Origin of the sequence: Maribacter sp. R86514 (assembly GCF_044597005.1) — a bacterium.
GTDB lineage: Bacteria > Bacteroidota > Bacteroidia > Flavobacteriales > Flavobacteriaceae > Maribacter.
This window is the reverse complement of the sequence record NZ_CP138999.1, coordinates 2,660,385-2,718,055: the sequence shown is the minus strand read 5'-3', so window position 1 is coordinate 2,718,055 and position 57,671 is coordinate 2,660,385. Positions and strand designations below refer to the sequence as shown.

General features: G+C 31.4%; 50 protein-coding genes and 1 tRNA gene (2 of these 51 cut by a window edge). 34 read left to right on the top strand and 17 right to left on the bottom strand.

The window, feature by feature from the left end; translation table 11 throughout:
- From pth to SJY30_RS11855, 3 genes are all read right to left on the bottom strand, one after another.
- Nucleotides 1–523, bottom strand: the 5' portion of a protein-coding gene (gene pth / locus SJY30_RS11865; protein WP_396632389.1) for an aminoacyl-tRNA hydrolase. It extends 107 nt beyond the left edge of the window; only the first 523 of its 630 coding nucleotides appear in the window; the start codon lies at nt 521–523; its stop codon lies beyond the left edge, outside the window.
- 86 nt (nt 524–609) lie between these two features.
- Complete coding sequence (locus SJY30_RS11860) at nt 610–1,242, bottom strand: 50S ribosomal protein L25/general stress protein Ctc (protein ID WP_396632388.1); 633 nt, start codon at nt 1,240–1,242, stop codon at nt 610–612.
- Nucleotides 1,243–1,283: 41 nt separating this feature from the next.
- Nucleotides 1,284–2,225, bottom strand: a complete 942-nt coding sequence (locus SJY30_RS11855; protein ID WP_396632387.1) for a ribose-phosphate pyrophosphokinase — start codon at nt 2,223–2,225, stop codon at nt 1,284–1,286.
- Nucleotides 2,226–2,416: 191 nt separating this feature from the next.
- Here SJY30_RS11855 and SJY30_RS11850 point away from each other — a divergent pair.
- Both SJY30_RS11850 and SJY30_RS11845 read left to right on the top strand, forming a co-directional pair.
- Nucleotides 2,417–2,499 (top strand) — tRNA-Leu (locus SJY30_RS11850).
- 673 nt (nt 2,500–3,172) lie between these two features.
- Nucleotides 3,173–5,020: a class I SAM-dependent DNA methyltransferase gene (locus tag SJY30_RS11845; RefSeq protein WP_396632386.1), complete on the top strand. Its 1,848-nt coding sequence runs from the start codon at nt 3,173–3,175 to the stop codon at nt 5,018–5,020.
- On the opposite strand, the gene SJY30_RS11840 is transcribed toward SJY30_RS11845, so the two are convergent.
- Both SJY30_RS11840 and SJY30_RS11835 read right to left on the bottom strand, forming a co-directional pair.
- A complete protein-coding gene (locus tag SJY30_RS11840) occupies nt 4,984–5,817 on the bottom strand; it encodes a hypothetical protein (RefSeq protein ID WP_396632385.1) in 834 nt (277 codons plus the stop codon). The two genes, SJY30_RS11845 and SJY30_RS11840, sit on opposite strands and share 37 nt — an antisense overlap.
- The gene (locus SJY30_RS11835) at nt 5,814–6,032 is read right to left on the bottom strand and encodes a helix-turn-helix domain-containing protein (protein WP_396632384.1); all 219 of its coding nucleotides are present in this window, start codon (nt 6,030–6,032) and stop codon (nt 5,814–5,816) included. The genes SJY30_RS11840 and SJY30_RS11835 overlap by 4 nt, the downstream gene beginning before the upstream one ends.
- Before the next feature lie 303 nt (nt 6,033–6,335).
- On the opposite strand from SJY30_RS11835, the gene SJY30_RS11830 reads away from it, so the two are divergent.
- The 8 genes from SJY30_RS11830 (at nt 6,336) to SJY30_RS11795 (ending at nt 13,918) form a co-directional block, all read left to right on the top strand.
- Entirely contained in the window at nt 6,336–6,638 is a 303-nt protein-coding gene (locus SJY30_RS11830) for a helix-turn-helix domain-containing protein (protein ID WP_396632383.1), read from the top strand.
- A gap of 6 nt (nt 6,639–6,644) precedes the next feature.
- A complete protein-coding gene (locus SJY30_RS11825) occupies nt 6,645–7,856 on the top strand; it encodes a DUF5906 domain-containing protein (protein ID WP_396632382.1) in 1,212 nt (403 codons plus the stop codon).
- 194 nt (nt 7,857–8,050) lie between these two features.
- On the top strand, nt 8,051–8,908 hold the full coding sequence (locus SJY30_RS11820) for a toprim domain-containing protein (RefSeq protein ID WP_396632381.1): 858 nt from the start codon (nt 8,051–8,053) through the stop codon (nt 8,906–8,908).
- Nucleotides 8,909–9,074: 166 nt separating this feature from the next.
- Nucleotides 9,075–9,527, top strand: coding sequence for a BfmA/BtgA family mobilization protein (locus tag SJY30_RS11815; RefSeq protein ID WP_396632380.1), 453 nt, complete (start codon nt 9,075–9,077; stop codon nt 9,525–9,527).
- Between the two features lie 2 nt (nt 9,528–9,529).
- Complete coding sequence (locus SJY30_RS11810; RefSeq protein WP_396632379.1) at nt 9,530–10,420, top strand: DUF5712 family protein; 891 nt, start codon at nt 9,530–9,532, stop codon at nt 10,418–10,420.
- 11 nt (nt 10,421–10,431) lie between these two features.
- Nucleotides 10,432–12,285, top strand: coding sequence for a type IV secretory system conjugative DNA transfer family protein (locus tag SJY30_RS11805; protein ID WP_396632378.1), 1,854 nt, complete (start codon nt 10,432–10,434; stop codon nt 12,283–12,285).
- Between the two features lie 13 nt (nt 12,286–12,298).
- On the top strand, nt 12,299–13,486 hold the full coding sequence (locus SJY30_RS11800) for a hypothetical protein (protein ID WP_396632377.1): 1,188 nt from the start codon (nt 12,299–12,301) through the stop codon (nt 13,484–13,486).
- A gap of 186 nt (nt 13,487–13,672) precedes the next feature.
- Nucleotides 13,673–13,918, top strand: coding sequence for a hypothetical protein (locus SJY30_RS11795; RefSeq protein ID WP_396632376.1), 246 nt, complete (start codon nt 13,673–13,675; stop codon nt 13,916–13,918).
- 3 nt (nt 13,919–13,921) lie between these two features.
- Here SJY30_RS11795 and SJY30_RS11790 read toward each other — a convergent pair whose 3' ends face one another.
- On the bottom strand, nt 13,922–14,365 hold the full coding sequence (locus tag SJY30_RS11790) for a hypothetical protein (protein ID WP_396632375.1): 444 nt from the start codon (nt 14,363–14,365) through the stop codon (nt 13,922–13,924).
- Between the two features lie 1,167 nt (nt 14,366–15,532).
- Here SJY30_RS11790 and SJY30_RS11785 point away from each other — a divergent pair.
- The 4 genes from SJY30_RS11785 (at nt 15,533) to SJY30_RS11770 (ending at nt 18,361) form a co-directional block, all read left to right on the top strand.
- Complete coding sequence (locus SJY30_RS11785) at nt 15,533–15,988, top strand: JAB domain-containing protein (RefSeq protein ID WP_396632374.1); 456 nt, start codon at nt 15,533–15,535, stop codon at nt 15,986–15,988.
- Nucleotides 15,989–16,209: 221 nt separating this feature from the next.
- Complete coding sequence (locus SJY30_RS11780) at nt 16,210–16,923, top strand: hypothetical protein (RefSeq protein ID WP_396632373.1); 714 nt, start codon at nt 16,210–16,212, stop codon at nt 16,921–16,923.
- 189 nt (nt 16,924–17,112) lie between these two features.
- The gene (locus SJY30_RS11775) at nt 17,113–17,709 is read left to right on the top strand and encodes a hypothetical protein (RefSeq protein ID WP_396632372.1); all 597 of its coding nucleotides are present in this window, start codon (nt 17,113–17,115) and stop codon (nt 17,707–17,709) included.
- A gap of 361 nt (nt 17,710–18,070) precedes the next feature.
- Entirely contained in the window at nt 18,071–18,361 is a 291-nt protein-coding gene (locus SJY30_RS11770; RefSeq protein ID WP_396632371.1) for a hypothetical protein, read from the top strand.
- A gap of 123 nt (nt 18,362–18,484) precedes the next feature.
- Here the strand turns inward: SJY30_RS11770 and SJY30_RS11765 are convergent, their stop codons facing one another.
- From SJY30_RS11765 to SJY30_RS11745, 5 genes are all read right to left on the bottom strand, one after another.
- Nucleotides 18,485–18,718 (bottom strand): hypothetical protein, encoded by a 234-nt coding sequence (locus SJY30_RS11765; protein ID WP_396632370.1) that lies wholly within the window; start codon nt 18,716–18,718, stop codon nt 18,485–18,487.
- A gap of 129 nt (nt 18,719–18,847) precedes the next feature.
- Nucleotides 18,848–19,210: a DUF2493 domain-containing protein gene (locus tag SJY30_RS11760; protein WP_396632369.1), complete on the bottom strand. Its 363-nt coding sequence runs from the start codon at nt 19,208–19,210 to the stop codon at nt 18,848–18,850.
- A gap of 7 nt (nt 19,211–19,217) precedes the next feature.
- Complete coding sequence (locus SJY30_RS11755; protein WP_396632368.1) at nt 19,218–19,823, bottom strand: hypothetical protein; 606 nt, start codon at nt 19,821–19,823, stop codon at nt 19,218–19,220.
- A 121-nt stretch (nt 19,824–19,944) separates the two neighbouring features.
- On the bottom strand, nt 19,945–21,114 hold the full coding sequence (locus tag SJY30_RS11750) for a hypothetical protein (protein WP_396632367.1): 1,170 nt from the start codon (nt 21,112–21,114) through the stop codon (nt 19,945–19,947).
- 23 nt (nt 21,115–21,137) lie between these two features.
- Nucleotides 21,138–22,382, bottom strand: coding sequence for a tyrosine-type recombinase/integrase (locus SJY30_RS11745; protein ID WP_396632366.1), 1,245 nt, complete (start codon nt 22,380–22,382; stop codon nt 21,138–21,140).
- 355 nt (nt 22,383–22,737) lie between these two features.
- Here SJY30_RS11745 and SJY30_RS11740 point away from each other — a divergent pair, with 355 nt between their 5' ends.
- Nucleotides 22,738–23,529, top strand: coding sequence for a type II CAAX prenyl endopeptidase Rce1 family protein (locus SJY30_RS11740; RefSeq protein WP_396632365.1), 792 nt, complete (start codon nt 22,738–22,740; stop codon nt 23,527–23,529).
- Between the two features lie 21 nt (nt 23,530–23,550).
- On the opposite strand, the gene SJY30_RS11735 is transcribed toward SJY30_RS11740, so the two are convergent.
- The 4 genes from SJY30_RS11735 to SJY30_RS11720 all read right to left on the bottom strand — a co-directional run bounded on the left by SJY30_RS11735 (nt 23,551) and on the right by SJY30_RS11720 (nt 28,076).
- Complete coding sequence (locus SJY30_RS11735) at nt 23,551–24,594, bottom strand: DNA cytosine methyltransferase (RefSeq protein ID WP_396632364.1); 1,044 nt, start codon at nt 24,592–24,594, stop codon at nt 23,551–23,553.
- 171 nt (nt 24,595–24,765) lie between these two features.
- Nucleotides 24,766–26,127 carry a phospholipase D-like domain-containing protein gene (locus SJY30_RS11730; RefSeq protein ID WP_396632363.1) on the bottom strand — a complete coding sequence of 454 codons (1,362 nt, stop codon included), beginning with the start codon at nt 26,125–26,127 and terminating at the stop codon, nt 24,766–24,768.
- 44 nt (nt 26,128–26,171) lie between these two features.
- Nucleotides 26,172–27,119 carry a hypothetical protein gene (locus SJY30_RS11725; RefSeq protein WP_396632362.1) on the bottom strand — a complete coding sequence of 316 codons (948 nt, stop codon included), beginning with the start codon at nt 27,117–27,119 and terminating at the stop codon, nt 26,172–26,174.
- Nucleotides 27,120–27,398: 279 nt separating this feature from the next.
- Complete coding sequence (locus tag SJY30_RS11720; protein ID WP_396632361.1) at nt 27,399–28,076, bottom strand: outer membrane beta-barrel protein; 678 nt, start codon at nt 28,074–28,076, stop codon at nt 27,399–27,401.
- A gap of 175 nt (nt 28,077–28,251) precedes the next feature.
- On the opposite strand from SJY30_RS11720, the gene dinB reads away from it, so the two are divergent.
- Both dinB and SJY30_RS11710 read left to right on the top strand, forming a co-directional pair.
- Complete coding sequence (dinB, locus tag SJY30_RS11715; protein WP_396632360.1) at nt 28,252–29,466, top strand: DNA polymerase IV; 1,215 nt, start codon at nt 28,252–28,254, stop codon at nt 29,464–29,466.
- A 261-nt stretch (nt 29,467–29,727) separates the two neighbouring features.
- Nucleotides 29,728–32,775 (top strand): DNA polymerase III subunit alpha, encoded by a 3,048-nt coding sequence (locus SJY30_RS11710; protein WP_396635327.1) that lies wholly within the window; start codon nt 29,728–29,730, stop codon nt 32,773–32,775.
- Nucleotides 32,776–33,019: 244 nt separating this feature from the next.
- On the opposite strand, the gene SJY30_RS11705 is transcribed toward SJY30_RS11710, so the two are convergent.
- The gene (locus SJY30_RS11705) at nt 33,020–33,157 is read right to left on the bottom strand and encodes a hypothetical protein (RefSeq protein WP_396632359.1); all 138 of its coding nucleotides are present in this window, start codon (nt 33,155–33,157) and stop codon (nt 33,020–33,022) included.
- A 267-nt stretch (nt 33,158–33,424) separates the two neighbouring features.
- Here SJY30_RS11705 and SJY30_RS11700 point away from each other — a divergent pair, with 267 nt between their 5' ends.
- The 14 genes from SJY30_RS11700 (at nt 33,425) to SJY30_RS11635 (ending at nt 51,133) form a co-directional block, all read left to right on the top strand.
- On the top strand, nt 33,425–33,931 hold the full coding sequence (locus SJY30_RS11700) for a UpxY family transcription antiterminator (protein ID WP_396632358.1): 507 nt from the start codon (nt 33,425–33,427) through the stop codon (nt 33,929–33,931).
- A gap of 595 nt (nt 33,932–34,526) precedes the next feature.
- A complete protein-coding gene (locus SJY30_RS11695; protein ID WP_396632357.1) occupies nt 34,527–35,879 on the top strand; it encodes an exopolysaccharide biosynthesis polyprenyl glycosylphosphotransferase in 1,353 nt (450 codons plus the stop codon).
- A gap of 63 nt (nt 35,880–35,942) precedes the next feature.
- A complete protein-coding gene (locus SJY30_RS11690; protein WP_396632356.1) occupies nt 35,943–36,758 on the top strand; it encodes a polysaccharide biosynthesis/export family protein in 816 nt (271 codons plus the stop codon).
- A 173-nt stretch (nt 36,759–36,931) separates the two neighbouring features.
- Complete coding sequence (locus SJY30_RS11685) at nt 36,932–39,259, top strand: GumC family protein (protein WP_396632355.1); 2,328 nt, start codon at nt 36,932–36,934, stop codon at nt 39,257–39,259.
- A 2-nt stretch (nt 39,260–39,261) separates the two neighbouring features.
- Entirely contained in the window at nt 39,262–40,566 is a 1,305-nt protein-coding gene (locus SJY30_RS11680; protein ID WP_396632354.1) for an O-antigen ligase family protein, read from the top strand.
- 161 nt (nt 40,567–40,727) lie between these two features.
- The gene (locus SJY30_RS11675; protein ID WP_396632353.1) at nt 40,728–42,032 is read left to right on the top strand and encodes an MBOAT family O-acyltransferase; all 1,305 of its coding nucleotides are present in this window, start codon (nt 40,728–40,730) and stop codon (nt 42,030–42,032) included.
- A 4-nt stretch (nt 42,033–42,036) separates the two neighbouring features.
- Nucleotides 42,037–42,951 (top strand): hypothetical protein, encoded by a 915-nt coding sequence (locus SJY30_RS11670; protein WP_396632352.1) that lies wholly within the window; start codon nt 42,037–42,039, stop codon nt 42,949–42,951.
- Nucleotides 42,951–44,132, top strand: a complete 1,182-nt coding sequence (locus SJY30_RS11665; RefSeq protein ID WP_396632351.1) for a glycosyltransferase family 4 protein — start codon at nt 42,951–42,953, stop codon at nt 44,130–44,132. The genes SJY30_RS11670 and SJY30_RS11665 overlap by 1 nt, the downstream gene beginning before the upstream one ends.
- Before the next feature lie 45 nt (nt 44,133–44,177).
- Nucleotides 44,178–45,281: a glycosyltransferase family 4 protein gene (locus SJY30_RS11660; protein WP_396632350.1), complete on the top strand. Its 1,104-nt coding sequence runs from the start codon at nt 44,178–44,180 to the stop codon at nt 45,279–45,281.
- A gap of 28 nt (nt 45,282–45,309) precedes the next feature.
- Nucleotides 45,310–46,755 carry an oligosaccharide flippase family protein gene (locus tag SJY30_RS11655; protein ID WP_396632349.1) on the top strand — a complete coding sequence of 482 codons (1,446 nt, stop codon included), beginning with the start codon at nt 45,310–45,312 and terminating at the stop codon, nt 46,753–46,755.
- 188 nt (nt 46,756–46,943) lie between these two features.
- Complete coding sequence (locus SJY30_RS11650; protein WP_396632348.1) at nt 46,944–47,915, top strand: acyltransferase family protein; 972 nt, start codon at nt 46,944–46,946, stop codon at nt 47,913–47,915.
- Nucleotides 47,916–47,992: 77 nt separating this feature from the next.
- Complete coding sequence (locus SJY30_RS11645; RefSeq protein ID WP_396632347.1) at nt 47,993–48,991, top strand: glycosyltransferase family 10 domain-containing protein; 999 nt, start codon at nt 47,993–47,995, stop codon at nt 48,989–48,991.
- Nucleotides 48,991–50,280 (top strand): hypothetical protein, encoded by a 1,290-nt coding sequence (locus SJY30_RS11640; RefSeq protein ID WP_396632346.1) that lies wholly within the window; start codon nt 48,991–48,993, stop codon nt 50,278–50,280. The genes SJY30_RS11645 and SJY30_RS11640 overlap by 1 nt, the downstream gene beginning before the upstream one ends.
- A 19-nt stretch (nt 50,281–50,299) precedes the next feature.
- Nucleotides 50,300–51,133: a glycosyltransferase gene (locus tag SJY30_RS11635; protein WP_396632345.1), complete on the top strand. Its 834-nt coding sequence runs from the start codon at nt 50,300–50,302 to the stop codon at nt 51,131–51,133.
- A 7-nt stretch (nt 51,134–51,140) separates the two neighbouring features.
- Here SJY30_RS11635 and SJY30_RS11630 read toward each other — a convergent pair whose 3' ends face one another.
- Nucleotides 51,141–51,986 (bottom strand): hypothetical protein, encoded by an 846-nt coding sequence (locus SJY30_RS11630; RefSeq protein ID WP_396632344.1) that lies wholly within the window; start codon nt 51,984–51,986, stop codon nt 51,141–51,143.
- A 175-nt stretch (nt 51,987–52,161) separates the two neighbouring features.
- On the opposite strand from SJY30_RS11630, the gene SJY30_RS11625 reads away from it, so the two are divergent.
- The 3 genes from SJY30_RS11625 to SJY30_RS11615 all read left to right on the top strand — a co-directional run.
- Nucleotides 52,162–53,436: a glycoside hydrolase family 2 TIM barrel-domain containing protein gene (locus SJY30_RS11625; RefSeq protein ID WP_396632343.1), complete on the top strand. Its 1,275-nt coding sequence runs from the start codon at nt 52,162–52,164 to the stop codon at nt 53,434–53,436.
- Complete coding sequence (locus tag SJY30_RS11620; RefSeq protein WP_396632342.1) at nt 53,436–57,221, top strand: glycosyltransferase; 3,786 nt, start codon at nt 53,436–53,438, stop codon at nt 57,219–57,221. Before SJY30_RS11625 ends, SJY30_RS11620 begins: the two co-directional genes overlap by 1 nt.
- A gap of 127 nt (nt 57,222–57,348) precedes the next feature.
- Nucleotides 57,349–57,671, top strand: partial view of a hypothetical protein gene (locus tag SJY30_RS11615; RefSeq protein WP_396632341.1) — the 5' portion only. It continues 676 nt past the right edge of the window; 323 of the gene's 999 nt are visible here — the first part of the coding sequence; it begins with the start codon at nt 57,349–57,351; the stop codon falls past the right edge of the window.

The window sequence follows — 57,671 nt, the reverse complement described above, 5'->3', positions numbered from 1 at the left end:
CATCGTTCCATTGTCCCAAAACATACTCCACCTGTCTGCCTTTGCCAAAATCTGCTCCCACACCAAATCTATACCTATTGTAAAGAATAGTTTGAAGAAACAGCTCTATATCCTTTAATCCGTTATGGCCGCCATTGCTTCCCTTTGTTTTTATGCGAATAGTTCCAAAAGGTAAATTGATATCGTCGGTTATCACTAAAACATTACTTTGAGGAATTTTTTCTTTATCCATCCAATACTTTAAAGCTTTACCGCTGCGGTTCATATAAGTAGATGGTTTAAGGCAAATAATTGTTCTGCCTTTAATTTTATATGATCCTATATCACCAAGTTTAGCGGTTTCAAAAGTAAAGTCATTTACTTTGGCTACTTCGTCCAGTACTTTAAAACCTATATTATGACGGGTTTCTGTATATTCCTCTCCTATGTTGCCAAGGCCAACGATTAAAAATTTCTTCATGGGGTCTTTCTCTTCTGTAATTATGTTCTGGTTATTAAAAAGAGATTTTAAAAACTGGAACATGGGTAGTTTAATTTAGGGTGTAAAAATACAAAAGCATCCTGATACAAGTACCAGGATGCTTTAATGTATAATTTAGACTTTTAAGACTATTCTTGAGCAGCTTCTTCAGATGCACCTTCTGCACCTTCAGCTCCTTCTTCTCCTTCTTCATCTTCATCATCGGTCACAACAGCGGTACGAGCAGTTTTAACTTGTACAACAACTTGACTTTCTGGGTGTAAAATAGTGAAATCTTCACTCACCAATGACGCTACAGAAATATTTTGACCGATTTTCAATTTAGAAATATCGACGTTAAAGAAATCTGGTAATTTACTTGGTAGAGCTTTAATAGCAAGTTTACGTTTTCTGAACAATAAACGTCCACCATTACGTACACCTGGAGAATTTCCTTCTAATGTTACAGGAATATTCATAGTAACCATTTTATCATCGAATAATTGATAGAAATCAATATGGATGATGGCATCTGTTACAGGGTGAAACTGAATATCTTGCATGATAGCTTTAACCGAAGTTCCGCCATCCAATTCAATTGCAACTGTGTGTGCATTTGGAGTGTAAACCAAATCTCTGAACGCTAGTTCATCTGCTGAAAAGTGTAATGGTTTATCCCCTCCGTATACCACGCAAGGAACCTTTCCAGCATTACGTAGGGCTTTCGTTGCCTTTTTGCCCACGCTTTCTCTTTCTGATCCTTTAATTGTAATTGCTTTCATTATATATATAAAAAATTAATATTCTTGTTTTGCTTCTAATCTTACATTAAGAACTTAGAAGATATAGAGTTATTGTTATGAACCTTATCCATTACCTCGGCAAATAGATTGGCACAGGTCAATACCTTTACTTTATCACTCTTAACTTCAATAGGAATAGAATCTGTAATGATCAATTCGGTAAGCTTAGAGTTTTCGATCTTTTCATATGCATCGCCAGATAATAAACCGTGTGTGGTAATAGCTCTAACGCTAATAGCACCACGCTCCATCATTAAATCTGCTGCTTTGGTTAAAGTTCCTGCGGTATCAACCATGTCATCCACAAGTACAACGTTTTTGCCCTGTACATCACCTATTAATTCCATATGTGAAATTACATTGGCTTTGGCTCTTTGTTTGTAACATACCACAACGTCGCTATCCAAAGCTTTAGAGTATGCATAAGCTCTTTTAGAACCACCCATATCTGGAGAAGCAATAGTAAGGTCTTTTAAACCTAAGTTTTTTAGATATGGTAAAAACAATGTAGATGCAAACAGATGATCTACTGGCTTTTCAAAGAAACCTTGTATTTGGTCTGCATGCAGATCCATGGTGATAATTCTAGTAGCACCTGCTGTTTCAAGCATTTTAGCAACCAGTTTGGCTGCAATTGGTACTCTAGGTTTGTCTTTTCTATCTTGTCTTGCCCAACCAAAGTATGGCATTACCGCAGTAATGTGTCTTGCAGATGCTCTTTTTGCAGCATCTATCATCAATAACATTTCCATTAAATTTTCTGGACCAGGATGTGTAGAACCTATAATGAAAATTCGTGTTCCACGAATAGATTCTTCAAAAGAAGGCTGAAACTCCCCATCACTGTAGCGAGAAAAAGATATCTTACCTAATTCCGTTCCGTAAGCCTTAGCGATTTTCTCGCCTAAGATTTTACTTTGTGTACAAGCAAATATTTTCGGTTGTGGAACTTGGTATGGCATGTCTTTCTAATTGTTTTCCAAACAGTTGCTTCAATAAAGTATTGAGTCTTTTGTTTTTAAGGAGGTGCAAATTTAAAAATTAAATTTGGTTGCTAATGCATAAATCTTGATATTTTTGGTGTTGGAAAGAAAATAATTATTTAGTTTTGCAGTCCTGTTTTACAGGATGTCGTTTCTTAACGATAAAATATGCTCGAGTGGCGGAACTGGTAGACGCGCTGGATTCAAAATCCAGTTCTTCGGAGTGCGGGTTCGATTCCCGCCTCGAGTACCACAAACCCCTGAAATCATCTGATTTCAGGGGTTTTTTTATTTTATAGGGCAACGTTTAGGGCAACTTATTTCTGAAAATGGATTCTCAATTGAAACTTAAGGCTCTTTTTTGTGATTCGAATTGGATTTTTCTTTTATTCAATTAAAAAATAATTCATGCTATGTAAATAATCTAAAATGTTTATAATATTGCATTATTTATCAAAGAACTTCCAATTTTAAATATCTAAGGAGAGTTTAAAATATTTCATAATAGCCCTTAAAAAGACTTTTAATCCAACGAATAGGTAATAGAAAGACTTTAACAGCCAAAAATAGTATCAAATATTTAAATATTCTTTAGTAAATACAAAAGTTGTGTATTTAACTTTAAAGGATGAGATACATTAAAATAACTAAATTAACATAGTATCATTTGAAAGCACGTAATATTTATTTAAAAAGGAAAATTTTATAACAATTTTTAATATTTAGAAATAGTGATTGTATTAAATGTTCAAGTAAAGGAAAATTTTATTATCCATTAGCTGAAAACCAACCGCAAATTTCTATTTTTTGAATACTAAAATTCAACACTTCAAAAACCAAAAGAGAATAATTTTCGTAACTCAAAGATTTGGAGAATCAAAGGTAAAAGTTTAATTTTGTTACTTATAGTCAACAAAAAAATATTAATGAATAAAATAATAATAAGTGAATTAATTAATTCTTATGAGATAAACCTCATTGAGAAACATCTCATTTATTCTTTTCTTCAAATCAATAATTTAGATTTAGACAAAAGTCCGATAGTTTCCGCATTATTTAAAAATTTTAAAACTGAATCAGAAGTATATGTACTTGTTTCAAAACTTGATATTAAAGATTTAAAGCTTTTAGAAAATTATCTTGAGCTTTTAATTCCAAAGAACGATCGAAAAGTAAATGGAGCATTCTTTACTCCAACATATATCGTTGACTTTATAATTAAAGAAATTTCTCCAAAAAATAATGATAAATGTTTAGATCCAAGTTGTGGCTGTGGAGCATTTTTAATCGGTTTAGTAGAATATTATAAAAAGACTTATAAAAAAAGTATAAAGAAAATTATTAGAGAAAATATCTTTGGTTCCGATATATTAGATTATAACATAAAACGCTCCAAAATTATTTTATCCCTTTTCGGGCTTTTAAACGATGAAATAATTCAAGAGTCAGACTTCAACATCTATCATCAAGATAGCTTAAAAGCAAATTGGAATAATCAATTTGAAGCTATTGTTGGAAATCCACCTTATGTTAAGTTTCAAGATTTAAGTGACGAAAATAGACTATACTTAATAAATAATTGGAAAAGTATTGAAAAAGGAACTTTCAATTTATATTTTGCATTTTTTGAATTAGGTTATAAATTATTGTCCAAAAATGGAAAGCTAGGTTATATTACTCCAAATAATTATTTCACTTCGTTAGCAGGTTTGTCACTTCGTCAATATTTTTTGGAAAAAAAATGCGTAACAAGAATCGTTGATTTTAGATATAAAAAAGTTTTTGATGCACAAACTTACACAGCTATTACTTTTGCTAATAAAAAGATTAATAAATCAATTTTATTTGATAAAATTGATGATGAACAATCTTGTTCTGAATTTTTAATTTCTGCAAATGGGTCTCCGAATTTTTTGGAAAATTTAGAAGTTAATAAATGGAGATTATTGAAAAAAAATGAACAAGAAAACATTAGAATTATTGAGACTATTGGAACTCCAATAAGTCAACTTTTTAATATTGCTGTTGGAATTGCAACCTTAAAGGATGAAGTCTTCTTTGTTGATTCTGCAAACGAAAAAAATGGTTACTTAACGAAAACGACAGAGAACGGAACTTTTTTAATAGAAAAGGAAATTACAAAACCTGTTTATAAGATTTCTAAATTTAAAAGCCAAAAAGATATTGAAAAAAATACTTTAAGAATTATTACTCCTTATCATACTAGTTCTAAAAATGCTGTTCCAATATTGGAAGAAAAGTTTAAAGTAAAGTATCCTAAATGCTATGAGTTTTTACTATCTGAAAAAGAAAAATTAGAAGGACGCGGGAAAGGAAAAAAAATATTCTCTCCATTTTACGCTTGGGGAAGAACACAAGGGATTACTAGATTTGGAAAAAAAATAATAAACCCTACATTTAGTAAGCATCCAAGATTCTTATTTGTTCCAGAAGAGGATGCTTATTTTACAAATGGTTACGGAATTTACTTTAATAAAAAAAATAAAAACTATTTTTCTAAAGAAGAAAATTTATTCGTGGTTAAAAAAATACTTAATTCAGCTATTATGGATTATTACGTAAGTACTACCAGTATTTCTATTCAAGGAGGGTTTCCTTGTTACCAAAAGAACTTCATTGAAAAATTTAGTATTCCAGAATTTACAACAGAGGATATAGAAATATTTGAGGCATTAACAGATCAGACGAAAATTAATAATTTCCTTATTGATAAATATCAAGTTAATATTCCTGTACCAAATCTTTTATCATAAACCATTTTCAGTCTATCTACAAAACCATCATAACTTAAATTTGTCATATCGGCAGTTGAGCCAGGTGGTAAAATACCATCAGCAATTAATTCTGCATTGTTTTTATAAATCTTAACCGGAGTTTGAGAGAAATCAGCTAATATTAATGCTACTCTTTCGTATTTAAAGTCATCATCTCTTTGATTATTTCTCATATTCAAGGCAGCGAAACCCTTAATGTATCTTTCAATATACCGTCCAACTGAGGCTGTATGTGGTTTATAAGCTACATTTCTTAAAGCAACCTGTCTAGAATCTAGTTCTCTAACAGAAAGTAAATAAACTTCTCCCAAAACCATTTTGGGAAGTCTTCTATGAAGATTTAATGGCTCTGCATAAGTTCTTTCATACATTGTATCAATATTATTGCCAATACTACTTAACTGACTTCTTACATTAATAGAAAGAATATGTTCTGTAAACAATTCACCATAAGGTTCGGTTACGCCAGTTGCATATAATCCATTAAAACCCAAAGGTTCGGTTAATTGTGGTTTATTATTTGGAAAAACACAAATATCTTGCTTTTTAAATTTCAAAAAACCTGCTAATGTTTTTTCTCCGTTTGATTGTCCTAGTGGTGGATGTATTAAAGCAGCATCAATACCAATACTTATAAGAGAACTCTTAACTACTTCATGCAGTAAGTTTATAACTCCTTGAGATCTAATAACCGAAGTCTTTCCTGTTGTGCCATTGGTTGTAATAGCATTCTCTACGGTTGATTTAATATTATCTACGCAATCTTGTAATGTCATTTAAATATTTTAGAGTTGAAAAATGTTACCAAGTTTTCTCCTAATGCTATGGCAATTTTTTCAATATTAACAATTGAAATATTTCTTTGCCCATTTTCTACACTAGCTATATAACTTCTATCTAAATCAGAACTATAAGCCAATTCTTTTTGAGACATTTTGTTAATCTCTCTCAATTCTTTGATCCGGTTACCTATTTTAGATTTTATATCCATCAATGTAAATTTGAGAATTTGTTGACTATAAATCAAAGACTATAAGTAACAACCTAAATAAAAGCAATACGAAAGCCATAAAAATTTACAACTTACACTAGCTAATGCTAAGCCAAAAGAATAATAAAACACTATTGCAATAAATTTTTTAAATAGACTTGGAAGTATAGAAATAATATTTAAATCTAAAATCTATTAGATTTATATAAATTTCTCCCAATCCCCCAACCTCATTGAGTTGGGTTTTTATTACTCTAGATAGATTGAACCTTTGTAAAGTATAACACTAAATAAAGTTCAATTATGTCAAACTCTATTCTATTTGGTTTCAATAAAAAAGATTTAGAACGTACCGTTCGCTTAGTAATCGATGAAGTTCGTAAAACGGAAATTATTGAAAGTAATTCTAACCTCCCCAAAGAAGACCGTCTCACCCAAAAAGAAGCCGCCCAGTTTCTAGGTATTTCTGTAACCTCACTTATAGCTTGGAAGAAAAAAGGACATGTGCCTTATTTTCAAATTGGCAGATCTATCTTCTTTTCTAAAAGTGAACTACTTGCTTTGGCAAGAAAGAACAACAGTTTAATCAAGTCTGCAAGAAAATAGAGTGCTATGAAAAAGAAAGCACCCTATTTAAGAATTGGAACCGTTTATCACAAACATATTGATAAACCATTAATTTCAGGTGATACCACACCCATTATGGTACGCTGGAATAAGGATACCATTGTAGCTGATCATGGTAAAGATTATTTGTCCGTTATTCCTAAACTAGATGGATTTTGCTGTATACCCGATCATTTGAACTATCAGCAAATACTAGGTACTTTTTATAATACCTATCATGAGTTGCCACAAAAACCAAAAAAAGGTAGTGTAGAGAAATCTTTAGATTTTGTGAAGCACATCTTTGGCGAGCAACACGAACTAGGTTTGGACTATTTGAAGCTCATTTTCGTGAAACCTACTCAGATATTACCTATACTTTGTTTGGTAAGTAAAGAGCGAGGTACCGGAAAAAGTACGTTCATTAAATGGCTTAAAGCCATTTTCGGTGAGAACATGACCTATATAAAAGGGGATAGCTTCTCCAGTCAATTTAATGCCGATTGGGCTAGTAAAACCATAATAGCTGTAGATGAAGTTTTCTTTGATAAAAAAGAAATTACCGAAAGGCTTAAATACCTCTCAACAACAGATAAAGATAAGGTGGAAGCTAAAGGGAAGGACAGGGAAGAAATTGAATTCTTTGGCAAATTCATTCTATGTAGTAACAACGAAGATACTTTCATTCTAATAGATAGTGATGAGATACGGTTTTGGGTTCGCAAGGTGATACCTTTTAAAACAGAGGATACCGAGTACTTAAGCAAGCTATACAAAGAAATACCTGCCTTTCTTCAATACTTAATCGACAGACCATTTAGCACGCCTAAAACCACCCGTATGTGGTTTACACCTAAGCAGCTTAAGACTGAAGCATTACAAAAACTGGTATGGCTTAATAATAATGAAATAGAGCGTGAGATGATATTCTTGTTCTACGAGCTGTTTGACTCATTTGCCGAAGATCAATTAAAAGCAACACCTAGAGAAATTGTTTCGAATTTAGGGAAGTCACGCAAGAAGTATTTTGCCATGAATGATATTCGAAAGATTCTAAAAAAGAAATGGAACCTAACACCTTCTAACAATGCTAATTCTTATCAAGGTTTTGAATATACCAGTTATGGTGAATTTGTTCAGATAGATCGTAAAGGGAGATACTTCATCATTCAGAAAGAGTACATACTTAAAATTTATGATGAAATGATGATAGAGTGATTTTTCTAATTGAAAATCAATTAACTACACCGTCATCATTTTATCATCAAACTATCATCAAAAAAATACTGATGAAGAAAAAAGGGCTTTTTGATGATTGATGAAAATTTGATGAGCCGGGCAAAGCCCATTCACACCGCTAATATCAACAATTATCATCAAAACCTCAATTTTAATTTAAAACACTATTAATCATGAAAAAAGAAAAACATCACAACCTAAACTGTAAAACAGCTAGGGATATATCAATTATAGATACCCTACGAAGACTTGGTTTTTATCCTAAAAAAACAAAAGAAGAAGAATGTTGGTTTCTTAGCCCATTCAGGTACGAGAAAACAGCATCATTTAAAGTGGACATAAAACTTAACCGTTGGTATGATCATGGCGAAGCTGTCGGTGGTAATGTTATTGATTTGGTTATTAAAATTACTGGCTACACCGTAAAAGAAACTTTAGAATTTCTAAGCAATTCAAATAGTTTTTCTTTTCAAAAGCCAAATAATTCTACTAAAAATTTGACACCAAACTATGTTATTGAAGATGTAATTAACTTGGAACATGATGTCTTATTGTGGTACATGGTCAGAAGACGTATTACTGCAAAAGTAGCATTAACCTATTGCAGAGAAATACATTACAAGATTAATGGCAAAACCTATTTTGCAATAGCTTTTAAAAACGATGTAAGTGGCTATGAAGTACGCAATAAATATTTTAAAGGATGTCTAGGCAACAAGGGAGTAACACATTTTAATAATGGAAATCAAAAGCTTCTTATGTTCGAAGGCTTTTTAGATTTCTTATCATACAAAGAGCTTTTTTCAAGAAATAAAGATGAAGATTATTTGATTTTAAATTCCATATCACAGCTGAAAAATTGCTGGTCAATTTTATCTAAATATAGCCATATAGATTGCTACTTAGATAACGATGATGCAGGTAAAAAAACAACCAATCTAGTAATGGAAAAATTTTCTTTTGCCCAAGATTGCTCTTCTAAATATGAACCTTTCAAAGATGTCAATGACTACTTAGTGGAGGTTTCTTAAAAAGAAAGCAAGTCGGACAGGGGCAATACCCCTGTCTCCGACTTGCTCTACGAGGTTAATCATCTCATATTCAAATATTTAACACAATTACATAATATATCCATTTATAGAATATTTATAAAACACCATCTATTTAACTGATAATAAGCACTTTAAAATATAAACCATGTCTAAAAAAAGCATCTTAGTTAATGAAATCGCCCATAAGGACCTTTCTAAATTGGTAGTTCAATTCAATTCTAATTTCGGTCAATTAGTAGGTTCTATGATTCAGTTTTTTAAGAAAACTGGTATCAATCCTAATGAACCATTAAAGGATAATCCGTCCATATTGGTTAAAAAATTAGACAATAGAATTGTTTCTTTTTTAAAGGTTCAAGAACGAGATATTTTAAAACCTATGCGAGCCGATATTTACCAATATCATAAATCTAATAATGATCGTGTACATGCAGAAAGAGACTTTTTAAACTCCAAACTAAATGAAACAAATGAGAAGCTCGAGAATATTCTAGTAGAAATTAGAAAGCAAAGACAGGTGCATTTAGAGGTAGTTCTGTTTTTAGATTCTAAAAATAAAACCGGCTTATTGAACAGAGTACAATCGATACTAAAATAGTTGTGCCAATATCTAAAACACATAGTTCTACAGGAGGAAATAATACGGGTTCTTGTTCAAGTTTAGCAAACTATTTAGAAAAGGAAAATATAGAATTGGATAAAATGTCTGATAAGGAAAAAGACCACGATAGTAAAATGAAAATCGAATCTATGAAGCAACAGTTTTTTAATCATGAAAAATCTGATGTCAGTCATACAGAAGTCATTTCAAGTATTGATAATAATAAAAAGAAATTAGGAAAAGAGGATGCTAAATTTTTTGCTCCTACAATCAGCTTTAGCGAAAAGGAACAACAGCAAATAGCAAAGATGGTATCTGGCAAAAATATCGAGAACATTAAAGATTTGAACGTAAAAGAATTCAAAGCCTTTAACAAAGCTATACAAGACTATGCAAAAAAGGCTATGGACAATTATGCCAAAAATTTTAACCGTAAGGACAAGGGCTTAGAAACTGGAAGAGATCTGGTGTACTATGGCAAGGTGGAGCACATGAGGAAATACAAGGGCACAGATAAAGAAGTCCAACAAGGAAAAGTTAAGTCTGGCGAATATAAAAAAGGTTTACAAAGCCATATTCATCTAATTGTTTCAAGAAAAGATAAAACTCAAAAGCTAAAGCTTTCGCCTATGGCTAATGAACGTAATAAAACTAGAAAAATAGGAGGCAATGAATATAAAGTTGGATTTGACAGAAAAGAATGGATTCAAGCCAATGAAAAAGCATTTGACCAACAATTTCAATACAAGCGAAAAGAAATAGAAAAATTTAAAAATCAAAATATTTTAAAAAATGGTAGTCCCTCTGAAAAAGCCAAAATCATAAAAACAATCGAGAAGGATAATGAAATAGCCAAAGCAAAAAACTCACAAAACGAATTAGGAATTTAAAACACAATAACATGTCACTTTCAGAAGCAAACAAAGAAACTTCAGGCTTAGGTAAAAGCGCCTTAGGTTTTATAATAATAGGAGCAATATTTCTGCTATTTAATTTTATAAAGAACTCCTTTCTCTATATAATTCATATGGATGTAGCATATGAATTATGCAGACTAAATGAGTTTATTTCAACTCCATTCGGTAAAATCACGTCTTACCTAGTATTCTCTTATATCATCAGCATATTGTTAACATTCAGGCTATTTAAAAATTGGAAAACTAAATGGTTGTACAAACTATACCTTGTACTCTGTATAGCTTCTATACCATCCACTTTAGATTTAGGCTTACTATTCAATATAGATATAACCTGGTATGTATTTTTCGCAATAACTACAAGTGTCATAAAGCTTTCGTTACTTTTTTACAGACCTAAAGTGTTTAGCTTTTTACGCTCTAAATTTATAAGAAGGAAGAAATCACAAGAATTATCAAATATCATTTTAGCAACTAAAAAGAGAAATGTAGAAATTAAAAATCCTTTTGCCGGAATTTATATTCAGGGTGGTGCCGGAAGCGGTAAAACAGAGAGTTTATTAAAACCCATGATGAAGCAATGTATCGAAAACAATTTTGCTTTTATCATCTATGATTTCAAAGGGGAACTTACTCCATTTGCAAATGAAGTGATGGAAACTCAAAATATAAATCAATTCAATACCTTAAATTTTAAAGAACCCTTATTAAGTGATCGGTTCAATCCATTAAACCCATCGCATATTAGAAATACTGCAGAAGTAGTTGAATTGACTAAAACCTTGTTTTATAATCTTAATCCTGCTTCAATTAAAAAAACGACTAATAATTACTTCTTAGATGAAGCAATCAACCTCTTTACTTCAATTGTAATTTTTCTGAAAAATAATAAACCAGATTATTGTACCATCCCCCATATAATAGCAGGACTTTCAAATAATAGTATAGATAAAGTAATCTTAAAAATAAGTACAGAATTTGAAGCATTACCTTATATATCTTCTCTTAAAAATGTAATTGAATTAAAAGCGGAGAAACAAGTAGCAGGTGTAATAGGCTCTTTACAAGGTAGCCTTGCAAAATTCACTTCAAAAGAGTTGTTCTATATTTTATCGAAGAGTGATTTCTCACCTGAATTAAACGACCCAGAAAAACCAAATCGATTGTGTATAGTTAACGATTCAAGCTTGCCCAGTTTTTATGCTCCTTTGATATCAATGATAATAAATAATTGCTTAAAAAAGATGAATGTGGCTGATAGACATAAAAGCGCCATATTTCTTGATGAAGCACCAACTCTGTTTATTCCAGAATTTGAACAAATACCGGCAACGGCAAGAAGTAATAAAATTGCCACTGTGTTTACCACTCAAGATTACACACAAATACTTGATAAATACGGTAAAGAAAAAGCCCAAACTATCATCAGTAATCTTGGTTCTCAATTTTACGGTAGAACTACCAATGTAGAAAGTATGAAACAGATTTCAGAACTATTTGGAAAATATGATAAGGTGTTCAAAACAAAGAGTAAGGGAAAGTCTTCTGAATTATTAAACACAGGCAATATGCAAGTGAATAACGGACAATCTGAAAGTATACAACAAAGGTACACTGTAACAAGTAATGAACTGTTAAAACTTAAGCCCGGTGAATTCTATTCCATAATAGGTGATAAAAAATCTCACAATCAACATATTCAATTGAAAAAAGAAAAGGCACATAAAGAAAACTATAACGCACAGAATATTAGAAAACTATCAACTTCAATATCTCAGTTTGATTTGGATAATAATTATTCAGAAATCAATAGGATAGCAAAGACACTATTTAATTAAACTTTCCTTCTTTATGAGCAAAAAATTAAGTGATACTGAGATACAAAATATTTCAAAGAAACATTTTAAATGTATCCAATTCATTCAAAGAGCAAAAAATAGCCGCTACGGATTGTTCTTTTGTTCAGAACATAACACTAAGAATAGGCAATATCTTAATAGCCATATAAAGGGAATTAACCCCTGTAAAGTATGTAGAAAGAAAGCGGGAAGACCAAGAAAAAACTCAATTTCAGAAATCAATAAAAGGCTTGATAAAAAATTTAATATGCTTATAAAATTTCATAGTTATCATCCAGTAGATAAGAAAAAAGCTCATTTCGAGTGCAAATCTCATGGTAAAACAACAGCTAAATATTTAGGTAATGTTCTACATTCAAATCAAAAAAATAATCCATGTAATAATTGTCATGATGAAAGGGTTTTTGAACCTCCAAATAAACTAAGTCTTGTTGAAATAAATAATAGGTTAGTTAGAAACAAAAGCAAATTATCTATGATAAGACGAAAGTCTAATAATTCACGATTTGGAATATTTAAATGTGAGCTTCATGGTCATATAAAAAAAGCACTCCATATTAATTCGGTTTTTGTAAGAAAATCAAATTGTCCAAAGTGTAAATGTAAAACAGCGCCACCTAATAAATTTTCAAAAGATCAAATTCAAAATTTATCAAATAAAGTATTGGGGAATTTCATCTTCCTTGGAAGATCAAAAAAACACCATAATATTGGATTTTTTATTTGTGAAAAACATTTTGAAAAAGGAATTCACAAACAGTTTATTAGTAATCATTTACGAGGTTTTAATCCATGTTGCGGAAAGGTATCCAAAGGCGAAGCTAAGGTTGCTAAATATCTAATTAATAAAGGATATAAGTTTAGCCAAAATCAATCCTTTGATGGATGCAAAGATATTCGGTCTTTACGATTTGATTTTTTTGTTCCAGACTTAAATCTTTTAATAGAATTTGATGGCGAACAACATTATAAACCAATAGCTAGATTTGGTGGTAATAAAAAGCATATTAATGTTAAAAAACGTGATAAAATAAAAACTGATTTCGCTAAAAGGAGAAACCATAATTTCCTGAGAATACCCTTTACTCACCTGAGTAATATAAATAACATTTTAAATAATAAAGTCACTGAAATTAACCAGGGAAACATAGTTTTCAAAGAAATTAAACCAAAAAAATAAATATGACACTAAACACACCTTATGTTAGAAGAGCATTAATCATGCTTTGGATAATTTCACCAATGGTCATAAGGCTTTCATCTGAACCAAGCATTTTTTGGCTAATTTCATATTACATAAGTCTGCCTCTTTACTGCTATTTTCAAATAACTAAAAAATAAATATTAACACCATAAAAACAAGAACATGAGCTACATAGATAAATTTGAACTTGAAGATTTTGATTACTTAGACCAACATGAAGAAGGATTTAAATGTTGGCAGACAGACTATAGATTGCTAAGAGAACGAGATGAAGAAGCAGGTAGGATAGCCTACGAAGGTGGACTAAAGGATTTTAAAGACGATTATATGCAGAGGCATAAAGATAAGCAAGTTCCAAGACAGCGACCTTTGTTTAGTAAAGAACAATTAGCCAATTGGGGCAAGTGATTTTTATTTAAAATATTCTAGAATTGCATTCCAGTTAGGGTATTTGTGTGAACCGAATTGAAGTAAGGTGCCTTCAAAATTTTCCTGACCTTTTCCTTCGATATAATCATCGATTAAATAGTCCGCTTTTATTAATCCTTTATTAGATGAAATAATAAGCTTACTCACGAAATCAAAACCTAGATGATTTTCTATCCATATTCTTTTTTCAGTGTAGCATAGCGGATTTCTTTCGGAAGGAGCTGTTAGTATATAAATTTGAAAACCAGAAATAGAGTTCAAGTGCTTCACAGCTTCAATTGCTCCTTCAATCTCAGGTAAATTTTTAAAAAAACCTTGAACACTTTGTGGAAATTTTTGTTCAGGGTTTAATTTTAATTGATTGTTGAATATTTTTGTGTAATCACACATGACATCATCCATATCAACGCAAATTGTTTGTAGCATAACAAGATATTTGTTTTTAATTAAAAGGATGTTTTGGTCAAATCATTTAATCTGTTTTCATAGTAAAAAGGCTCATATACCATGCAAAAGAAAAGCATAATATTGCGGGAACAAAATCAGTAGGGATAGTACGTGTCTCTGAAATAAAATATACGTACACAAGCAATAAAACTGTGGGGCAATTCCCCCAAAGAAAGGGAAAATATATACTCGATATATTTCTCTTTAAATAGTTTTTATAAAATTTCATATTAATTATTTTTTAAAAAATGATTGTTATTCCAAACACATTAATAATGATTACAAATTAATAAACTTATAATATTTAATTTATTGTTTTTTACATTTTATACTTAAATTTTAGGTATAAGCATAATCCTTTAACAATAATAATAGGCTTTAAAATCATTAAATAAGTAATTAAGGTAATCAAGAAAATTTTAGATATTAAAAAAGTTTTAAAAGAATTTTCTAATGAAATGGAAGACTATAATAAATCGATTACAAACAAATAAATTAACAAACCATTATTATTAATCTGGGTTTAATAATAATAGGTATTATATCAGTTTTATTAGACATTCATAAATGTCAAATGCCTAATTAATATAAAATTTATATCTAAATGAACACGGAGATAAAAACATTCACGAGTGATAATCACTCATCAACCTGTCTAATTTGTGAAACCACATATAGCATAGGCAATCAAATTAATCCTCAGCCAAGTTGCACTTGCGGAAATATTTCTTTTTTTGACATAACCCCTCATTATGTACGTATTGCTATTTCTTGGCCACTGGTCGTGATAAATACTAGTAATGATTGGAAATCGGAAATTCTCTCCCAAATTAACGAGTTTGGTAGCCCTAAAAGTTTCAGGAATATACCGGACTTAAAAGATTTTGAAGATTTCGACCTAAATAAATAACCTGATTGACAAGTTTTAAGATCAACCATACAATTTGAAATAATTGTCTATTGATAAAAGAAAAGAATATCTTATCAACATCTACACAAAGTTAAGCACGTAAAATATTCCCATCAAAAGACTACGGCATAAACCAGGCTCATAATTCGCTCTTATTTATTCCGTTTCCTTTAGAGCTGAAATTTCACTACCCCTTGTGATTGCGCAAATATTGTTCAATCTAAAAATCATTTGAAATGAAAAAAGTGACCATTTACAAGAATTTGGTAGGCGAGTTAACCGTAAACTACAAACGAACTGAACAACTAGCTCAAAAAATCTCTAGTTCAGACGACTCAGCAGATTTTATTAGACCCTACTTCGAACATGTTATGGACGATCATGAAGTTGTCAAGGTGATTCATCTGAATCATGAAAACAGAGTTATAAATGTACACCATGCTAGCTCTGGAACAGATACAGCCTGTTTAGTACCAATAAAAGCCATTGTTAGAAATGCTATCATGTTACCTACTACGGGCATTATACTAGTTCATAATCACCCTAGCGGTCAAACAAAATTCTCTGAAGCAGATATTGTCGTTAGTAAAAAATTGAAAATAGCCTGTAATTACTTTGACGTAAGATTTGTCGATAGCATAGTAATCACTAGAGAGAAGCATAGCTCAATGAAAGATGAAAGGGTCATATGACCCTTTTTTTTGTTCTAGAATGTAATTATAAAATTTAGTTTTTCTATTTTCAACCTATTTATATAGTATAGCAAAAGGAAATTTTAATTTGCGGCATTTAGAATATAAAATGAAAAATGTGTCATATATATCTTATTTTGGAAGGATATTTAACAAATGTTATATACCCAAATGTTGGCAATGAATAAAAAAAATTACATCTAATAAAAACATTTTAAAAATTGAAACTAAAAGCTAAAATTCAAAAACTGATTTCACCAATATTTCGAAAAAGATATGTGTATAATATTCTAGATGATGAAATGTATTTCAAAAGTTTTGGCGTTGAAAAAGATGAAACTGGCGAATACAAAGCAGAAAATAATGATTTGCTCGAAAAAGCATACCAAAAAGCGTGGGATAATAGAGATTTCGAAATAAACAAATTCTGGACAAGAGCTGCCTATTTTTGGGGGTTTATAGTATTAATATTTGGAGGTTTAATAACATTATTGACTTCAAAAAGTAATGAAACTGCAATTAATTTACGATTAGATTTATATTTAATTGCTCTCGGATTATTATTTTCAATAGCGTGGTACTTAGTAATGAAAGGAAGTAAAAGCTGGCAAGAAAATTGGGAGGCGCATATTGACTATTTAGAAAATTTTATTTCTGGTCCGCTTTATAAAACCGTTCATTATAAGGGTAACAGATTTTATTCTGTTTCTAAAATAAACGAATTATTAGCTTTACTTGTGATTTTGGTATGGTTAAGTTTTTTCATTCAATATTTTTCAGAAAATTTTGTAGTTTCTTTAAACTTAAAATTAATTGATTATCAGGCTACACTAACATTTTGGATTACTTTAGGTTTTGCCTCATCAATGAGGTTTGGATACGCTTTGGGAATTTATGATGCGAAGAAAAATGGATTTATTGACAGGTGGTCGTGAGAGTTTAATTTACAACACTATCTATGGTTTGGGTGTTTTTGAAAGTCCCCGAATTTTTAAATTTGACAATTTCAAATAAAAAACAAATAGTAAAATTTAAAAATTCGGCTTGTTATTAATCCGAAAATATAACGCTTATTTTCAGCGCTACTTTCCATACGCGGAGCCGTTACTAGCAATAACCACAAAATGAAAAGACAACAGATGATTATCGGAATTGTAGTTGGTTACATGCTAAAGGTGATGAAGGCGCAAAAAACAGAGATGAAATTCAAACAAGAGTTTGCCTGCATCAGACATGGTAATTATCCGGATTTTATTTCATTAGTTAAAGGTTGTATCACGGAAATGGTTGTTTACAGAGACGGAGTTATTAAAGTTAATCCTAATCCAAGAGAAGATGATTTAGGTTTTATTGGATTGGTTATGGCAGGACCATCCATGAAAGTATTTTATGAAAAATGTATTGCGGAATATGGCATTTTTGTAGATAAAGAAGTTTCGGATAAAATATATTACCAATTAGCAATTTATGAAATCACTATACGCATTCACGCTAATAAATTTAAAAGTCTAGAAAAAAGCGAAACCTTTCAAACGATTATTCATAATCTAGGAAAACATTTAGCCTTAGACGAGGAAGATGTTACAATTCTTCAAAACGGACGAAAATTATTGAATATGGTTAAACACGGACGAAAAAAGAATTACTCATGGATAGAAGCTATAACAGACTTTGAAAAGGCTTTTCAACTTACAGAAGAAAAGAACATCACGTTGGAATAAAGAAACTGCATGTAACACAGTGTATAATTTATAGTTTTTTAGGTCAAATTATGAAAGTCCAAACGGACTTTCTTGGTTAGTATTTTTTTAATGAGATTTTGTCGAATTGCTAAATTAACAATATCCTTTATCAGATTTTTATTTTTTGTTGAAAGGTGATGCAATCATTTTTAAAGTTATGTTTTGGAATAAATTGTGTCATAAGCAAGAGCTTTCTTCTTATTTGTTATCAGTATTTTCTTCCCTTATTGTAGAGTGCACGATATTTTTTTCATCTTCCTTATTTTCATCGTTTAATAATTAACTTTTCAAAATAGTGAGAAAAATAATGCAACTACATAAATAACATAGCACAAATCAAATGGGTCGAAAGATTCTGTCCAACAATTATAAACCGTATTTTTATAATATGGGTCTTTATGAATATATGATGCTAAAGGATGAGGAACAATGGAAAGACCTTTGGAAAAATGGTACATTCTTAACTCATCATATCGAACCTAAAGAAAAGTTCTCCTTGTTCGCTCTTTATAATTTTTTTGTTGAAGTTGAATTAGACTTTAAAACCAATAAAATAATTAGTAAGAGGCACTTTAAAGCAGGGGATATACTTGATAGATATGCAGGTAATATTGATATTAATAATATCTAATATTACCATAGACAATTATTTTAACAAAAAATATTGTAAGGTATTGACACCGCTAATAATTAAATTATTGATTTTTTGTGATTCTTAAGCTCGATAAAGATAATATTGACGGTGATAAATTTATTATTGACTTTTTAACAAGTTATAGTTTCCTTTAATACTAACCAAGGTTTTAATTATTGACTCATCTGTACCTGGAATCACCAGTTCACATTTACCACAAAGAGCAAAATCTGGATGTATTTCATCAATACAATAACAAGTGCAATAATTATTGTCCAAACTTACCACGTCATCAAATAGTTTTAAATCTTCTATTGTAAAAATTACTTTTATCGCCCTTAAACTTTTGTTCATAATAGGAATTTCTATCGAATTTAGTATTTATGCAATTTTTATTTATAAGTAATTTCTTTGATTAATTTTCATAAAAATCGAACAAGTAGTTTACAAAACAAGCTTGTTCGTCTTATAATTTTCTTCTATTTAATCTATTGACACAATTTCAACAACTAAATCGTTCTTCCTAGCTAGATTTATCATTGATTTGGTTCCTTTACTTTTCCCATCCCAAAAAGAAAGAAGATGTGTGGCATATTTAGCCATTTGAGCATTTCTTTTTGGACCTGCCGACCTTCCGTACTTAGCCCAATCAGCAGGAAAAATTACAAATTCGATATTTTGCTCTTTAGCAAATCGTTCACCTAAAGCATCAACACCTTTGGCTCCTCCAGACACAATCTCGATATCTGTTTTGTCAAACTTAGAAATAAAATTCAGTACTGATTTTTTTAAAAAATCATAGTCATTAAAATTTCTCCCACCGGCAATTATAATTTTTTTATCCATTTGTAATTTATCCTTGTCGTAATCTTAATTTGATTGTTTTTTTAACCACACTCGGTTGTCTTCTAAGTAACTCGGCAACTTTGTCACTATTTTTGAACTTTATAAATGCTCTTATCAGAATATCGAATTCTCTTTCTGTCCACTTCTCATAAGCTCTGGGATATGTTTTTCTTGTTTCAATTGCTTGTGGCGGCAAGATAGAAGCATCGATTTTAGGTAATTTATCTATATGAGATTTTGATTTTAATATTAATTCATCGATCTCGGATTGAGTTATTTCTGGAACAATTGGGTTGTTGGCGTTTATAGACTTGTTATTTGATTTAATTTTATTATCAGGTACACTGTAAAATCGCCATTCATAAAATTTCGATTTGTTTTTACTTCCTTGACATTGTGGTATAAGATTCAACATCCCTCTTTTATGAAGGCGTTTTAAGTAATTTCTAAAATGAACGCCATTATGTCTATCCTTTTGAATTAATCCTTTTCTTGCTAATAATGGGTAAACATCAGTACTTCTTATGCCATGCAAGCCAGTTTGGTCTAAATACTCTTGAATTGCCCTACTAATTCTTCTAGCTTTTTGAAATTCTTCATGGCTAATTATCATGCTATTCTAATTAAATGAATTCTAAAATAGTTAGTTAAGAAGAATCTTACAAGTTCTTACGATAGAATTCCCATTCAAAAGTTGGAACTGCACAGTATCTTATATTAAGCATTAAAATAATTCAATCTTTTATATATTTTGTAAACTCATCTTTAGATGAAAACCCAATATCATTAACTAAATCATTTATACCTAATTCCATCCATTCAGAAATATATTTTCTTAAATCATCACTTAGCCAAACTCTCTTGTTATAACCTCTTTTCTTGAGTGCAGCAATCAATATCCGCTGTAAAAATGATGCACTTTGGTTTTGGATGAAATTAAGCCCAATAAGTAATAGAATAGTTTTGCAAATTATTATAGTATCCTCATTACTTTTTAATACTAGAATATCCTTTGTGATTTCATATTGAAATTTATATTTATTTGTATTAAACTTAAAGGAATTCGCTATAAAATTTCTAACTGATTGTTTTTCGTTTTTCTTTAAAACAAAGCAAATTAAGTTAACTAATGATTCTGGATGTAATCCTATTAAGACCAATTTTTCCTTAATATTGTCTTTCTCATTTCCTAAAATTGAATCAAAATTGCTATTTAATGGCGATCCGGATATTTCGTTCAAAAACTCTGTGAACCAGTAAAGATTTATTGAATTACGCCTGGGAAATAAATCCTTCTCCGAATTCATTCTCTCATTTTCTTTGCCAGCATCCCAAATTACATGTGAGTTTATTCTATACTCTATTTCCCTAATAGAAGCTATATATTTTTCAATCAGAAATACCCTTTCATCAACATCACTTATGGCTAATTCATGTATATACGCTGATTTTAAACTTTCACTATTATAAAAAAATGGGGCTATTAATAAAAAATCTGAATCATCTGATAAATAATATTTCTTTAAATATACTTTACTTGTTAAGTATGAGAGTTGTAAAGCAAATTTTTGATTGAAAATCGAGACTATAAGCCTTATTTCTTGAAGAATAAAAACTTGTAAATCTTTATTGCCATAATGTTGTAAAAACGTATTTCTATCAATATCATAAAATAAGAATTCCATAAAATCTTGATGATATAATTTTTCGTAATCTGGCTCTTCATAGCCATTATGGAATTCTTTTTCAAAATCTGATAATTCGTTTCTCCAAGGAATATTATCTAAGTAATGTTCATCATTATAATCTAGGATTAATTTATTAATTAAATAGAAAAATCGATCAACTAACCCCATTTTAGGCAATTCATTTTTTATTATATCAATTATTGAATTTTCTTCCATTTTAATGTCTCTGCTAAGTATTTCTATAACTCTAAATTATTCCAAGTGTTATCCATTTCACTTTGTTTTAAATCTTCTGCAATTTTTACGTAACGCCTAAAACTTTCTTCCTTTTTATGTCCCGTTATATTTCTAACAACCATTTCTTTCATTCCTAAGACAAGGCTATTAGTTACAAATGTTTTTCTAGCAGTATGGCTAGTAATAAATTTCCATTTAGGTTTGGTAATATCCTCTCTTTTTTGACCAATATATCTAGTTATGGTTGTAGGTGTATTTATTTTGGCTTTTTCACAGCATTCTTTAATGTATTTATTAAATTTCTGTTGAGAAATGGTAGGTAAAGGTTCATGAATTGTATCCTTGTATTTAGCAAGTATGGCTTTTGAGAATTTATTTAGAGGTATTCTTGTATTGTTTGCTCTTGTTTTTTTAATTGTTACAGTAATAGCATCATTTGATATGTTAGAGGGCTTCAAGGCGCTTGTGTCACTAATACGAAGTCCACAGAAACAATTGAAACAATAAACATCCCTAACCTTACTATGTTTTGCAGATTTGAACTCATGATTATATAATCTCATGAGTTCTGGCATTGTTAAGTATATTATTTCTGTCTCGTCTTCTCTAGCTTTAAATTTTCTAAACTTTAAGTTTTTATGATACTCTTTTTCATAAGACCAGTTCATAAAAGTTTTAAGTGTCTTGATTAAAAATGCGAGATAGCTGTTTCTATTTTTTCTAACAATAAATGTATAGTCCTGTATTTTTTCGAAAAAAGTAGAATCAATTGATTCGAATGTAAGCTTGTAGTTTGTGTAATTTTCGAAATCTTGTAGAAAATTTCTAGATGTAACGTATGACTTAATTGTTCTTGCAACTTTAGTAGACCTATTAGTGTCAATAAATTCTTGAAAAGACGGAAAGAACTCGGGTATTATTTGAACGCTTTCTATTCCTGAAGTAAGTTTTTCTAAAATAAATTCTTTGGTCGGTACTAGATTGTTTAAAAGAATGTATCGATCAAGCTTTTTAAGATTACTTTCAAGTTCATCTATTATTTTATTAAACTCAATGTGGTTATTGTAATTTGATTTTTTGTTAGGGTTTTTAATGCGTTCTTTTCTAGTATCCCAATCAGATTCAGTACATTTTACTTTTTTCACTGCTTTAAATATTTTAAACCCGTTTGTCGCGATAATCATTCTGATAGGGGCTAATCCATCTTTATTGATTTTATCTTTCCTTAAGTGAAATGTAACTTGCATAAATATATATGGTAATTAAATTATATTAAATAGGGCAACTAAAAGGGCAACTATTTTAAGTTTAAGTTCAATTAAATTTGATCTTGACTAATTTAACTACAATATATATAATAATACTTAAGCGTTTAAATTGATTTTATAAGATTTAATAATTAAGGTACTCCCGCCTCGAGTACTTCTAAACCCTCTTAATCATTTGATTAAGAGGGTTTTTTGATTGATAAATCAAAATGTTTTGAAATTATAAGATTTGGTTGATTTATTTTCGCACGAAATACATCATTTTCAATAGCTTATTTTTCATTTTAATAATTATTGCAGTACCATTGCAAAAAGAATATTTACGATTATAGATATGATGAACTTTCTAAAAAAGTACGAAATTTGGATATTTTTAGCCCTCGCGCCTTTACTTAATTTCGTAATCACTTACCTGAAAAGTAAGGGGCTAATAGACTTCTTTCCATATACCAACGGTCGCTTTTATGCGCTGATGTTTTTATTATTGTTTATCGTAAAAATCACAAAAGGGAATGAGGGTATAAAGAATTTGTTTAGACCTATGTTAAAATGGAAAGTTCATCCAAAGTGGTATCTATTTGGTCTTTTATTTGCTTTTACAATAGGCTTGATAACATTATTAATAGTAGCCTTCTATAATGGAGATATGTCTATTCTTGATTTTGATATTTATATACCAACACTAAAGTTTACATTATTCTTACTGTCTTGGGCATTTCTAGGTGAAGTGGTATGGATAGGCTATGCTGTTCGCGAACTATCAAAAATTATTAAACCATTTTATGCCAGCCTAATTATTGGTTTTGTTTGGTCTTTATGGTGGCTACCTTCGGTTTTCATTAATGTCGGAGTTATAGAAGATTTGCCTGTTTGGCCATTATTTTTAAATATGATGGGGGCAGCAGGTATGTGTACTATAGTGTATGCAAAAACGAAAAGCGGACTTTGTGTTTTGGTTATACAATCTATGCTAAATATGTCGCTGGTAATGCTACCGATATCTCCAAATGCAGGTGACAATACATATCCTATTTTTGCAGTTCTTTATTTTCTTATAATGTTGGTATTCATGTATTTTATGCCGCCAAAGATAAATACGGCAACAAAAGAACTTGTAGGTGGGTAGTAGTTATAAGATAGTTTATGACTATTCTAAAACCTTATAAGCTTTATCCTTTTTATCACTAGCTATTTTAGTTTCATTAGCCTTTAGTTGAGTCATAATACTCTCGGCCAAAAATTTTGCCAAATTTACAGGAACTGCGTTGCCGATCATTTTATAACCAGCAGCCACTTTCTTATAATGAAATATAAAGTCATTTGGAAAGGTTTGTATTCTGGCACATTCTCTAACGCTTAACCTTCTGTAAAGATGCTCTTTGCCAGGAACAAAGACACGCACGTCTTTTTCAATAAGCTTCATTTTTGGTGCTTGCGGATGTATAGGTGCATGCCTGCCACCAGCTTGTATGGTAAAAGATTGCTCGTCCCAATTACGAACGCGATTTCTAGACATGAACATAGTTGAAAAACCTCCGATCATATATTCATGATTGGGGATAATACACTTATTGCCATTGGTGTTATTGAATTCTAAAGCGGGAATGGCTTTTTTGTCTAAATCGCCTATGGCAGATTCTAGCGTTATTTTAGGGAAGGTTTCGATAGGGAATTCATATTTAAAACCTAAGTCTTTTCTAATGCCTATAAAGAACACTCTTTTTCTGTCTTGCGGTACATTATAGTCAGATGCATTGAGCATTTTAAAAGATAAATCATAACCTGCACCAGCATTTTTTAGCAATTTTTTAATTCCATGAAGTGCTGTGCTGTGTTTGCCAATAAGCATTCCACTTACGTTCTCTGCTAAAAAGAATTTGGGTTGTTTTGCTTCAAGTATTCTGATAAAGTCATAAAATAACTGTCCTCTTTTATCTTGAATACCTCTTGCTGCCCCAGCTGCACTCCAGCTTTGACATGGGGGGCCTCCAATAATTCCGTCACAATCAGGTACGTCATCCGCAGGTATGTCCACAATACTCCTTTTGTCAAATGTAGTATCAGGGTGATTCTTTTGGTACGTTTCCCAAATATCCTTATCATATTCATTTGCCCAAATGACATTAAAACCGGCTTGTTCAAAACCAAGGTCTAATCCGCCTGCTCCAGCAAAAAAGGATACTATATTCATTTTTTATGCTATTCTTTTAATCTATGTTTTTCAAATAAGCCATCGAAAAAACATCACACAAAAATACATTTTAGAATTGCAAAATGCTTTTAATTCAACCATCTATTTTACTCGATAATCGAGAATTGAATGTTTCAATGCCAGTCTCTAAATATCAATTATGTTTTCAATTTAATAGCTCGTGGACTTGTCCCCAAAGTTAGCTACTTGTATGGTTTCTTTTTTACGTATAATATCCGCTACGTTATTTTCAAAAGCCTTAACGGTAGTTTGGTCTTTAATTACTAGATGCATACCTACTTCACAATGAATTCCACTATAACTCAAATCTGGCATGTTTTTGAATTTTAGAATTTTTACATTGTCCAAATAAATAAATTGGGTGGGCGTAAAGTTGAAAGAGCAATATATAAGTATGTTATCTATGATAATATATTTAGAATGTATGTTTTTATTAACAAAGTACTCTGCATTTTTAGTTTTAGCGAGCTGACTGAAAAATTGCTGAAAATTATGAGAGTTTGCAGGTTTCCGAAAATTTGACTTTTTAAATTTGTACTCATCTTCAGCTAAAGGGGCAAACGTTTGTGATAGGCAAGTAATCTTTACACCTTTATTTGCCATACCAATAACTTCGCCTAATATACCTTTGCGGGTCTCATTCTCTTTGACAGTAGAATGATGTTTTGCGTTGAATTCATAATTAAAAGCTGCCAAATGCTGTGCACAAACAATAATCCTTTCCTTGGCTGATTGTATATAATGTGATAATTTTTTCTCTAAAAGATGGGTGGAATCGTAGTAAAACGGAGCCGTAGCACCTACCAAATCTGAATATGTAAATTCTAATTTCTCGTAAGTGTTACTCGTGGTATCTAAAGCTGCTTTGTAGTCTTTAATGGGAATGGAGTTCCCAATTAAGTTCTTATAAAAAATTTCAATATTTTCCTCATAAAATGGTTCATCTTCTACACTGATCATTGATTCGTTTTTTACCAAATCTCGTACTGCCAAATTAGAGGAACTCATTAGTACAATATAGCCACTTTTCTTTTTAATGTAAGCGGATTTGATGTGTAATGAATAGGGGAGTGTACCTCTTGAGAATTTTTTAACGCGCGCACTTCTAACGTATAAATGCGGAAAAATATATAGATTGAAATTCTCGTTTGATGTAGTTCTATACATCTCTCCAAAAATCTTTCTAGCTAAATTATATTTAGTAAAAGAGGTGCTTGATTTTTCGCCCGTTACAAGGTTCTCTATAACTTTTGGGTTAGAGTGGTCATAACCCTCTAACGGAATGGTAATGACATTAACTATAATACCACTTGTAGCTACTTCTTTTAGATAATCATGTAGATGTTGGTTGTTGTACAAATACCATGAAATATTGATTTCTTCAATGTCATTTTTTTGTTCCTCAATGGTGTCAATAAACTTTTGAAGGAGTAAGGGAGAGCCACCTTGGTCATAAAAACCGAATCGGTCTTTATAGTTTTCAGGTTCATCAAAATAAGATCGAAATGGCATTTATATTTTAACTGATAGTTACATTGAAACAAGAAGGAGTTTAATTACTTAACACTGATCAATACTGCTTCGCAGCTCTTGAGGTCTGAATTCAATACTATGTTTTCAGATTTTTTTCCGTCAGATATTTCTACGGATACAGTGTTGGGTGGTGAATCTCCTAAATTATGTGCGTAAAGAAATAAATCGTTAGATTTTTTAGGGTCTAATTTAATTTTAAATTCTTTTTTCCAGTAAGTCAAATAATACTGTTTAACTACTTGTACACCGTTAAGGTAAATAGAAACGATATCACCATCTTGCCTACCGTGGTCCCAAATTTTAACTGTGATATTTTCAGATTCAAAAGCAAATTCTTTGGTGTATGAAATTTTTCTACCATCAAAGCTATCTCTAACTTCAGGTTTGTTATCAGGTTGGTTGTCAGATTTTTTATCTGTTTTGTTTTCAGTTCTTGGTTCAGGATTGTTATTGGTTTGGACAACAGCAGTTTCTTTGGGTGCTATCTGTTCTTTTATTTTTTTCTTTGCTTTAGATTTAGATCTTGCTCGTCTATTCTTAGGTGTTTTTGTATTAACATTTGCCAATTGTTGTTTTTTCTTTCTTTCGTCTGATGCTGCATTAATAATCGAGAAAAAGGGAGTCACCTTTTTAGCAATGTTAAACTTATCATCTGGGAACAACTCTATGGCAACTACTTGATACCTATTGCCAGATCCTATGTTTTTTGCCAATTCTATTCCGTCTTCAAAACCGTCGTTCTTAAAAGAACCCAATTCTTGCACTACCATTTCATTACGTACCAGAAAAAAGCGAATAGATTTACTGGTGTCAATTTTTACGGTATTCCACTGCAATGCAATTTTGTCTGGAATATTCCAGGCAGTATTTTCATTTGGGGAAACAATATTTATTGTAGCGGTATCTTGCGCATTACCAATAGTGGATATTAGTAATAAGGCAGCTAATAATATAAAATGAATTTGGCGCATAGGTAATGTCTAATCTTAAAGATAGGCTTGAACAGTTATTGGTTCAATACCTCTATAATCTACAAGATATATGGACATTAAACGAAAAATTATAGACATTTAATATAATCTCTTGCCCCTTTTTTAGGTTTATGGGCTAAATCAGTTTCTTTTCTACAGCAACCTTGATCAATGATGCTACATTGGATACTTGTAACTTCTGCATTAGATTGCGTTGATAGAGCGGTTTGTTCTGAACCCTGTCACCGTTAGTTGGGTGACAGGGTTTTTAAATTGCTATTAAAAATAATAAGCGACCCCAAATAATAGGTCAGATGTATTTAGGTTGAGGTTAAAACTATTGTTTTTTGAATAATTTCCTGCATCGTATTTAATTTCTGAAAAAGAATATCCTAAAAAACCATAGGTAACTTCCATTGCTAATTTTTTATTTAAGAAATAGGTAATACCTGGGCGTATTCCAATAAATACAGTGTTTATTTTATGGTCATTTTGTTCATTTTGATTATTCAATTTATTGGAATTCCAATATTTAAAATAATTTATCTCGCCTTGTAAATAGAGAGAAAGTTGTTTTCCTATGCCTTTATAACCTCTTACGTAAGGGGTTATTCCTAAACCGTGTTGAGTTGATTTTGAAGAATTACTGGTAATGTCATCACTTACGGTGCCTTCAGAAGTATAATTTCTGTACTGTAAACCTACCCCCAAACTTATATTGTCTTTAAAGGCATAACCAAAAGACGGTGTTATTGAAAATGAGCTACTTGATGTTTCTCTGGTATCACCCAAGAAAGTGGATGTTGGATAGCTATGATCCGTACCATTCGAAAAATTTATGGAGGCATTACCTGTAATGTTCCAAGTCCCTTTTTCGATAATTTGTTTTTCTTCGGTTTCTTGTGCGGCACAAAAAGTGGTAACGCAGATGGCGGTAATCATTAAAAATGTTTTCATAGGTATTATGTTTTATGTTCACTTAGGCACTATCAATTGATATGCCATTATTGATGTAAATTCTTACATTAACTATTGCGTAACATTAAATTAATTTCAATGTTAAAAAATGGAAATAATCCTAATAATTGGAAATAATCCATAATTTAGCTATCCCGAATTTTAAAGGATAGTTATGAGCAAAACCATTTTACATATCGATTTAGATACTTTTTATGTTTCTGTAGAACGATTAAATAATCGTGAGTTGCAGCATAAGCCTTTGTTAGTGGGCGGTACTGGAGATCGCGGAGTAGTAGCGGCGTGTAGTTATGAGACCCGTGGCTTCGGTGTACATTCTGGCATGCCCATGAAAATGGCGCGAGAACTGTGCCCTGATGCTGTTGTAATACGTGGTAATGCGGGTGACTATAGTAAGCACTCAGATATAGTGACCGAAATCATAAAAGAGTACGTACCCGTATTCGAAAAATCGAGTATAGATGAGTTCTATGCAGACCTCACCGGTATGGATCGTTTTTTTGGTTGCTACCAATATGCATCAGAAATGCGAAAGAGGATTATTACAGAAACGGGACTTCCTATTTCCTTCGGATTATCAGCTAATAAAGTGGTTTCTAAAGTAGCGACGAACGAGGCGAAACCTAATAATCAATTAAAGATTGATGAAGGGTTAGAAAAACCTTTTTTGGCTCCGTTATCCATTAAAAAAATACCAATGGTGGGTGATAAGACTTACCAGACTTTACGGAACCTTGGACTGAGACAAGTCCGCACCGTACAAGAAATGCCCATGGAGGTAATGCAAAGGGTTTTGGGTGCTAATGGCGGAGTAATATGGAAACGTGCCAACGGAATTGATAATACACCCGTAATTCCATTTTGCGAGCGAAAATCAATCTCCACAGAACGAACTTTTAACAAAGACACTATTGATGTAAACAGACTACGTGGTATTCTTATCGCAATGACCGAAAATTTGGCATATCAATTACGACGTGGAGATAAGTTAACGGCATGTATTTCAGTAAAAATTCGATATTCCGATTTTAATACTTACTCAAAGCAAATGCGGATTCCCTATACTAGCGGAGACCATATTCTAATACCTAAAATTTTAGATCTGTTCAAGACCTTATATAACCGTAGGTTATTAGTGCGATTAATTGGTATACGTTTTAGTCATTTAGTATCGGGCAATTATCAGATTAATCTGTTTGATGATACCGAAGAAATTCTAAGTCTTTACAACGCTATGGATAATATTCGTAAACGCTATGGAGACAAAAGTGTGCTGCGAGCATCGGGCATGGGAGCAAAAACAATAGGTAGAATGCATAACCCTTTCAACGGATTGCCGCCTGTGGTTTTGGCGCATAGAAAATTGTAAGCCCCCTAGCCCCCAAAGGGGGAATGAAATGATGTTAGGTGTTGGTTTTTTGCTGTATGTGTTGGGGGTGATGTCCGGTCGAGCGCAGTCGAGACCTGTTGTTTGTTGAGGAGAGAAAAGAAGAGAGGGAGCGCTAGGCGCACCACGCTGAGCGCCACACGCAAAGCGCAAAAAAAAATAGCGTACTGCGCATAGCGTCATGCGTCATGCGTCATGCGTCATGCGAACAGCGAACAGCGAAAAAAACGAACAACCAAAAAAATGTACCTAAACTGCCACACATACTACAGCCTTCGCTACGGGACTTTCTCGGAGATTGAGCTTTTGCAATTGGCAAAAAAGCATGGCATTACGCAATTGGTATTGACCGATATTAATAATACCTCTGCTTGTTTGAACTTTGTTCGTAAAGCACCTGAATATGATGTGCGACCTATTTTGGGTATCGATTTTAGAAATGGAGTAGAACCTTGTTTTGTAGGTGTTGCAAAGAATAATGAAGGGTTTTTAGAACTTAATGATTTCTTGTCGCATCACATTCACAACGAAAAGAAACTACCGCAAATCGCTCCGCAGTTTAAAGAGGTGTTCGTTATTTATCCGTTTGAGAAAGTGCTGCAGCATGAACAGAAAACCTTTGCCGAGCATGAGTTTATTGGGGTTTCCGTTAATGAATTGAAGCGTCTTCGGTTTTCAAAATTATTGGAGCAGCGAGATAAAATAGTATTGCTGCAACCCGTAACGTTTAGAAATAAGCGCGATTTTAATGCGCATCGATTATTACGGGCTATTGATAATAACACCTTGCTAAGTATGTTGCCGGTTACAGAGCAGGCTCGTGATGACGAACACATGTACGCGATACCTAATTTGGCGGCGCATTTTTCCGAACATAGTTTTATACTTGAAAATACCCAGCGGTTAATGGATGCTTGTTCCATTTATTTCGATTTCACTAAAGATCGAGAACCTCAAAATTTGAGTACCTATTTAGGCAGTACAGAAGAAGATGAACTATTCTTGGAAAAGCTTTGTCAAGAAGGATTACCGCTTAGGTATCCTGATATAGATCAGGCGGTATTGGACCGTTTGGAGAAGGAGCTGTACCTCATTAAAGAAATGAATTTTGTCTCTTACTTTCTGATTAATTGGGATATCATCACGTATGCCCGAAAGCAGAATTTCTTTTACGTGGGTAGGGGTAGCGGTGCCAATAGTATTGTGGCATACCTGCTTTTTATTACCGATGTAGATCCCATGGAGCTCGACCTGTATTTTGAGCGTTTTATTAATCTGTATCGTGTGAATCCCCCCGATTTTGATATTGATTTCTCACATCGGGACAGACCTATAATGACGGAGTATATTTTCAATCGCTTCAAGAATGTGGCGCTGTTGGGTACCTACGTTACTTTTCAATCTAGGGGAGTAATCAGAGAGCTGGGTAAGGTATTCGGGCTACCAAAAGATGAAATAGATCTATTATGTAATGGTAATGTTGAGGCAAGCAGGTTAGACAATATATCGGCTTTAGTATTGAAATACACACAGCTGCTACACGGTATGCCCAATTACCTGAGTATACATGCTGGCGGAATCCTAATTACCGAAAAACCCATTCACTGGTTTTCTGCAACCAATATGCCTCCAAAAGGATTCCCCACCACACAGTTTGATATGGTTATTGCAGAGGATGTCGGTATTTTTAAGTTCGATATTCTTGCCCAACGCGGACTCTCAAAAATAAAAGAGACGTTAGATATTCTGGAACGCGACCGACCAGAAGAATTTGCCAAGTTTGATATTCATGATATCAAGGCATTCAAAAAAGACCCGAAAGTCAATAATTTGGTAAAAACTGCACAGTGTATGGGTTGTTTTTATGTGGAATCTCCCGCTATGCGAATGCTGTTGAAAAAACTAGAGGTAGATACCTATTTGGGTTTGGTAGCGGCAAGTTCTATAATTCGCCCGGGAGTGTCTAAAAGCGGAATGATGCGCGAATATATTCTTCGCCATCGTAACAAGGGCAGGGCAGAAAAATTGGCACACCCGGTAATGCTGGAAATTATGCCAGAGACATACGGAGTTATGGTTTACCAAGAAGATGTGATAAAAGTAGCCCATCATTTTGCCGATTTAGATTTAGGAGAAGCCGATGTATTGCGACGCGGAATGAGTGGTAAGTTCCGTTCGCGAGAGGAATTTCAAAAAGTGCAGGATAAATTTATGGACAACTGCCGTAAAAAGGGATATGCAGAAAAGCTCATTCAGGAGATTTGGAATCAGGTAGCAAGTTTTGCAGGCTATGCATTTGCCAAAGGACATTCGGCATCGTATGCCGTAGAAAGCTACCAAAGTTTGTTTTTACGTGCCTACTATCCGTTGGAATATATGGTAGCGGTGCTCAATAATGGTGGCGGATTTTATAAACCCGAATTCTATGTGCACGAAGCCCGTATGTTAGGGGCAACCATACATCCGCCTTGCGTAAATAGAAGTAATGCAGTAAATAAGATTTATGGTAAAGATTTGTTTTTAGGATTAGGCTATTTGCGGGAATTGGAACAACGGGTGATGGAGCGTATTTTAAAAGAACGTTTTGTAAAAGGTGAATTTATATCGTTGGAAGATTTTTTGGACAGACTGATCATCTCCATAGAACAAGTCAGTATTTTAATACGAATTGATGCATTCCGGTTTACCAAAACCAACAAACACGAACTCCTTTGGAAAGCACATTTGTTTTTGAACAAGACGAAGAAAATAGACCACCCAAAACTGTTTGCGCCAAGGCATCAACATTTTGAGATTCCGTCATTGTATAGTACCAATTTAGAAGTGGCCTTTACGCAGCTAGAATTGTTAGGGTTTAGTTTGTGTAGTCCGTTTGAACTTTTGGTAGAAGCACCATTAAATAGTTTTGGGAGTAAAGATTTAGAGCGGTATTTAAATAGAAATATCGATATCTACGGATATTTAATTACGGTAAAACGAACTAGGACACATACAAAAAAAGCTATGTTCTTTGCCACGTTATTAGACCAACAAGGGCAAGTTTTTGATACTGTACTTTTTCCGCCCGTAGCTAAAAAATATATGTTTAGAGGAAGAGGAATATATCGGTTCTATGGTAAGGTAGTTAGCGAGTTTGGCTTTTTAAGTATTGAGGTCATTAAAATGCAAAAGCAAGATTTCATACAAGACCCAAGATATGCTGATATGAAAACTAGCGTTAAGGTTTTTGATCAAAAGAAAACTGGTGAGAGAGCAGGAGGGAGAGAAGAGAATATAGATGTTAGAGAATAGAGGAAGCGCAGTTGGCTATTCGCAATACGCCACGCGCTCAGCGCAAAATAATCACCTTGTTAAGGTTTAAGCACGAGTTGAAAAGCACCCCGGTTATCGCGTTACGAGGGAAGCGTAAAAGAAATTATTGTGTGAAGCGCTCAGCGCGAGGCGAAAAGCGCATAGCATGTAGCGTCCAGCGCAAAAACCATCAACCGACAACCAACAACCAACACTTGTGCTGAGCGTAGCCGAAGTAACCAATTTAAAAAGCCTCAAACACATACCCCAATAACCAAAAAAGTATCAAGAACACAAAAAAGGTTCCTATACATCCACATTTGCCACCACCTATTTTTCTAGCTCCGTACCAAGCACCAAAGAATTGTATCAATTTTTTCATGAGAGCAATTTACGGGTTTTGGTGGTCGCTTTTGATTTAAAAGTTAGCTCATAAAGTAGTGTAGGTAATTTGACGGTTTTTATAAAACTAGATTAGAAAAGTAGATGTCAAAAAAATAATATTACAAGTTCAGAATATTATGAGTTTGGCATACTTTTGGCTTACTTTAAAATAGCAATATTTATTTGTAAACTTCGTTATCTTCTCACATGCTTTATGATAACTAATTAATTATAATTTTAAAGTTTCTAACCAGTTCCCATTTTAATGCAAGAAAGCAATGTAACTCTTACTAATCAACCAAAATGGTTCGTTTTAATCGTTAAGACCAATAAAGAGTTGCAAGTAGCTGAACTTTTAGGGCGACATGGCTTTGAAATTTATTGTCCTGCTAAAAAAGAAGTTAGGCAATGGAGCGATCGAAAAAAAATTATAGAAGTTCCTATTTTTCAAAATTATTTGTTTGTAAGACTCAAAGAATCAGATAGAGATACAGTCTTTATTTCTTCCCATATAAAAAAATACCTATACTGGTTAGGGAAAGCTGCTATAGTACGCGATGTTGAAATAGCCATTATCAAAGAATGGGTGTCCAATGATAACATTAGCAATATCAAACCTTCGCATCTACAAAAAGGGAAGTTAATCACTATTGAAAAAGGAGCTTTTAAAGATAAAAAAGCCACAGTACAAGAAGTTCGTAAAAATGAACTCAAACTTGTTTTAAACGGGTTGGGTATTGTATTGCTTGCTAAGATTAAAGACGTTGCTTAATTATTTTCAGAAAAAAAATTTTATTAATAATTCTCTTTTTGATGATTTACTTTGGTAAATATTAATTTTTAGGTTTAAAATTTTATTGGATTAGTAATAACCATTTCTACATTTTTTTATTCGTTGTAAATAACTTTTATTTACTTCATCTTAATTATTAATTTGCATTAATCAAGTATTTTGTAAGATTTTTCATCCGAAAATACGTTAGAGATAATGTAGATACATTAAATACCAGAAATACCAGTCTAAATTTAATTTTCGTATTATCTTTTAATTGCGAATGTTAATTGTGGATTTAACGGCGGAGCCGTTTCATATCTTCAAGTAGAAATCAACCTAAAGTATTGAATTTGTGACCTAAATTCATTTTGATTCTTTCAAATTATTTTAATGATTATAATATTAATAGCGAACGGTAAATTCTAGAAATAGTGTTTAACCTAATTTGATATTAAATTAAGATTACGTGCATTACGCTAGTACATTATCAAGTAAAACACCTGATTCGTCGATTGTTGTTGGAGCTAAAAATAAGTTTTCTCAATTTTGCGAATTCATAATAATCATAGTATTAGTTTTCCCTCTTTAATAAATGAGATACCGTAATTCCGACTTTATAATTCCGATTTCTATATTCTTGCATTTATGTATTATAAATGGAGTTTTATTTATGTTGACTCCAGAGACATATCTAAATGTGTTTAATGTAGCTTATTATAATACTAGTTGGTTGTTCATTGCATTTATTTTAAACTATTATAAAACTGAAAGGAAAGAACTTTTTTTTACCAGATTTCATAAAATCATTCAGATTCTTTTTGTTTATTTTCTCTCTTATTTTGCATTATTTGCCATAAAAGACGAAAGAATTCCTTCGGTTCCATATCAATACCTAGTTTATGCAATTTTATCGATTTGCCTTATTTGGTATAGGGTATTGTTTTTTTGGATAAGAGGTAAGTTTAGGGTTATAGGGCGTAATAGTGTTAAGGTCGTAGTGCTTGGTAGGGATAGAAATTTGAAAAAAATCAGAAGGGTTTTCGATAACCCTAGTTTCGGATATCATTATATGGGCTATTTTTCTGATTATGAATCAAAAAGCCCAACGTATTTAGGTAAAATAAACGATTCTTTTGGTTATCTCTTAAATTATGATGTTGACATCATTTACTGTGTGGCGTCTAATTTTAGTGAAGATGAACTCAAGAATTTTGTAGATTTTGCCGATAATAACTTAATTCGTTTCAAAGTCATTTTAGATGATATGGACGTATTTAATCGTGCCATGTCTGTTGAAACATATAATACTACACCAGTACTTAATTTACGTAATGTACCATTAGATACTGAATATGGTCGTATTATCAAACGTGCTTTTGATATTATTTTTTCCGGTCTGGTTATTTTATTGCTACTTTCTTGGTTAACACCTATTTTATATGTGTTAATTAAGTTGGATTCGCCTGGCGATTTTTATTTTAAGCAATTAAGACATGGATATAAACGAAAGACCTTTTGGTGTTATAAATACCGTTCTATGACAGTAAATAAAGAATCGGATTCTCAAATGGCGAAAAAGGGTGATATGAGGGTTACTAGAATCGGTAAGTTTATACGTAAAACCAGTATAGATGAATTGCCGCAATTTATAAATGTTTTTAAGGGTGATATGAGTATTGTAGGGCCGAGACCCCATATGGTGGTTCATACAACTGATTTCGAAAAATCTGTAGATAAGTATTTGGTACGTCATTTTGTTAAACCGGGTATTACAGGCTTAGCACAGACAATGGGTTATAGGGGCGAAATTATTCAGCCCTCAGACATAAAAAATAGAACAAGGTTAGATATCTTTTATGTGGAAAAATGGTCTATGGGCTTAGATTTACATATCTTATTTTACACGGTTTATAACATATTTAAAGGAGAAGAAAAGGCTTATTAGTACTTTTGCAGCATAAGTATTGGAAATAGTTCTAAAGAGTACGATTGATTAATTGAATATTCTATGAAAATTATAAAAAATAATAAATTGAATTTTAAAAATTTGTCTTTAAAGTATGTATCGGGTTTTTTGCTTTTGATATTGTTTGCTTCTTGTGGTAATATGAAAAAATCAACCTATTTTTATGAAGCACCCGATTCTATTTACAATTCATCAATTAACGAAAATGTAGAAGATACATTGCGAGAGAATGATTTGTTGAGTATATCAGTTAGTAGTGTCAATAAAGAGGCGGCAGAAATGTTTAACACTTCTAATCAAGTAGGTGCAAACTCCGGTATGGTCAGTGGAGTATTAAGTCAAGCTTCAGGGTATTTAATAGATAAAAGAGGGTTTATTCGCTTTCCTGTTTTAGGGGAAATAGAGGTTCAGGGTAGAACAAAAGATGAAGTTAGAGATTATATTACTACTGCCTTAACTGAACAAAAATTATTATTGAATCCAATTGTAGATGTACGTATACTGAATTTTAGGGTGTCAGTTCTTGGTGAAGTGTTACGTCCTAATGTATTTACCGTGCCAAGTGAAAAAATATCCATTCTAGAAGCTTTAAGTTTAGCTGGTGATATTACTATTTATGGAAATAAAGAAAGAGTTTCACTGATTCGTGAAGTAGGAGAAAATAAAGTGCTTCAACATTTAGATCTTACGTCAAGTGATATTTTGAGTTCCCCATATTTTTATTTAAAATCAAATGATGTAATTTATGTAGAGCCAAGACCTTCTAAAGCAGCTGAGGCAAGTGTAGTGAGACCGTGGATACCGGTAGCATTAAGTGTAGTATCTTTGGCTATAATATCCATAGTGAACTTCAGGTAGTGTTATATCAAGCTTTACAGGTTAGTGTTCAATGTGGATTATTCCATTTGATAAGAGTAATTAATTGTATGCATAGTTACTGTGATAATTTTTTTAAAATTATTAGTTATGTTTAAAGTTAGAAATAATTACAATGTTTTGTATCTGCCCGTTAAATAAATTTTAAATATCAAATGACTAATCAAAAGCAACAAAACCTTTTTCATATTATTTTACAGAAGTTTTTGCCTTTTTGGCCATTATTTTTAGTATTAAGTCTATTAGGCCTAATTTTAGCAAAGGTTTATATATCAAAAACGGTGCCTCTATATGAAAGTACTGCGGCGTTAATTGTAAATGATGAAAAAAAGGGAGTAGATCAATCGCAATTGATGGAATCTTTTAATGTTTTTGAGGCTAAGAAGATTGTAGAAAATGAGATAGAAGTGATAAAGTCTAGAGATGTTATAGAAGACGTTGTCATCAATTTAGGTTTATATTCCAAAATATATTCTTCCAGCTTTTTTAGTGATTATGAATATTATGAAACTTCTCCTGTTAAAATAGTTTTACAAGAGCCGTTAAGAACCATTTCAAAGGTAGATATCGAAAAAGTAGAATTTTCGGTTGACTACGAAAAAGGTTTGGTGGTTATGAACGGGGATAGTCTACCTTTTAATACATGGGTTAGTAATCCTTTTGGTGGTAGTGCGCTAAAATTTCTTCCAAATGGTTTTAAAAAGTATAATAAGGATAAAACTTTTAATTTTAATATAGTTTCACCTAGAGTTTTGGTTGATCAGATACTTGATAATTTGTATGTTGGTGCGACAAGTAAATTAGCAACGGTTGTTAGAATATATTATTATGATCCTATTCCCGATAGAGGTAATGAAATAGTGAATCAGATAATAGAGTCTTATAAGCGAGCTACTGTAACTTCTCAGAATTCTCTTGCTTCAAATACGTTGAATTTTATTGATGAGAGAATGGAAGAGGTTGGTAAGGATCTTAGTAGCGTTGAAAAAGATCTTGAAAAATATAGATCGAAAGAAGGTGTTATTAATTTAGGGGAACAAGGTAATTTGTATTTAAGAAATGTAGGCGATTACGATCGTAGAATTGGTGAAATCGATCTTCAACTTTCGGTATTAAATAAGGTGGAGAAATATGTTATCTCTAAAAATAACAATTCCGGCATTGTACCTTCTACGTTAGGAGTGGATGACCCTATTTTAAGTCAACTTTTACAAAAATTATATGACGCTGAAATTGAATACGGTGAATTGAGTAAAACCACCGCGGAAAATAATCCATTATTAACAGTTATCAAAAATAAAATTGAAAATATAAGACCTAGTATTCTTGAAAATGTCCGAAGTCAGAAATCGAATCTACTGGCGAGTAAAAGTAGTTTGTCTACTAATAGTGGTAAGTATAATGAAGCCCTAAACATACTTCCTGAACAGGAAAGAATATTTCTGGAAATTAATAGACGTAAGAAAAGTATTGAAGATTTATACGACTTTTTGGTTCAAAAAAGAGAAGAAACTGCATTGTCTTTTGCTCCGACTATGGGTAATGTAAGAGTTATAGAAAAAGCGGAATCTTCCCTAAAACCTGTTTCCCCGAAAAAATCTCTAATTTATCTAATAGGTTTATTGTTACCCTTTGGTTTAGGCTTAATTTGGGTTGCCGGCAAAGAGCTTTTGAGTACTAAAATCTTATTTCGCTCAGATTTGGAAACCGAAGCGTTTATTCCAGTATTGGGTGAGCTTGCATATGTAGATAAACCTAAAGAGGAATTATTGGTATCTCAACATGAAGATTTGTTTATAGTTGATCAATTTAGACGGCTTTTAACCGATTTGGATTTATTTGATGGTGGTGAAACTATACAAACCGTAATGGTAACCTCTAGCATTGCAGGGGAGGGTAAAAGTTATGTTAGCTCTAATTTAGCCGTTACTTTGGCCCTATCAGGTAAGAAAACCGCTTTAATTGATATGGATTTAAGAATTGCTGGTGTCACCAAACTATTTCATTTAGAGGATGAAGTAGGTGTTAGTGAGGTATTGTTAGAAGGTGTTCAGTTAAATTTTGGAATACAGAAATTAAATAATTTAACCGTTTTTCCTGCGGGTGCTAAAAATTTAAATTCATCTAATCTTCTAAATAGTGAGAATTGGAAAGAACTTATTTCAAAAATTAAAAATGAATTTGATGCTATAATTATTGATACCTCTCCAACAACGTTAGTTTCAGATGCACCTATGTTATCAAAGTATGTAGATAAAACGGTAATAGTAACACGACACGATTATACGCCAAAATTTATTTTGCAACATATAGATGAATTATTTTTAAGAAAAAAAATTAATAATAGTGTAATTATATTCAATGGTGTAAAAAGTAGGGGTATTATTAAAAAAGGTTACGGTTATGGTTATGGTTATGAAGAGCCATTAGAAGAAAAAAAGATAAGAAGAATTTTAAGGAATATTTTAAAACCCCTTAGGTAATAATGTTACAATATGTAATAGCCTTTATCGTCATTATTGTATTCTTGTTTGTTTTTTTTATGAAACCTACAGTGGAGGTTTATATTAAATATACCTTATGGACCTTGCCTTTTGCAGACGCCAAAATTTTGCCATTAGATTTTGGATTTGTCAAAGTATTTGATGTTTTGGCATTAATAGCAGTAATTTTTTTATTTAAAAATTTTTTAACCTTTAAAAATGGTAAAACTAATATGGGATATCTTATATTGGTGCTGTTGTTCGTACTTACTACTTTAGCAGGAAAATTTTTTTCTGAATTTCCAAGTAATAATATTCATACATTATATCCCTTATTTTCTATTTTCATTTTTACCCGTTTCTTTATCCATTTATTGTATGAGGATTTTGAAAGAAGATTCGAACTTTTCAAAATATTGAAGATTGTATTTTTGTTTTTAATAGGTATAATGTGTTTACAGTTTTTTTTAGGACCTTCATTATCGTATTATACTGCTGTTCATAGCAATGCTAGTGGAGAATCTTTTGGTACAACCCGTTTTCCAGGTTTGTTTGTAGATTCGCAGACAAATGGACAATTTTTAGCAATGGCAAGTTTCTTTTTTCTCTTAATACAGACCGTTAAAGATAAAAAAGAAATGAAAAAATCATTTTTATACTTTGCTCTGGCTGCTATTTGTGTAATATTAGCAGGTAGCCGTTCGGCTTTAGGTGGTTTCTTAATAGGGTTTACGCTGTATTTTCTTTTTACAGATTTTAAAACAAAAGTAATAATTGGTTTTGTGGGTATGTTCGCTATTGGATCTTTATTGATTGCTCAACCAAATGCAGCTATTTTTGGAAGAACGGAAAATGTAGGGGAAGATTTTTCCTTTCGTGAAGCTATTTGGATTGAGACAATTGAAATTATTGAAGAATATCCAAGCTTAGGTATTGGCATTGGTAATTTTAAAAAGTATATAATGATATATAATCAGGATATGAATATCGTTCTTGAACCAGGTGTGGATTACTATTACTTTAGTCAACCAGAGAATGGTTATCTTAAGATTATAGTAGAACATGGTGTTCTGGCATCAATTGTTTTAATTCTCTTAATATTGATACCTTTTGTTAAGAGTTTAAACGGGTTGTTAAACTTGAGTATAAATAAAGAAGTAATATATGTTCTTAGTTCATTAATTTCTTTTTTGATAGCATTCAATACAGTGTATTCATTAGTTGACTACCGCATTACTTGTCTCTTAGGTATATTAGTATCATTAGCAATATTATATACAAATAGTGCAAAACCAAATTATCTTTAAATTACTGTATACCGTTACCTCTAATATTAAATTCAGTTTCAACAATGCTATTTAATTCGTTCGAATTCTTATTGTTTTTCCCTTTAGTTTGCATTGTGTATTATATTATACCCATAAAATTACGGTGGGTATTTTTATTACTTAGTAGTTATTATTTTTATATGAACTGGCAACCCATTTATGCGGTTCTCATATTCACTTCCACACTTGTTACATACTTATGCGCTTTAAAAATTGATGCTATACAAATAAAACGATGGAAAAAGACCTATTTAACTTTGAGTCTTCTTATCAACTTAGGTATTCTGTTTCTTTTTAAATATTATAACTTCTTTAATGAATCAATATTTGGTCTATTAAATGAATGGGGATTACGTATGACCTTACCCAATTTTGATCTTTTACTACCTGTAGGAATATCATTTTATACTTTTCAAGCTATTGGTTATACTATTGATGTATACCGAGGTGATATTAAAAGTGAAAAACATTTTGGAATTTATGCATTGTTCGTTTCCTTTTTTCCACAGTTGGTAGCAGGTCCTATTGAAAGAGCAGTGAATTTATTACCTCAGTTTAAAGAGACTAAAATATTTAATTATAATCAAGCGGCAGAGGGCATTAGACTCATAATTTGGGGATATTTTATGAAAATAGTAGTAGCTGATCGTTTGGCAATTTATGTAAATTCGGTTTATGGGGGACCAGAATATCATAGCTCTATAACATTATTGACTGGAACTGTTTTTTTTGCTTTTCAAATCTATTGCGATTTTGCAGGCTATAGTAATATAGCCATAGGTTGTGCCAAAATAATGGGTTTTGATTTAATGACAAATTTTAAAAGACCATATTTTGCCCAATCATGTGCTGAATTTTGGTCTAGATGGCATATATCATTATCTACTTGGTTTAAAGACTATTTGTATATTCCATTAGGAGGTAATCGGGTTGGTACAGTTAAAAACTATCGTAACTTACTCATAACATTTTTAGTTAGTGGTTTGTGGCACGGTGCCAATTGGACCTTTGTTATTTGGGGTGGTTTAAATGGGGCCTATCAAATATTATTTAAAATGTTAAATATTTCCCCTAAAAAGAAAAAAGTTGAAACCAATATTGGTTTAATTTATATTGGTAATGTGTTACTCACTTTTATTCTAATTTCTTTTACTTGGATTTTTTTTAGAGCAAATAGCTTTAAAGATGCAATAACTGTAATAAAACGTATGGCAATTGCTCCTGGTGATTTGTTTATAGGTGATAAAAGTTCTTTTGTTTATAGCATATTTGCTGTTTGTTTATTATTAATAAAAGATGCTTTCGATGAATTTTATCCAGATAAGAAAATGTTTTTTACTAGTGAATACCGTTCTGTACGTTACTTATCTTACACTATTATTATTACCACAATATTATTACTAGGTGTATTTGATGGAGGACAATTTATATATTTTCAGTTTTAATTATATGAAAAAATTTATTATTAACGGTATATTAGGATTATTGTTAGTCTATCTTTTCGATTTAGGTGTTGGTAAGGTTCTTGAATATTATTACTTTAAACAGGAATCTGGATTTCAACATAGAACAACAATAAGTATGGAAGAAACCGAGGCAGATATGCTTGTGTTTGGGTCATCTCGAGCCAATCATCATTATTATCCGGATGTTTTTATAAATGGCTTGAATAAAACTTTTTATAATACAGGTCGTGATGGTAATTTTATTTTTTATCAGACGGCAGTTCTTAAATCTGTTTTGCAGCGATACAAACCAAAATTAATTCTTTATGATTTTTCGGGTAAATTTTGTTATGTTCAGGAGGATTATGATAGAATGTCTTCATTATTACCATACTATCGAAAACATCTGGAAATTAGAGATATAGTAAACTTAAGAAGTTCTTTTGAGCCCATTAAAAACTTCTCAAGTATTTATCCCTATAATTCTACCTTGGCCAACATTGTAATAGGTAATAGAAATTTGGGAAAAAAAGGTACAAAGGGTTACGTGTCATTGACGGGAGAATGGAACGAGCCTTTGAAAGAGCATAAATCAATTGAAAAATATGAGGTCGACGAAAAAAAGCTGGCTATATTTAATGAGTTTTTAAATTTGTGTAAGCAAAATGATATACCCTTAGTGGTCTGTGTTTCTCCGGTTTTTTACACTTATGATAAAGATTATTCGATTACTCTTTGTAAACAAGTTTGTAATGAAAAAAATATACCTTTTTACGACTTTACTAAAGATGAACGTTTTTTAAAATCATCTCAGCTTTTTGATGATAAAGAACATCTAAATGATAGCGGTGCTAAACTGTACTCAAAAATCACTTTAAATATTATCAGGGAACAATTAGGTATGTCAAAAAAAGATTGATGAAGAATTCTAAAAAAAAAATTATTTACTCTACTCAAGTTTATTTTTTAGACGCAGCTGTAGAATATGTTAAATTGTTGACATATAAGGATTATGAAGTTCATTTATTAATAGAATTATCCCCTAATCAACTAAATGCTAACATTTTAAATATAGACGCAAACTTAAATGATTATAATTCAATTACATCGTTTGAAAACGTCGTTGACAAATGGAATTTACAATTTTTAGAATCTTTTTTTGTAAAATGTAAATCTGTAAACTTCATAATTTACTCATCTAAAAACATATTTAAAACTTTTCAAGTATCTAATCAAATCAATAAATTTTACAATGAAGTTAGACCAGATTATATACATCTTGATGAGTTTTCGGTAAGGCAGTTATTTTTGTTGCCAAGATTAATCCAACGAAGAAAAAAAATAATTCTTAATATTCACGATCCTAAAGCTCATTCTGGTGAGTTTCATTTTTTGAGATTTCTTTATAGAAAATTATTATTTCGTATGATTAGTTCCTATGTGGTTTTTTCGGAATTTAGTAAGTTGGATTTAGCTTCTCAACTTAAGGGAAATAAGAAGATTTTTGTTTTAAAACTTATGCCATATACAGTATTCAGGTCATTTTTACCAAAGAATGGTCAATTCAATAAAGATGAAAAGAAGTATATTAGTTTTATAGGGCGAATCTCGCCTTATAAAGGAATTGAAATGTTTAGTAAGGCTATCGAAGAATTAAGTCTTCTTCACTCTAACCTAAAATTTTATATCGGCGGAAAAACAATTCCCGGTTATAACCCTAGCTTTTTAAATGAAAATACTGAGAATTTAATAGTGAAAAATAAATTTTTAAGTAATCAGGAAATTTCGGAAATAGTCTGCAAATCTCAACTAATTATTTGTCCTTATAAAGATGCTACTCAAAGTGGTGTAATCATGACTGCATTTGCATTAGGCTGTCCTGTATTGGTTACTAATACAGGAGGTTTACCGGAGTATGTGGTAAACAATAAGACAGGTGTAGTTTGTAAAGAAAATACGGCTCAGGGGCTAACCAAAGCAATAGAAGAATTTTTAAACCTTAACAAGAAAAATTCTTTTTCTGAAAATGTTCAAAGTAAAGAGTACCAGCTAAATTTTGAAAGGTGGAATATTAAGAAACTTAAGGATATATATAGATAAATAATGGCAGTCTTTATTAATTTGATGAATTACGAAAAAGAATAAATGATTAAAAAAATATTAGTAGGGATTCCCCCTAAAAACCATATTAATTTGGCAATGGATGAAGTTGATGGCTTATGTGATTTAGGCTATGAATGTGATACTATTACCTATACTCGTAATAATTCTAAATTAAGTAAGTTAAATAAACTAATGGGGGTGTTTTCCAATGCCTTTGCAATTGTAAAAAGGCTTTACAAACTAAAGCCAGAGTTATTGTATTTAAATTCCCGTTTTGAGCCGGTTGGTACCACCAGAGATTTTATTACTATAGTATTGATTAGAACATTGTATTGGCGTAAACTACATATAGCTATAAAGACCCATGGTTCGAATATCTCCATATTAATTGAGAGGTCTTTTTTCTTTGAAACAATTGTGATTCCATATTTAACAAGACAAGTTACTCTTTGGTTTTTTCTATCGCATGAAGAAAAGGATAGTATTGCAAAATTAGCACCTAAATTTGCGAAAAAAGCTTATGTCACTGGCAACATTATTGATCCAAATAGATCAATGAAATCAGAGGCGTTTATGGAGAATTACGGGTTGAACGATAATCGTTTTAAATTCTTTTTTGCAGGCCGTATGATTGCCGAAAAAGGTATTTTCAGTATTATAAGAGCAATACCTGATTTTATACACAAGGATAATTGTGTTTTTATCTTTGCCGGTAACGGAGAAGAATATGACGAATTTAAAGCTGAAATTGAAAAGCTAGAAATTCAAAAATACGTATACCTTACCGGTTTTTTGCCAGAAGAGGAATGTGATCATTTTTATGCCAATACAGATGCGCTGGTTTTTCCAACCTATTTTGATGAAGGGTTTCCTATGGCACTTTTTAAATCTGTAGCTAGTGGTCTACCTGTAATTACTACCCAAACAAGAGCGGCCATAGATCATCTGAAAGAGCCAGACAATTGTCTCTGGGTAAATGGAAAAGAACCTGCGAGCGTTGCTAAAGCTTTAAAGCAGCTTTATGAAAATGATGAATTAAGAGAAAAAATGGCTAATAACAATCATTCTTTGGGATTAAATTTTACAAAAAGTAAACTCACGGAACAAATGCACTTAGATTTCTTAAATGCAACTGCAAAGAACTAATAAAAGTTTACTTTAATTCATTTATAACATGTCAAGTATCATAACCTCGCTTCAAAATAAAGTGAAATCAAAAGTTCTTAAAAATAGCTTTTGGGGTCTAGCGGGTAGTTTATTTCAAAATGTATTTTTAAGCCTGTTTTATGTATTGATCGCAAGGCATTATTCCGTAGACGATTTTGCTAAATATGTTATAGCTAATAGTCTTTACCAAATGGTGGTGGTTTTTTCTTCAATGGGTTTGGGGCACTGGTTTATTAGAGAGGTAGTTAACCATGAAGACAAGAACAAACTTGCTGCTAAGTTCCTTAAAATGCAGGCCTATTTTGGCATTTTCTTTTTTCTTATAAATTTGGTGTTTGCTTTTTTTCTATATTCAGATGACATAGTACGTATACTTTCATTGCTATTTGCAGCTAATATTATTTTTGATAATATTATCTATTCCATAAAAAATGTAAATATTGCACAGTTCTCACAGAAGAAAACGGTTTTAGTACTCTCTATTGAAGCGATATCAAAATTTTTAATTGCGTGTTTACTTTTTATCTATCCATTTTCTATTGTTTACTTAGCTGTATTTTTGGTAATTACTAGGTTTGTTACCTTAAATCTATTCTTGCGTATTGGTGCTGCGGAGGGTTTTAATTTAAAAGGATTTTGGAAAGAAAAAATACCTTTTAGTTTTATAAAAGGTATTCTTATAAAATATTGGCCATTTGCCATTATAGGCAGTGCATATGTAGTTTATTGGAAAATTGATACATTAATAATTTCTAAGATGCTGCCTTTAGAAGATGTAGCCCATTACGAAAATTCATTTAAAATATTTTCTTTAGCGCAGCTGGTACCTGTGGTATTAAGTAGTACAATGCTACCTAAGTTGGTAGAACTCTATCAACGAGAAGATAAAACAGAATTAAAAAAGGCATATCAAAATATATTTAAAGTATTAATGTTGTATGGTATAGGTGCTTTTACATTTACATATTCTTTTGCAGATGAACTTGTGCCATGGATTTTTGGTGATAAGTATGCTTTATCGGCTCAGTATACAAAAGAGATGTTCTTTACTATATTGGTTTTTCCAACATCACTTTTACAGGCAAATATGTTAATTGCTATGAAACTTGAAAAGTTAGATATGTGGTTTAATATCAATAGCGTTATCATAAATTCTGCGATTTGTTCAATTGGGTTATATTTTATCCAATCGTTATCTATAGTAAACTACGCTATTTTCGCCTCCTTTGTTGTATTTCACCTCTCTCAAGATATAGTACTTTTAAAAAATAAAATTGTAAGTTCAACACATGTATTAGGCTATATTTTTATCAGTTTAATTCTGGTTTTACTGTATATGTTCTTACAAATATCGATTGAAGATTATATTCTTTTTCCTTCTTTTTGGATTGTTATTGGAGCTATGGTGATTTTAGGATTACGTGTTGTAAAGAATAATCAAAAATTGGGATGAAGACATAAAATATAAAACGTATAGTCTAATTAGTAATCCAGAACTGATAGTTCATATTTTATGAGGACCGTGCACAAAATGAGGTTGAGATTGCTAGAGAAGCCTTCAATTTGTTTAATGAATTATTTTTTATTAAAAAAAAAGGAGATTTAAAATTGTAGTGATGTAATTTGGTAGATGAATTTAATATGAAAGAAAGAAATTATGGTATAGACTTTTTAAAGTTTATTGCTGCTATAATGATAACTAATAGTCATTATGCACCATTATACGAGGGTCATAATATTAGCTTTGCAACATTTGGTGTTCAGGGTAATGCTTTGTTTTTTTTTGTTTCTGGTTTGTTCTTGACAAATATTAAAAAGGAGGATGGGAATTATGTCAGGTTTGATATTTGGATAAGGAAGAAAATTATCCGTTTATGGCCAAGTCTCATTGTTGTAGCTGTTTTTTCTAATCTCTTATTTTCTAAAGAAATTGGATGGTACGATTTTCTCCTAGCTGGAGATTTTTGGTTTGTAAGATGTTTTATTATAAGTTTCTCTATAATTTATTTCTTAATCAAATATTTAGATAAGTATTTGATGCAAATGCTGTTTTTGTCTATAATTCTTACTTCTTCATATATTTATTTATCACCAAAAACAGGGAAAAGTATTTTTCATGAATTTCATTACATTATTTATTTTAGTTCTATGCTTTTAGGTGCTTATATTGGTGCTCGCAAAAAAGATATTTTAAGTACGAACCTATTAGTTGATTCAATTTCTGGTATAATTTCTTTTTTTATGTATTTCATAGTAATGTACTTTGGAAAGGGTAAAATTGATAATTGGTATTATATACAATTATTGGCAGTTTTTCCCCTATTATCTTTCTTGTATTATTCATATAAAATTGTAAACTATCAATGGTGTGTGACACTTGCTAATTATAAGATTTGGACTTTCATTTCAATAATTTCAGCATTAACTTATGAGATTTATCTTGTTCAATTTATTATTATATCAGATTCCTTTAATAATTGGTATCCTCTTAATACGATAATTGTTTTCACTTTAATATTGGCAGCAGCTTATATTTTACGAATTACAACAAATTTCTTTTTACAATTATTTTCCAACAGGGATTGGAGTATTGAACGAACATTTTATTTGTAAATAATTTAGAATAATTATCGTTAGTAATATTTCGTTAAACAAGTAGCGTTATATCCAAGTATAAAATATATAAACATATGTATAAAGTAAAACTTTCTATAGCTAAAGACAACGTTGGTGTGCAGCGTCAGACACCTTCTGGTTTAGCCAAATGGGGAAATTATGAATTTTACGTTAACCAAGAAGTAGAGAATCCTGATTTTTGGGCATTTTATAGTAAAGGTGAAAAGAAAACAGAAACCTGTATGATTGCACCTGAAAATACATTATTTGTAACAGGTGAACCAGAGGCTATATATCATTATGCAAACGGTTTTGTAAATCAATTTGGTAAAATTGTAGTGTGTCAAAGTACATTGAAGCATAACAATCAAAAGCACTTTCAGCCTGGATTGCCATGGCATATAGGAAAGATACAAGATTCCAGCGGTAAAGTTACCTTTTCTAAAAATTATGATAACTTGAAGAATGATGCACCTCCTGTTAAAACAAAATTAATTTCTGTAATTTCTAGTAATAAGGCTTTTACCAAAGGGCATCAAGAAAGAATAGATTTTGTGTTGAAGCTAAAGGCTCATTTTGGAGATAAAATTGACTTATTTGGTAGGGGTTTTAATGATTTTGATGATAAGTGGGATGTTATAGCCCCTTATAAATATCATGTAGTTATCGAAAATTCATCTTACCCAGATTATTGGACAGAAAAGTTAGCGGATAGTTATTTAGGCGACGCTTACCCTATATATTATGGTTGTACGAATCTAGAAAAGTATTTCGACAAGGATGCATTTTCTAAAATTGATATTAATGATTTTGAAGGCTCGGTAAAAATTATTGAAGAAATTCTTGAAAAGGAATATTATGAGCAAAGAATATCTCAGGTTAAAGAGGCAAAAGACTTAGTTTTGGATGAGTATAATTTATTTGCCTTACTTGCAACACAATTCGATACTATGGACCCGAATGCTACAAAAAAACAAGTGACAATAAAACATGATACTGCCTTTGTAGATATTTATAAAGCAAAGATTATTATGTATCGTATTCTTAATTCATTAAGAATGAAATTTAAATAATGGCAACATTTAGTAAAAAAGAGCGAGTTATTGCAGCAATCTTATCTGCTACACCAGGGTTAAAAGCCTTTTTAAAGAATATCTATATTTCAATTAACGCTAAACTTCATAAAAAGGAATATATCATTAAGGTGATGGAAGAACCGCTGAAAATTCATATTATAGATCCGTTAGTTGGTTATGATGCCGAATCTGAAACGTTTGGCGGGTATTATGATATAGCAACAGTTAATAATAGAGGTCAGCTTCTTTCGCATATAAGTTCTGTTCCATCCGTTAATTTGCCATCAGATTCTGTATCGGTAGACATCTCGATTACAGATATACATGAAGGCACAACAAAGACATTAGCTAAATCAAAAGCATATAATTGGCAACAAGGCACGAGACTGCATTGGTTAAATGAAGAGCTATTCGTTTTTAATGATTTTAATGAAGATTTAAATAGGTACGAATCTAAAGTGTTTTCCGCCATAGAGAATTTATTGATTAAAACCTTTAACTATCCCGTGCAAGCGGTCTACAAAGAGCAATATTTTCTTTCTATAAATTACCAACGGTTATTGAGTATGCGACCTGATTATGGGTATCGTAGCTTACCACCATTGAATCAATCTGAATTGACCAATCTAAAAGATGATGGAATTTGGAAAATAGACTATGCTTCTGGTGATGCCAGAATGTTGCACACTATTGAAGATGTGGCCAACGTAGAAAGAAAAGATATTTTTAAAGATTGCACTCATAAGTTGAATCATTTGATCATACAACCAAATGGAAAAGGATTCATGTTTATTCATCGCTATTTTCAAGGTAAAAGAAGATTTGATAGGTTAATGTATTCAGATTTTAAAACTCTTAAAGTCTTAATAGATGAAGAATATGTAAGCCATTGCTATTGGATAGATAATGAAACTATTTTGGGCTATTTAAAAGCCAATGGAGAAAATGGATATTATTATTTGGGACTAGATGGAGTTGCAACTTTATGTTCAGAAATGACAGCACTGCAATTAGGTGACGGTCACCCTAGTAGTTTTGGAGATTGGATAGTTTTTGATTCCTATCCCGACAAAAGTAGAATGCAAAAACTATATCTTTTTAATATGAAAACAAAACAATTGTATTTTTTGGCTGAATTGTTTCAAAGTACCAAATACAAGAATGAAACACGGTGTGATTTACACCCAAGATTTTCAACTAATGGAAAATATATTAGTTTTGATACCGTTTATCAAGGTAAACGAAGACAACTTTTAATTGATATTTCATCAATTTTATCATTATAATTTTTTAGATACGTAATAAATGACTGATCGATCCCTCTCAGTAATCATGTCTGTGTACTATAAAGAGAAGCCAGAATATTTAGAATTGGCAATGAATAGTATATGGTCAGTTCAGAGTTTAAAACCTACTCAAATCATACTCATTGAAGATGGTGAATTAACTGATGAGCTAAATTCCGTTATAAAAAAATGGAAGGAAGCTTTAGAGGACATCTTATTAATTCATAAGAACAAGACCAATGTAGGCCTAACAAAATCTTTAAATATTGGAATTAATAACGCTACGGGTAAATATATTGCTCGTATGGATAGTGATGATGTGTCTGTGTCTGGTCGTTTTATAAAGCAAGTAGAATATTTAGAAAAACACAAAGATTATTCAGTAGTTGGTTCTTTAGCCCAAGAGATAGACGAAGAAGGAAATTATACCAATATTAGAACATACCCTATAACAGATGAAGAAGTCAGAAATTATATATGTAAAGCCTGCCCCTTACAACATGCCGGCGTTATGTTTAATAGGGAAATTTTTGATAGCGGTATACGGTATAACGAAGATTACAGATTAACTCAGGATTTGGCCCTTTGGTTCACCATATTAACTGCCGGTTATAAAATAGGTAATATCCCTGAGTGTTTAATTCAATTTAGAATAACGCAAGACTCCTTTATATCAAGAGATAAATCTAAGGGGCTTCATGAATTTAAGATTTATATGAAGGGTATAATGCAATTAAAAGGTGTAACCTGGCGCTATGTGTATCCATTAAGTAGAATAATAATGAGATATATGCCACCCACACTTATTAAAACAATTTACAATAGTCCATTAAGAAAATTGATATTAAAATAAGTATGTATTAATTGCTATTTGCACTTTCGTTAATACCGATGCCTCCACTAGAAATTATCTTATTAGTATCTATTGCATCTAAAATTTGAATTTGTCCATTAAGGTTTAAAAGTTCAGAATAGGTAGTGGTCTTATTATTTAATTCATTTATTTCATTAAAACTATAGCCATTAAATTCGCTTGAAATGGGATTTAAACTGTAGGTTTCTGCATTTAGTGAAGTATTTTCTTGAAAAATATGTAAAGCACTGGGTAACTCTGTATTTTGATTGATGTCAAATACACTTATGGTCAGTGATGTTGATTCTTTTTTTCTTTCTTCAAATAGTGCAAGTCCGTTTATAGCACCTTGTGGTGAAAATAAGTTATATGTAATACTATTACCAGTTCGTTCGTTAGGTCCAAGATCGGCATAAGCAACTAATACATCAGTAGAATTATCTTCAATTGCTAAATATCCATCAAATTCAGAAAGCTCATTGTATGAAATAACTGCTCCATTTGCCAACTTAGAAATTGTAGTAGAACTTGTTCCATTTTCACCTTGTATTTTATTTAGTTCTAATACAATGCCACCACCAATATTAGCAGTATTTCTTCGCAAACGAACTGGGTTGTCAATACCTTTAACCGTGTTACTCAATTGCACTAAAATTGTAGTGGAGCCGTTAGTATTTTCTATAAAATGTATTGTTCCCTCTAAATCAGAAAAATTCGTGTTTAAAACGCTATATTGTTTGCTTTTACCTGATGGCGTAGCTGGTGAACTGTCATCTTTATTACAATTCAAAAGAGTTATTGTAAACAATATCAATAGTAAGTGTCTTTTAGAAAAAACTTCCTTTTTGATCATTATATTTAATTTGAAATTTGAAATTAATGAAATAAATAGTTTGATGATCAATTATTTTTTAATTAATCTATCAAATAATAGATTTCATCGTTATTCTTTACAATTTTAAATTTGGCATTGGCTTTATTATTATATTTATAATCTTCCCCCTCCTATTTAAAGCTAAATTTAATTCATGCTCCATAAAAGTTTTGGTTTAATAGTATTGATATCAATATTATTTATAAGTTGCTCGGATAATAAAAATTTTTTCAATAAAGTAGTTAGTGTTCAAAAGAAATCAGAAGGTTACCAATTATTTCGCAATGGGCAGCCGTTTCTAATCAAAGGAGCCTCTGGTGTAAGCAATTTTGAAGAGCTTAAACTAGCGGGAGGTAATACAATTCGCTTGTATGACACCTTAAATTTAAAACAGCATTTAGATTTAGCTGCAAGCCTTAATCTTGCAGTAATTGTAGATATTCCGCTACAAGTTAAGAATATGAATTATATAGATCCAGATGCTATTGTTTGGATAAGTGAATTTGTAAATACCCATAAAAATCATCCAGCTTTATTGAGTTGGATGTTGGGTAACGAGGTGTATTTTCCCCAGCTATTTTCTAATGGTGTAACTAAGAGATTTAATGCTATTTTAGATGAGATACATCGATTGGACCCAAATCATCCTGTGAGTACTGCTGTTTCTACTGGTGCAGTTAAAGAAATATTGGCAATTAAATGGAAAAGCCCTAACATTGACTTTATCTCCATTAATGTTTTTGGGCGAATCAATGATTTTAAAAGTATAAAACAGTTATTGTTCTTATGGCAAGGACCGTATTTGCTTTCTGAATGGGGTAATAATGGACCATGGGAATCTAACAGCACAACTTGGAAAGCACCATTGGAGCAAACAAGTACAAAGAAAGCGCAAGAGTTCAATGACAGATATGTTAATGTTATTAATAAAATAGATGATGGTCGTTTTCTTGGAAGCCTTGCATTTTATTGGGGGCAAAAGCAAGAGACTACCCATACTTGGTTTAGTCTATTTGATGAACAAGGGCAAAAATCACAAGCTGTTCATGAACTAGAAAATGTTTGGAAAACAAGAGAAAATGTATTCAATGGTCCAATGATCGGCCAAATTCTATTAAATGGCAAAGAGGGGTGGAATAATATGATTTTTACTCCTAAGGATACTTTGTTTGCAGAAATAGCACTTAGGAATTTAAAAGATGATTATCATTTTCAATGGCAAGTTTTACCAGAGATGTGGTATGAGTTAGTTGATGATGATATTATTTTTGATGAACCGAATTTAATCGTAGACGAAAAAGGAACTAGTATACTGTTTAAATGTCCAAATACAGAAGGTCCTTACCGTTTACATTATAAAATAACCAATAAATCTGGATATTTTGCTACAGCGAATATTCCGTTTTATAGTATGAAGCATACCGATTGATGGAGAAAAAAAGAATGAGAGCACCATCTAAATCAGAATTAAGAATTCTTAGATTTATGATTTTTGTTGGTGTGTTTAGTTTGGTTCAATTTTTTTATTATTTCCTTCGTCCGGAATATAGAGGTGCAACTTTTTTATATTTACTTCTATGTTTAGTGCTTTTTTACGGTGCCTTAAGAAATTTGTATTTATGGTATCACTACTTTTCTATTTCCGTACCGATAAAACCAGAAAAGTTCAAGAAACCTACGGTAGATATATTAACAACTTATTTCCCTGGGGAACCTTATGAGATGATTTGTGGTACGCTAGAAGCAATTCAAAAAATCACTTATCCTCATACCACCTATCTGTGTGATGAAGCAAATGATCCTTACCTAATTGATTTTTGTAATAAGAATGGAATTATACATGTAACCAGAAATCATAGAACAGATGCAAAGGCCGGTAATATAAATAATGCCCTAAAAATTGCTACCGGTGAAATTGCATTGATATTAGATCCCGACCATATTCCCGAACCGAATTTCTTGGATGCAGTTATTCCTTATTTTGAGGATGAAAAAATTGGTTATGTTCAAGTTGTACAAGCATATTACAATAAAGTACATTCATTGGTAGCAAGAGGTGCTGCAGAACAAACGTTCCATTTTTATGGCCCTATGATGATGTCAATGAATTCTTATGGTACTGTAAACGCTATTGGAGCAAATTGTACCTTTAGACGATCGGCATTAGATAGTATTGGCGGTCATGCGCCTGGTCTTGCAGAAGATATGCATACTTCTATGCTGTTACATGCCAAGGGTTGGAAATCAGTTTATGTGCCAGAGTTAGTCGCTACTGGAATGGCGCCATTAGATTTGACTTCGTATTTTAAACAGCAGTTGAAATGGTCTAGAGGCGTTTTTGAACTTTTGTGGGTAGTTTATCCAAAGATTTTTAAGAATTTAAATTTTAGACAAAAATTGCATTATGCATTGTTACCAATGCATTATATGATTGGCTTTGTGTATTTGATTAGTTTTGCAATACCGATACTGTCTTTATTTACATCTTCAATGCCTTGGACGGGTAATTTTTTGAAATTCATAGCGATAAGTATTCCATTATTTGTTAGTAACTTATGTATTAGAGTTTTCGTTCAAAAATGGGTCATTGAACGTAGTGAGCGTGGTTTTCATGTCATAGGTGGTGTTTTGCAAATTGTTACTTGGTGGATATTTATACTTGGGGTGTTGTATACTTTCATTCGTAAAAAAGTGCCATATCTACCTACACCAAAAGATGAAGAGGGTACCAATTACAAAATTATTATTCCCAATATGGTGATTGCGGTATTATCGATATCCTCCATTATTTATGGGTTACAAACCAATGTTACACCTTTTTCCATTTGTATGATGGGTTTTGCCTTTTTGAATACGCTATTTATGCTTTTTAGTTTATACTTAGCATCAAGAATTACTAATAAAAATGAAATATTGCGTAATTCTTTAAAACGAGATGTTATTGATTTTCTTAAGATTATTAAAGGGAAAATTATAGATGGGTCCGATTATGTGTTTAGGTTTACCCGAATATTAGCGCTTCCACTGGTATGCTTAGCTGTTTTTATTTCATTATATGCTATAAACACATTAGAGGAGAAAAAATGGGATGAAATTCAGCCAGAAACTTTTGTAATGCAGGATTACATGTACAAAGGAATTTTTTATCCTTCTCAAAATAATGGACTTTCTAATCTTAATTTAATAGATAGTGTAGAGAGCAAAAACAACGTAAATTTTGATATGGTATCCTTTTACATACCTTGGGGAGACACTTTGAATTCTACTTTGGATAATTACTATTTAGAAAAAATCTTGCTTAAGAAAGCTACGCCGCTTATAACTTGGGAACCGTGGTTATCTAATTTTTCATTTTCAGATTCCATAATAAATGCTAAGGATAGAGGTCAACAATTAAAATTAATAAGAGAAGGGCATTTTGATCAATATATTAAACAGTTCGCAATTTCATTAAGAAAGATGAAACACCCCGTTTTTTTGCGTTTTGCTCATGAATTTGACAACCCTAGTTATCCTTGGTATAATGAAAATAAAACAGCTGCGAGCGAGTTTGTCAAAACTTGGCACTACATACATGATATATTCTCTAAAGAACATATTGATAATGTTAAATGGGTGTGGAATCCGTGGAAATCAAGTGAAATCGAAGAATTCTATCCTGGTGATGCGTACGTAGATTGGTTAGGTGTGGATATATTGAATTATGGAAGTTTAAATGATGATGGTAAATCATATGGTTTTGACGACTTATATATACCATATAGGGAGGCATTTAAAAGTATTTCGGATAAGCCTGTATTAATATCTGAATTTGGAAGTTTAGACTTAGCTGTAGACCAAAAGAAATGGATAGTCAAAGCCTCTGAAGATATATCAAATTGTTATAACGAAATTAAAGGGGTTGTATTTTTTAATAGCACGGTAGATCATAATGTACCGAACCAAGAAAACAATGATTCTATTGAATATCTAGACTGGACTTTTAATAGTCCAAAATTTAAAGATATTTCTCTATTCAAGAAAACTACAAATAAGCAATTTGTAGTACCTGATAGTTTAAATACAAAAAAAAGTGAGTGGCATAAAAATAGCTTAAGTACAAATCTTAGAGGAGTAACCTACAGTAAGGCTGAAAATTGGTTTTCTAACAATTATGTTGCAGACAAAAACGAACTAATTAAAGATTTTAGATTAATGCGTCAAGTAGGTATTAATACCATTAAATACAGACATTCTCCAATTTATGATTACAATGTATTAAAATATGCAGAGGAAGAGAATATTGATATATTATATTCTTTTTGGATACCATCAGATTTAGATTTTATTAATGATAGTCTGCGTTTGAATGAGATACAGACAACCGTAGTCAAAACCATCTATAAATATAAGGATCAAAGTAATATTATCGGTTATAATTTTTCAAATGATATTTGGCAAGAATTATCAAAACGATATCAATTAGACGCCTTGGACCATCAACGATATTTATATCATATCTGGTTTTCAAATTTACTTGAGAAAGTAAAAAAAATTGAGCCTATAAGAACGATAACCAAAGATGTATTTATTTCTCATTCTTCAGAAATGGAATTGCGAGCAATGGAAAAATTTAATTTTAAACTAGATGGATATAGTGCGGTTATCCATGATGTGTATTGGTTAAAAGAATTTTTACGCTATTGTGATTTACATGATAAAAATTATTTAGTCGGAGATATTACAGTAAGTGATTATGAGCATATTAAAAACAATTTGATTGATAAGTCTGTCTTTTTGTCTAATTGGCAAAATCGTTGGGAAAGTCATGTGGTTTCTTTTGATGGTTTGTTAGATTTTAATGGTCAGAAGAAATTAGATTATGTAAAAATTGAAAATGCTTGGAGTGAAAAACAACATAATTTGTCTTTAGAAGATTTTAAGATTTTAAAACCTGCGGTGCCCTTGGTTACTGATTTAGAAGTAACGTATCATGCATTATATAATGAAAAAGGTCTATGGAAATATTTTGAAGATGGGTCAACACTAGAATGGGCTATAGTTAAGGTGGATGAAAATGGTAATAACTTGGCTTTGAAAAAACTAGGGGATGGTGTTAAGGTTTCTTTTAAAGTTCCAGAAAATTATCAGAATTATCAATTAGTTTTAATTTGGACAAATGATGGATATTCAAAAACAATTATTGAGGATTTGAACACACATATAATTTTATAAAGCTGTATTAGCTTATATATTCCATTTTTTAGCTTTATCTAGCCCAATTTTAATGCTAATAAACGAAAAAAACTAATGATTATCTGATTAATGATTAGTTTTGAAGGTTATTAAAACCTTTATGTTAATGATTATTAAAGTTTTGCAAAGTTTCCTCAGCTTTCTTTTTTTTTGTTTTTATATATCTAGTTGCTGGTCTCAGATTAAAATTGGTGATAGTCCTTCTATTATTGACGATGCTTCTTTATTGGAATTGGAGAGTACCAATAAAGTTTTAGTGATTACCAAAGCAACTAGTGAAGAAATGATGATGATTACACCTTTAACAGGGGGTATGATTTACAATACAGACGAGAACTGTATTTTTTATTTTAATGGATTAAATTGGATTAGTATGTGCAACTCCTCTAATTTAGATGAGTTTAATGAGACAGTTACTTCTCTTGTAGA

Bases quoted from the DNA above. Each gene is read 5' to 3' on its own strand.
- SJY30_RS11860 (WP_396632388.1), bottom strand. From the start codon at position 1,242: ATGAAAGCAATTACAATTAAAGGATCAGAAAGAGAAAGCGTGGGCAAA.
- SJY30_RS11855 (WP_396632387.1), bottom strand. From the start codon at position 2,225: ATGCCATACCAAGTTCCACAACCGAAAATATTTGCTTGTACACAAAGT.
- SJY30_RS11845 (WP_396632386.1), top strand. From the start codon at position 3,173: ATGAATAAAATAATAATAAGTGAATTAATTAATTCTTATGAGATAAAC.
- SJY30_RS11840 (WP_396632385.1), bottom strand. From the start codon at position 5,817: ATGACATTACAAGATTGCGTAGATAATATTAAATCAACCGTAGAGAAT.
- SJY30_RS11835 (WP_396632384.1), bottom strand. From the start codon at position 6,032: ATGGATATAAAATCTAAAATAGGTAACCGGATCAAAGAATTGAGAGAG.
- SJY30_RS11830 (WP_396632383.1), top strand. From the start codon at position 6,336: ATGTCAAACTCTATTCTATTTGGTTTCAATAAAAAAGATTTAGAACGT.
- SJY30_RS11825 (WP_396632382.1), top strand. From the start codon at position 6,645: ATGAAAAAGAAAGCACCCTATTTAAGAATTGGAACCGTTTATCACAAA.
- SJY30_RS11820 (WP_396632381.1), top strand. From the start codon at position 8,051: ATGAAAAAAGAAAAACATCACAACCTAAACTGTAAAACAGCTAGGGAT.
- SJY30_RS11815 (WP_396632380.1), top strand. From the start codon at position 9,075: ATGTCTAAAAAAAGCATCTTAGTTAATGAAATCGCCCATAAGGACCTT.
- SJY30_RS11805 (WP_396632378.1), top strand. From the start codon at position 10,432: ATGTCACTTTCAGAAGCAAACAAAGAAACTTCAGGCTTAGGTAAAAGC.
- SJY30_RS11800 (WP_396632377.1), top strand. From the start codon at position 12,299: ATGAGCAAAAAATTAAGTGATACTGAGATACAAAATATTTCAAAGAAA.
- SJY30_RS11795 (WP_396632376.1), top strand. From the start codon at position 13,673: ATGAGCTACATAGATAAATTTGAACTTGAAGATTTTGATTACTTAGAC.
- SJY30_RS11790 (WP_396632375.1), bottom strand. From the start codon at position 14,365: ATGCTACAAACAATTTGCGTTGATATGGATGATGTCATGTGTGATTAC.
- SJY30_RS11785 (WP_396632374.1), top strand. From the start codon at position 15,533: ATGAAAAAAGTGACCATTTACAAGAATTTGGTAGGCGAGTTAACCGTA.
- SJY30_RS11775 (WP_396632372.1), top strand. From the start codon at position 17,113: ATGAAAAGACAACAGATGATTATCGGAATTGTAGTTGGTTACATGCTA.
- SJY30_RS11770 (WP_396632371.1), top strand. From the start codon at position 18,071: ATGGGTCGAAAGATTCTGTCCAACAATTATAAACCGTATTTTTATAAT.
- SJY30_RS11765 (WP_396632370.1), bottom strand. From the start codon at position 18,718: ATGAACAAAAGTTTAAGGGCGATAAAAGTAATTTTTACAATAGAAGAT.
- SJY30_RS11760 (WP_396632369.1), bottom strand. From the start codon at position 19,210: ATGGATAAAAAAATTATAATTGCCGGTGGGAGAAATTTTAATGACTAT.
- SJY30_RS11755 (WP_396632368.1), bottom strand. From the start codon at position 19,823: ATGATAATTAGCCATGAAGAATTTCAAAAAGCTAGAAGAATTAGTAGG.
- SJY30_RS11750 (WP_396632367.1), bottom strand. From the start codon at position 21,114: ATGGAAGAAAATTCAATAATTGATATAATAAAAAATGAATTGCCTAAA.
- SJY30_RS11745 (WP_396632366.1), bottom strand. From the start codon at position 22,382: ATGCAAGTTACATTTCACTTAAGGAAAGATAAAATCAATAAAGATGGA.
- SJY30_RS11740 (WP_396632365.1), top strand. From the start codon at position 22,738: ATGATGAACTTTCTAAAAAAGTACGAAATTTGGATATTTTTAGCCCTC.
- SJY30_RS11735 (WP_396632364.1), bottom strand. From the start codon at position 24,594: ATGAATATAGTATCCTTTTTTGCTGGAGCAGGCGGATTAGACCTTGGT.
- SJY30_RS11730 (WP_396632363.1), bottom strand. From the start codon at position 26,127: ATGCCATTTCGATCTTATTTTGATGAACCTGAAAACTATAAAGACCGA.
- SJY30_RS11725 (WP_396632362.1), bottom strand. From the start codon at position 27,119: ATGCGCCAAATTCATTTTATATTATTAGCTGCCTTATTACTAATATCC.
- SJY30_RS11720 (WP_396632361.1), bottom strand. From the start codon at position 28,076: ATGAAAACATTTTTAATGATTACCGCCATCTGCGTTACCACTTTTTGT.
- dinB (WP_396632360.1), top strand. From the start codon at position 28,252: ATGAGCAAAACCATTTTACATATCGATTTAGATACTTTTTATGTTTCT.
- SJY30_RS11710 (WP_396635327.1), top strand. From the start codon at position 29,728: ATGTACCTAAACTGCCACACATACTACAGCCTTCGCTACGGGACTTTC.
- SJY30_RS11705 (WP_396632359.1), bottom strand. From the start codon at position 33,157: ATGAAAAAATTGATACAATTCTTTGGTGCTTGGTACGGAGCTAGAAAA.
- SJY30_RS11700 (WP_396632358.1), top strand. From the start codon at position 33,425: ATGCAAGAAAGCAATGTAACTCTTACTAATCAACCAAAATGGTTCGTT.
- SJY30_RS11695 (WP_396632357.1), top strand. From the start codon at position 34,527: ATGAGATACCGTAATTCCGACTTTATAATTCCGATTTCTATATTCTTG.
- SJY30_RS11690 (WP_396632356.1), top strand. From the start codon at position 35,943: ATGAAAATTATAAAAAATAATAAATTGAATTTTAAAAATTTGTCTTTA.
- SJY30_RS11685 (WP_396632355.1), top strand. From the start codon at position 36,932: ATGACTAATCAAAAGCAACAAAACCTTTTTCATATTATTTTACAGAAG.
- SJY30_RS11680 (WP_396632354.1), top strand. From the start codon at position 39,262: ATGTTACAATATGTAATAGCCTTTATCGTCATTATTGTATTCTTGTTT.
- SJY30_RS11675 (WP_396632353.1), top strand. From the start codon at position 40,728: ATGAACTGGCAACCCATTTATGCGGTTCTCATATTCACTTCCACACTT.
- SJY30_RS11670 (WP_396632352.1), top strand. From the start codon at position 42,037: ATGAAAAAATTTATTATTAACGGTATATTAGGATTATTGTTAGTCTAT.
- SJY30_RS11665 (WP_396632351.1), top strand. From the start codon at position 42,951: ATGAAGAATTCTAAAAAAAAAATTATTTACTCTACTCAAGTTTATTTT.
- SJY30_RS11660 (WP_396632350.1), top strand. From the start codon at position 44,178: ATGATTAAAAAAATATTAGTAGGGATTCCCCCTAAAAACCATATTAAT.
- SJY30_RS11655 (WP_396632349.1), top strand. From the start codon at position 45,310: ATGTCAAGTATCATAACCTCGCTTCAAAATAAAGTGAAATCAAAAGTT.
- SJY30_RS11650 (WP_396632348.1), top strand. From the start codon at position 46,944: ATGAAAGAAAGAAATTATGGTATAGACTTTTTAAAGTTTATTGCTGCT.
- SJY30_RS11645 (WP_396632347.1), top strand. From the start codon at position 47,993: ATGTATAAAGTAAAACTTTCTATAGCTAAAGACAACGTTGGTGTGCAG.
- SJY30_RS11640 (WP_396632346.1), top strand. From the start codon at position 48,991: ATGGCAACATTTAGTAAAAAAGAGCGAGTTATTGCAGCAATCTTATCT.
- SJY30_RS11635 (WP_396632345.1), top strand. From the start codon at position 50,300: ATGACTGATCGATCCCTCTCAGTAATCATGTCTGTGTACTATAAAGAG.
- SJY30_RS11630 (WP_396632344.1), bottom strand. From the start codon at position 51,986: ATGATCAAAAAGGAAGTTTTTTCTAAAAGACACTTACTATTGATATTG.
- SJY30_RS11625 (WP_396632343.1), top strand. From the start codon at position 52,162: ATGCTCCATAAAAGTTTTGGTTTAATAGTATTGATATCAATATTATTT.
- SJY30_RS11620 (WP_396632342.1), top strand. From the start codon at position 53,436: ATGGAGAAAAAAAGAATGAGAGCACCATCTAAATCAGAATTAAGAATT.